The sequence below is a fragment of the Halofilum ochraceum genome, from assembly GCF_001614315.2.
GTDB classification, from domain to species: Bacteria; Pseudomonadota; Gammaproteobacteria; order XJ16; family Halofilaceae; genus Halofilum; species Halofilum ochraceum.
In genome coordinates this window covers 1-51513 of record NZ_LVEG02000005.1, presented here as the reverse complement: position 1 = coordinate 51513, position 51513 = coordinate 1, and the positions used below count along the sequence as shown (strand labels likewise).

General features: G+C 65.7%; 77 protein-coding genes and 1 tRNA gene (1 of these 78 only partly in view). 40 read left to right on the top strand and 38 right to left on the bottom strand.

Annotation, left to right across the window (positions count from 1 at the left end):
• The 22 genes from A0W70_RS06825 to A0W70_RS06725 form a co-directional block, all read right to left on the bottom strand.
• Window positions 1–173 carry the 5' portion of a hypothetical protein gene (locus tag A0W70_RS06825; protein WP_070988485.1) on the bottom strand. It extends 121 nt beyond the left edge of the window, so the window shows 173 of its 294 coding nt (coding positions 1–173); the start codon lies at window positions 171–173; its stop codon lies beyond the left edge, outside the window.
• Window positions 173–709, bottom strand: coding sequence for a hypothetical protein (locus A0W70_RS06820; RefSeq protein ID WP_070988484.1), 537 nt, complete (start codon window positions 707–709; stop codon window positions 173–175). Before A0W70_RS06820 ends, A0W70_RS06825 begins: the two co-directional genes overlap by 1 nt.
• A gap of 61 nt (window positions 710–770) precedes the next feature.
• Window positions 771–2051 carry a phage tail tip fiber protein gene (locus A0W70_RS06815; RefSeq protein ID WP_070988483.1) on the bottom strand — a complete coding sequence of 427 codons (1281 nt, stop codon included), beginning with the start codon at window positions 2049–2051 and terminating at the stop codon, window positions 771–773.
• Window positions 2048–3664 carry a hypothetical protein gene (locus tag A0W70_RS06810; RefSeq protein WP_070988482.1) on the bottom strand — a complete coding sequence of 539 codons (1617 nt, stop codon included), beginning with the start codon at window positions 3662–3664 and terminating at the stop codon, window positions 2048–2050. Before A0W70_RS06810 ends, A0W70_RS06815 begins: the two co-directional genes overlap by 4 nt.
• Complete coding sequence (locus tag A0W70_RS06805) at window positions 3664–4338, bottom strand: hypothetical protein (RefSeq protein ID WP_070988481.1); 675 nt, start codon at window positions 4336–4338, stop codon at window positions 3664–3666. Before A0W70_RS06805 ends, A0W70_RS06810 begins: the two co-directional genes overlap by 1 nt.
• Window positions 4335–4862, bottom strand: coding sequence for a glycoside hydrolase family 108 protein (locus tag A0W70_RS06800; protein WP_070988480.1), 528 nt, complete (start codon window positions 4860–4862; stop codon window positions 4335–4337). Before A0W70_RS06800 ends, A0W70_RS06805 begins: the two co-directional genes overlap by 4 nt.
• Window positions 4859–5251, bottom strand: a complete 393-nt coding sequence (locus A0W70_RS06795; protein WP_070988479.1) for a hypothetical protein — start codon at window positions 5249–5251, stop codon at window positions 4859–4861. The genes A0W70_RS06800 and A0W70_RS06795 overlap by 4 nt, the downstream gene beginning before the upstream one ends.
• 79 nt (window positions 5252–5330) lie before the next feature.
• Window positions 5331–5690, bottom strand: a complete 360-nt coding sequence (locus A0W70_RS06790; RefSeq protein WP_175443075.1) for a hypothetical protein — start codon at window positions 5688–5690, stop codon at window positions 5331–5333.
• Complete coding sequence (locus tag A0W70_RS06785; RefSeq protein ID WP_070988477.1) at window positions 5687–6094, bottom strand: hypothetical protein; 408 nt, start codon at window positions 6092–6094, stop codon at window positions 5687–5689. Before A0W70_RS06785 ends, A0W70_RS06790 begins: the two co-directional genes overlap by 4 nt.
• A complete protein-coding gene (locus A0W70_RS16730; RefSeq protein ID WP_139150776.1) occupies window positions 6091–6609 on the bottom strand; it encodes a hypothetical protein in 519 nt (172 codons plus the stop codon). The genes A0W70_RS06785 and A0W70_RS16730 overlap by 4 nt, the downstream gene beginning before the upstream one ends.
• On the bottom strand, window positions 6600–6848 hold the full coding sequence (locus A0W70_RS17315) for an HNH endonuclease (protein ID WP_425402596.1): 249 nt from the start codon (window positions 6846–6848) through the stop codon (window positions 6600–6602). The genes A0W70_RS16730 and A0W70_RS17315 overlap by 10 nt, the downstream gene beginning before the upstream one ends.
• Window positions 6849–7198: 350 nt before the next feature.
• Window positions 7199–9508, bottom strand: a complete 2310-nt coding sequence (locus A0W70_RS06775; RefSeq protein ID WP_070988475.1) for a phage head spike fiber domain-containing protein — start codon at window positions 9506–9508, stop codon at window positions 7199–7201.
• Between the two features lie 6 nt (window positions 9509–9514).
• Window positions 9515–10144 carry a phage adaptor protein gene (locus A0W70_RS06770; RefSeq protein WP_070988474.1) on the bottom strand — a complete coding sequence of 210 codons (630 nt, stop codon included), beginning with the start codon at window positions 10142–10144 and terminating at the stop codon, window positions 9515–9517.
• Window positions 10141–10809: a phage adaptor protein gene (locus A0W70_RS06765; RefSeq protein ID WP_070988473.1), complete on the bottom strand. Its 669-nt coding sequence runs from the start codon at window positions 10807–10809 to the stop codon at window positions 10141–10143. Before A0W70_RS06765 ends, A0W70_RS06770 begins: the two co-directional genes overlap by 4 nt.
• A 12-nt stretch (window positions 10810–10821) precedes the next feature.
• Window positions 10822–11424 (bottom strand): hypothetical protein, encoded by a 603-nt coding sequence (locus A0W70_RS06760; RefSeq protein ID WP_070988472.1) that lies wholly within the window; start codon window positions 11422–11424, stop codon window positions 10822–10824.
• A gap of 74 nt (window positions 11425–11498) precedes the next feature.
• The gene (locus A0W70_RS06755; protein WP_070988471.1) at window positions 11499–11948 is read right to left on the bottom strand and encodes a hypothetical protein; all 450 of its coding nucleotides are present in this window, start codon (window positions 11946–11948) and stop codon (window positions 11499–11501) included.
• A gap of 99 nt (window positions 11949–12047) precedes the next feature.
• Window positions 12048–13262: a N4-gp56 family major capsid protein gene (locus tag A0W70_RS06750; protein ID WP_070988470.1), complete on the bottom strand. Its 1215-nt coding sequence runs from the start codon at window positions 13260–13262 to the stop codon at window positions 12048–12050.
• Between the two features lie 24 nt (window positions 13263–13286).
• A complete protein-coding gene (locus tag A0W70_RS06745) occupies window positions 13287–14378 on the bottom strand; it encodes a hypothetical protein (protein ID WP_070988469.1) in 1092 nt (363 codons plus the stop codon).
• Between the two features lie 185 nt (window positions 14379–14563).
• Window positions 14564–16720, bottom strand: coding sequence for a portal protein (locus tag A0W70_RS06740; protein ID WP_070988468.1), 2157 nt, complete (start codon window positions 16718–16720; stop codon window positions 14564–14566).
• Window positions 16721–16724: 4 nt separating this feature from the next.
• Window positions 16725–18203 carry a hypothetical protein gene (locus A0W70_RS06735; RefSeq protein WP_070988467.1) on the bottom strand — a complete coding sequence of 493 codons (1479 nt, stop codon included), beginning with the start codon at window positions 18201–18203 and terminating at the stop codon, window positions 16725–16727.
• Window positions 18193–18801 carry a hypothetical protein gene (locus A0W70_RS06730; RefSeq protein ID WP_139150775.1) on the bottom strand — a complete coding sequence of 203 codons (609 nt, stop codon included), beginning with the start codon at window positions 18799–18801 and terminating at the stop codon, window positions 18193–18195. Before A0W70_RS06730 ends, A0W70_RS06735 begins: the two co-directional genes overlap by 11 nt.
• A 212-nt stretch (window positions 18802–19013) precedes the next feature.
• Window positions 19014–19090 (bottom strand) — tRNA-Met (locus A0W70_RS06725).
• Window positions 19091–19295: 205 nt separating this feature from the next.
• Here A0W70_RS06725 and A0W70_RS06720 point away from each other — a divergent pair.
• From A0W70_RS06720 to A0W70_RS16725, 11 genes are all read left to right on the top strand, one after another.
• Window positions 19296–19559 carry a hypothetical protein gene (locus A0W70_RS06720; protein WP_070988465.1) on the top strand — a complete coding sequence of 88 codons (264 nt, stop codon included), beginning with the start codon at window positions 19296–19298 and terminating at the stop codon, window positions 19557–19559.
• Window positions 19560–19569: 10 nt separating this feature from the next.
• Complete coding sequence (locus A0W70_RS06715; RefSeq protein ID WP_070988464.1) at window positions 19570–19941, top strand: DUF6874 family protein; 372 nt, start codon at window positions 19570–19572, stop codon at window positions 19939–19941.
• A 70-nt stretch (window positions 19942–20011) separates the two neighbouring features.
• Window positions 20012–20278: a hypothetical protein gene (locus A0W70_RS06710; RefSeq protein WP_070988463.1), complete on the top strand. Its 267-nt coding sequence runs from the start codon at window positions 20012–20014 to the stop codon at window positions 20276–20278.
• A gap of 23 nt (window positions 20279–20301) precedes the next feature.
• On the top strand, window positions 20302–20517 hold the full coding sequence (locus A0W70_RS06705; RefSeq protein WP_070988462.1) for a hypothetical protein: 216 nt from the start codon (window positions 20302–20304) through the stop codon (window positions 20515–20517).
• A 29-nt stretch (window positions 20518–20546) separates the two neighbouring features.
• Complete coding sequence (locus tag A0W70_RS06700; protein WP_139150774.1) at window positions 20547–20954, top strand: hypothetical protein; 408 nt, start codon at window positions 20547–20549, stop codon at window positions 20952–20954.
• 68 nt (window positions 20955–21022) lie between these two features.
• On the top strand, window positions 21023–21457 hold the full coding sequence (locus A0W70_RS06695; RefSeq protein WP_139150773.1) for a hypothetical protein: 435 nt from the start codon (window positions 21023–21025) through the stop codon (window positions 21455–21457).
• Between the two features lie 24 nt (window positions 21458–21481).
• A complete protein-coding gene (locus tag A0W70_RS06690; protein ID WP_070988459.1) occupies window positions 21482–21664 on the top strand; it encodes a hypothetical protein in 183 nt (60 codons plus the stop codon).
• A complete protein-coding gene (locus tag A0W70_RS06685; RefSeq protein WP_070988458.1) occupies window positions 21661–21933 on the top strand; it encodes a zinc finger domain-containing protein in 273 nt (90 codons plus the stop codon). Before A0W70_RS06690 ends, A0W70_RS06685 begins: the two co-directional genes overlap by 4 nt.
• Window positions 21930–22157 carry a hypothetical protein gene (locus tag A0W70_RS06680; RefSeq protein ID WP_070988457.1) on the top strand — a complete coding sequence of 76 codons (228 nt, stop codon included), beginning with the start codon at window positions 21930–21932 and terminating at the stop codon, window positions 22155–22157. Before A0W70_RS06685 ends, A0W70_RS06680 begins: the two co-directional genes overlap by 4 nt.
• Window positions 22158–22270: 113 nt before the next feature.
• Window positions 22271–22618 (top strand): hypothetical protein, encoded by a 348-nt coding sequence (locus tag A0W70_RS06675; protein ID WP_070988456.1) that lies wholly within the window; start codon window positions 22271–22273, stop codon window positions 22616–22618.
• Window positions 22615–22797 carry a helix-turn-helix domain-containing protein gene (locus A0W70_RS16725; protein WP_139150770.1) on the top strand — a complete coding sequence of 61 codons (183 nt, stop codon included), beginning with the start codon at window positions 22615–22617 and terminating at the stop codon, window positions 22795–22797. Before A0W70_RS06675 ends, A0W70_RS16725 begins: the two co-directional genes overlap by 4 nt.
• A 21-nt stretch (window positions 22798–22818) precedes the next feature.
• Here the strand turns inward: A0W70_RS16725 and A0W70_RS06670 are convergent, their stop codons facing one another.
• The 13 genes from A0W70_RS06670 to A0W70_RS06610 all read right to left on the bottom strand — a co-directional run bounded on the left by A0W70_RS06670 (window position 22819) and on the right by A0W70_RS06610 (window position 28648).
• Entirely contained in the window at window positions 22819–23439 is a 621-nt protein-coding gene (locus A0W70_RS06670) for a hypothetical protein (protein ID WP_070988455.1), read from the bottom strand.
• A complete protein-coding gene (locus tag A0W70_RS06665; RefSeq protein ID WP_070988454.1) occupies window positions 23426–23782 on the bottom strand; it encodes a hypothetical protein in 357 nt (118 codons plus the stop codon). The genes A0W70_RS06670 and A0W70_RS06665 overlap by 14 nt, the downstream gene beginning before the upstream one ends.
• Window positions 23779–24120, bottom strand: a complete 342-nt coding sequence (locus tag A0W70_RS06660) for a putative PDDEXK endonuclease (RefSeq protein ID WP_070988453.1) — start codon at window positions 24118–24120, stop codon at window positions 23779–23781. The genes A0W70_RS06665 and A0W70_RS06660 overlap by 4 nt, the downstream gene beginning before the upstream one ends.
• Window positions 24121–24133: 13 nt before the next feature.
• Complete coding sequence (locus A0W70_RS06655) at window positions 24134–24391, bottom strand: hypothetical protein (protein WP_070988452.1); 258 nt, start codon at window positions 24389–24391, stop codon at window positions 24134–24136.
• Window positions 24388–24717, bottom strand: a complete 330-nt coding sequence (locus A0W70_RS06650; RefSeq protein ID WP_083330829.1) for a nuclease domain-containing protein — start codon at window positions 24715–24717, stop codon at window positions 24388–24390. The genes A0W70_RS06655 and A0W70_RS06650 overlap by 4 nt, the downstream gene beginning before the upstream one ends.
• On the bottom strand, window positions 24714–25148 hold the full coding sequence (locus A0W70_RS06645) for a DUF1367 family protein (RefSeq protein ID WP_070988451.1): 435 nt from the start codon (window positions 25146–25148) through the stop codon (window positions 24714–24716). Before A0W70_RS06645 ends, A0W70_RS06650 begins: the two co-directional genes overlap by 4 nt.
• Entirely contained in the window at window positions 25149–25481 is a 333-nt protein-coding gene (locus tag A0W70_RS06640; RefSeq protein WP_070988450.1) for a hypothetical protein, read from the bottom strand.
• Window positions 25478–26056 (bottom strand): dUTP diphosphatase, encoded by a 579-nt coding sequence (gene dut, locus A0W70_RS06635; RefSeq protein ID WP_083330828.1) that lies wholly within the window; start codon window positions 26054–26056, stop codon window positions 25478–25480. The genes A0W70_RS06640 and dut overlap by 4 nt, the downstream gene beginning before the upstream one ends.
• Window positions 26053–26385, bottom strand: a complete 333-nt coding sequence (locus A0W70_RS06630; protein ID WP_070988449.1) for a hypothetical protein — start codon at window positions 26383–26385, stop codon at window positions 26053–26055. Before A0W70_RS06630 ends, dut begins: the two co-directional genes overlap by 4 nt.
• Window positions 26382–26960, bottom strand: a complete 579-nt coding sequence (locus A0W70_RS06625; protein ID WP_070988448.1) for a hypothetical protein — start codon at window positions 26958–26960, stop codon at window positions 26382–26384. The genes A0W70_RS06630 and A0W70_RS06625 overlap by 4 nt, the downstream gene beginning before the upstream one ends.
• The gene (locus A0W70_RS06620) at window positions 26935–27774 is read right to left on the bottom strand and encodes a hypothetical protein (protein WP_070988447.1); all 840 of its coding nucleotides are present in this window, start codon (window positions 27772–27774) and stop codon (window positions 26935–26937) included. The genes A0W70_RS06625 and A0W70_RS06620 overlap by 26 nt, the downstream gene beginning before the upstream one ends.
• Before the next feature lie 86 nt (window positions 27775–27860).
• Entirely contained in the window at window positions 27861–28343 is a 483-nt protein-coding gene (locus A0W70_RS06615; RefSeq protein ID WP_070988446.1) for a hypothetical protein, read from the bottom strand.
• A gap of 74 nt (window positions 28344–28417) precedes the next feature.
• The gene (locus A0W70_RS06610; RefSeq protein ID WP_139150768.1) at window positions 28418–28648 is read right to left on the bottom strand and encodes a YdaS family helix-turn-helix protein; all 231 of its coding nucleotides are present in this window, start codon (window positions 28646–28648) and stop codon (window positions 28418–28420) included.
• Window positions 28649–28793: 145 nt separating this feature from the next.
• On the opposite strand from A0W70_RS06610, the gene A0W70_RS06605 reads away from it, so the two are divergent.
• The 24 genes from A0W70_RS06605 (at window position 28794) to A0W70_RS06495 (ending at window position 43398) form a co-directional block, all read left to right on the top strand.
• Window positions 28794–29474 carry a LexA family transcriptional regulator gene (locus A0W70_RS06605; RefSeq protein WP_070988444.1) on the top strand — a complete coding sequence of 227 codons (681 nt, stop codon included), beginning with the start codon at window positions 28794–28796 and terminating at the stop codon, window positions 29472–29474.
• A gap of 133 nt (window positions 29475–29607) precedes the next feature.
• Window positions 29608–30045 (top strand): hypothetical protein, encoded by a 438-nt coding sequence (locus tag A0W70_RS16970; RefSeq protein WP_070988443.1) that lies wholly within the window; start codon window positions 29608–29610, stop codon window positions 30043–30045.
• The gene (locus A0W70_RS06595; RefSeq protein WP_175443074.1) at window positions 30045–30968 is read left to right on the top strand and encodes a RecB family exonuclease; all 924 of its coding nucleotides are present in this window, start codon (window positions 30045–30047) and stop codon (window positions 30966–30968) included. Before A0W70_RS16970 ends, A0W70_RS06595 begins: the two co-directional genes overlap by 1 nt.
• A gap of 4 nt (window positions 30969–30972) precedes the next feature.
• The gene (gene recT / locus A0W70_RS06590) at window positions 30973–32040 is read left to right on the top strand and encodes a recombination protein RecT (RefSeq protein WP_070988442.1); all 1068 of its coding nucleotides are present in this window, start codon (window positions 30973–30975) and stop codon (window positions 32038–32040) included.
• Window positions 32041–32066: 26 nt separating this feature from the next.
• Window positions 32067–33674: a hypothetical protein gene (locus A0W70_RS06585; protein WP_070988441.1), complete on the top strand. Its 1608-nt coding sequence runs from the start codon at window positions 32067–32069 to the stop codon at window positions 33672–33674.
• Window positions 33671–34258: a 3'-5' exonuclease gene (locus tag A0W70_RS06580; RefSeq protein ID WP_070988440.1), complete on the top strand. Its 588-nt coding sequence runs from the start codon at window positions 33671–33673 to the stop codon at window positions 34256–34258. The genes A0W70_RS06585 and A0W70_RS06580 overlap by 4 nt, the downstream gene beginning before the upstream one ends.
• Complete coding sequence (locus A0W70_RS06575; protein ID WP_139150766.1) at window positions 34255–34674, top strand: tudor domain-containing protein; 420 nt, start codon at window positions 34255–34257, stop codon at window positions 34672–34674. The genes A0W70_RS06580 and A0W70_RS06575 overlap by 4 nt, the downstream gene beginning before the upstream one ends.
• 121 nt (window positions 34675–34795) lie before the next feature.
• The gene (locus A0W70_RS06570; protein WP_070988438.1) at window positions 34796–35155 is read left to right on the top strand and encodes a hypothetical protein; all 360 of its coding nucleotides are present in this window, start codon (window positions 34796–34798) and stop codon (window positions 35153–35155) included.
• Between the two features lie 51 nt (window positions 35156–35206).
• Window positions 35207–36088, top strand: a complete 882-nt coding sequence (locus tag A0W70_RS06565; RefSeq protein WP_070988437.1) for a DUF2303 family protein — start codon at window positions 35207–35209, stop codon at window positions 36086–36088.
• Window positions 36089–36158: 70 nt separating this feature from the next.
• Complete coding sequence (ssb, locus tag A0W70_RS06560; RefSeq protein ID WP_070988436.1) at window positions 36159–36608, top strand: single-stranded DNA-binding protein; 450 nt, start codon at window positions 36159–36161, stop codon at window positions 36606–36608.
• A gap of 13 nt (window positions 36609–36621) precedes the next feature.
• Window positions 36622–36759 (top strand): ribosome modulation factor, encoded by a 138-nt coding sequence (locus tag A0W70_RS16965; protein ID WP_175443073.1) that lies wholly within the window; start codon window positions 36622–36624, stop codon window positions 36757–36759.
• The gene (locus A0W70_RS06555) at window positions 36756–37019 is read left to right on the top strand and encodes a hypothetical protein (RefSeq protein WP_070988435.1); all 264 of its coding nucleotides are present in this window, start codon (window positions 36756–36758) and stop codon (window positions 37017–37019) included. Before A0W70_RS16965 ends, A0W70_RS06555 begins: the two co-directional genes overlap by 4 nt.
• A 79-nt stretch (window positions 37020–37098) precedes the next feature.
• Complete coding sequence (locus A0W70_RS06550) at window positions 37099–37644, top strand: hypothetical protein (protein ID WP_070988434.1); 546 nt, start codon at window positions 37099–37101, stop codon at window positions 37642–37644.
• A 53-nt stretch (window positions 37645–37697) separates the two neighbouring features.
• Complete coding sequence (locus tag A0W70_RS06545) at window positions 37698–38099, top strand: hypothetical protein (RefSeq protein WP_070988433.1); 402 nt, start codon at window positions 37698–37700, stop codon at window positions 38097–38099.
• Window positions 38096–38374, top strand: a complete 279-nt coding sequence (locus A0W70_RS06540) for a hypothetical protein (protein WP_070988432.1) — start codon at window positions 38096–38098, stop codon at window positions 38372–38374. The genes A0W70_RS06545 and A0W70_RS06540 overlap by 4 nt, the downstream gene beginning before the upstream one ends.
• A gap of 2 nt (window positions 38375–38376) precedes the next feature.
• Window positions 38377–38637, top strand: a complete 261-nt coding sequence (locus A0W70_RS06535; RefSeq protein ID WP_070988431.1) for a hypothetical protein — start codon at window positions 38377–38379, stop codon at window positions 38635–38637.
• Window positions 38630–39568, top strand: a complete 939-nt coding sequence (locus tag A0W70_RS06530; RefSeq protein ID WP_070988430.1) for a hypothetical protein — start codon at window positions 38630–38632, stop codon at window positions 39566–39568. Before A0W70_RS06535 ends, A0W70_RS06530 begins: the two co-directional genes overlap by 8 nt.
• The gene (locus A0W70_RS06525; RefSeq protein WP_070988429.1) at window positions 39568–39885 is read left to right on the top strand and encodes a hypothetical protein; all 318 of its coding nucleotides are present in this window, start codon (window positions 39568–39570) and stop codon (window positions 39883–39885) included. Before A0W70_RS06530 ends, A0W70_RS06525 begins: the two co-directional genes overlap by 1 nt.
• Window positions 39886–39977: 92 nt before the next feature.
• Window positions 39978–40355, top strand: coding sequence for a hypothetical protein (locus A0W70_RS06520; protein ID WP_245675827.1), 378 nt, complete (start codon window positions 39978–39980; stop codon window positions 40353–40355).
• Window positions 40355–40948 carry a hypothetical protein gene (locus tag A0W70_RS06515; protein WP_070988427.1) on the top strand — a complete coding sequence of 198 codons (594 nt, stop codon included), beginning with the start codon at window positions 40355–40357 and terminating at the stop codon, window positions 40946–40948. Before A0W70_RS06520 ends, A0W70_RS06515 begins: the two co-directional genes overlap by 1 nt.
• A gap of 515 nt (window positions 40949–41463) precedes the next feature.
• Complete coding sequence (locus A0W70_RS06510; RefSeq protein ID WP_070988426.1) at window positions 41464–41709, top strand: hypothetical protein; 246 nt, start codon at window positions 41464–41466, stop codon at window positions 41707–41709.
• A gap of 7 nt (window positions 41710–41716) precedes the next feature.
• A complete protein-coding gene (locus tag A0W70_RS06505; RefSeq protein ID WP_070988425.1) occupies window positions 41717–41941 on the top strand; it encodes a DUF4224 domain-containing protein in 225 nt (74 codons plus the stop codon).
• Entirely contained in the window at window positions 41934–43016 is a 1083-nt protein-coding gene (locus A0W70_RS06500; RefSeq protein WP_083330826.1) for a site-specific integrase, read from the top strand. Before A0W70_RS06505 ends, A0W70_RS06500 begins: the two co-directional genes overlap by 8 nt.
• 40 nt (window positions 43017–43056) lie before the next feature.
• Window positions 43057–43398 carry a hypothetical protein gene (locus tag A0W70_RS06495; RefSeq protein ID WP_070988424.1) on the top strand — a complete coding sequence of 114 codons (342 nt, stop codon included), beginning with the start codon at window positions 43057–43059 and terminating at the stop codon, window positions 43396–43398.
• A gap of 623 nt (window positions 43399–44021) precedes the next feature.
• On the opposite strand, the gene pncA is transcribed toward A0W70_RS06495, so the two are convergent.
• Window positions 44022–44684 (bottom strand): bifunctional nicotinamidase/pyrazinamidase, encoded by a 663-nt coding sequence (gene pncA, locus A0W70_RS06490; protein ID WP_070988423.1) that lies wholly within the window; start codon window positions 44682–44684, stop codon window positions 44022–44024.
• A 217-nt stretch (window positions 44685–44901) separates the two neighbouring features.
• Between pncA and A0W70_RS06485 the strand changes: the two genes are divergently transcribed.
• The gene (locus A0W70_RS06485; RefSeq protein WP_070988422.1) at window positions 44902–45669 is read left to right on the top strand and encodes an FAD-binding oxidoreductase; all 768 of its coding nucleotides are present in this window, start codon (window positions 44902–44904) and stop codon (window positions 45667–45669) included.
• A 42-nt stretch (window positions 45670–45711) separates the two neighbouring features.
• Window positions 45712–46563, top strand: coding sequence for a LysR family transcriptional regulator (locus tag A0W70_RS06480; protein WP_070988421.1), 852 nt, complete (start codon window positions 45712–45714; stop codon window positions 46561–46563).
• Window positions 46564–46577: 14 nt separating this feature from the next.
• On the opposite strand, the gene A0W70_RS06475 is transcribed toward A0W70_RS06480, so the two are convergent.
• Complete coding sequence (locus tag A0W70_RS06475) at window positions 46578–47564, bottom strand: YeiH family protein (RefSeq protein WP_217495406.1); 987 nt, start codon at window positions 47562–47564, stop codon at window positions 46578–46580.
• Between the two features lie 281 nt (window positions 47565–47845).
• On the opposite strand from A0W70_RS06475, the gene A0W70_RS06470 reads away from it, so the two are divergent.
• Entirely contained in the window at window positions 47846–48970 is a 1125-nt protein-coding gene (locus A0W70_RS06470) for an FAD-binding oxidoreductase (RefSeq protein ID WP_070988419.1), read from the top strand.
• Between the two features lie 25 nt (window positions 48971–48995).
• Here the strand turns inward: A0W70_RS06470 and A0W70_RS06465 are convergent, their stop codons facing one another.
• Window positions 48996–49883 carry a LysR substrate-binding domain-containing protein gene (locus A0W70_RS06465; RefSeq protein ID WP_070988418.1) on the bottom strand — a complete coding sequence of 296 codons (888 nt, stop codon included), beginning with the start codon at window positions 49881–49883 and terminating at the stop codon, window positions 48996–48998.
• A gap of 127 nt (window positions 49884–50010) precedes the next feature.
• Between A0W70_RS06465 and A0W70_RS06460 the strand changes: the two genes are divergently transcribed.
• Window positions 50011–51222 carry a TauD/TfdA family dioxygenase gene (locus A0W70_RS06460; RefSeq protein WP_070988417.1) on the top strand — a complete coding sequence of 404 codons (1212 nt, stop codon included), beginning with the start codon at window positions 50011–50013 and terminating at the stop codon, window positions 51220–51222.
• Window positions 51223–51281: 59 nt separating this feature from the next.
• The coding region (locus A0W70_RS06455; RefSeq protein ID WP_217495405.1) for a glycine betaine ABC transporter substrate-binding protein at window positions 51282–51513 on the top strand (232 nt) is incomplete at its 3' end.

Sequence of the window (51513 nt, the reverse complement as noted above, 5' to 3'; positions counted from 1 at the left end):
CCCTCGACGGGGGCAAAGGTCAACAGCCCCTGTGATTCCGAGAACCCCGGCACAGACCGACGGCCCGAACTGCCGGCCGACAGGATCTCCCAATGGACCGTTCGCAGGGTCAGCGTATCCCCGGTGAGCCGCGACTGCCCCGACGGGTTGTTGACCTTGAACCCCCAGGCCATCAGTCAGCGATAACCGCACCGACGCGCGCCAGCTCGGCATCATCGAGGCGCACGAACGACGCCGATACCATCGACCCCATCTGGCTTTCATGGCCATCCGCGGCGGTATAGCTCCTCTGCCGCCAGCGTGGCTGATGTTCGCGCGTCAAGGCACTGTTGCAGGGGGTGTAGTACCGGTCATCCGCCGCCTCGGCCTCCGCGTCACACACGAACACGGTGGCAATGTCGAGCGGGCGGTGCGGCTCGGCCAGCGGCTTGATCCATTCAAAGTACGGTTGGATGCCCGCTTCGGAGACGTACACCAGCTCCGTGTCCGCGTGGTCCTTGCGCGCGCTTTCGTACTCGCCGACTATCGACCACTCGCCGTCCGATTGCCGCATTTCGTAGAAACGCCCACCCGGCGGCACTTCATCCGGCATGTAGTACGGATTCTCATAGACGTACCCATCGCGCACGATCGCGCCGTCCCGGTGCTCCGGTCCGGTCGCGCACCCTGCCGCGAGAACGGCCAGCACTGCCACGATCATCGTTCGCATCGCTTCCTCCAGTCGCGGATTCGTCAGGATTGCATCGCTCCGCTCGCCCCCTCGCCTACCCTCACGCATTGAGATTGCCGAGCTGGACGCGCAGCGTTCCGTTGCCGTCGAAAACCTTGACAACGTCGTTCTTGATTTCCATCCGGGCGCCGCTGGTCCCGCTACGGATATCGGCGTTGCCGCTGCTGTCGACGGTGAACTTGTTGTTGATATCCAGACTGCCACCCGTGATCTCCGCGGCCGTGAGATTCACGGCGACGTCGATGGTACCCGCGTTGATCTTTTCCGCGGCCAGCTCCGCGATCTGCGCCGAGCCGATCGACGCCTCGCGGATCATGGCCTCGTCGATGTAGGTCACGCCGCCATCGACCAAAAAAGGGAAGCGCTTGCTTTCCTGCGAGTAGTCGACACCGGGCTGGCCGATCCAGAAGCGGTCGACGTTGAATCCGGCCTCGACACTCGAGCCGTCGGAGGCGAGGCCGAAGCCGCCCATGACGAGCTGCCCGTCCACGGTCGTCTGCAGGCGAAGGTCGTACTGCGCGGAGACTTCGCCGCCGTCTACCTTGACCTCGGAGCGCTGCTGGATCGCGGCGGTGTTGTCGTCGACGTTCGCCTGTACGGTGCTGACGTCCGAAGCGAGCGCATCGTCGGCGTTCTGCCGCTCGGTTTTCTCGGTCGCCACGCGGGCATTGACCGACCCCGTCAGGCTCTCCGGGCCGTCGACCAGGTCGATGCGATCGTTGAGATCCTGATACAGCTCGGACTCGGTGATCTGCCCGGACAGCTCGTCCAGAAGAAACTGCGAGCGCTGCTTGGTGGTTGCCTTGGTGCCGGCCGTGGCGTTGAACGATCCGGGCTGTCCGCTGTCGGAAACCGCCCGAATCCAGTAGTAGTACGTCTCCCCCGGCGTCGCATTGTCGGCGAACACGGCCGCGATCGCGGTGCCGCGAAAAACCGCCGTGCCGAGATTGTCCTCGGTGCTGCGCCAGATTTCGGTGAGCGCGTAGTTCTCCTGGTTCGTCCCGTCCCACGTCAGAATGACTTCCTCGAAAACGGGCGACGTCTGCAGGCTGTCCAGCGCACCGACCGAGGTTTCGCCGCCTTCATCGGCCGTCGGCTCGATCGCCGACTCCGTCGGGCTGCGGTCACTCCACCCATCGCGCAGCTTCACAACCTCGCTGTCGACAAGATCGCCCACCGTGACGACGCGATCCCGCAGCGAGCCGGTATCGCCACGCCAGCGCATGAGCTGTTCACGGGCGCCGTCCAGAAGATGCTTGAGGCCCTGATCGGCCGTGCGGGCGGCCGGCAGCGGCGGCTTGCGGGTCTTGGTCTTGCTCATCGTGCCCGGATCTCCTCCATCGTCTCGGCGACCTCGAAGCGATGGACGCGGGTGTCGGTTTCAATCTCGAACGACCAGTGGTCTGCCCGGTACCCACCGGGCAGACGGAACGGCCGGTTGTCGCTGACGCTTATGTCGCCCTTGAGCTGGCCGTCGCCGTAGACGCGGAACGTGACCGGGTAGGCCTCCGCATCGACGTGGGCCGCGGCGAAGTTGACCGGCTTCGGCGTGATGAAGGTCTTGGATCGCCATTCGGCGGTGAGGCGCGCGACGCCGTCGGCATCGAAGTCGTGGACCTCGTTGTCGTTGAGCACGAGCTTGAGGATGCCGGTTTTCGGATCGAGCCACGCGGCCGAGGCGTACAGGTCCAGGAACATGACCCAGCGGCCGTTGGGGTGGACGATCATGCCGCCCTGTTCGCTGCCCGTGTCGTAGAACACGAGGTAGTAGTCGTCGAAGCGGTACGCGTGCATCGACTCCGGTGCGTAGCCACGCCACTGTTCCGGCGTGAACAGGGCCTGCGTGAGCAGCTCCGGGCCCTGCTGGCTGAACTTCACCAGCCCGTCGGTCGACGCATAGACGGCCGCGAAGCCGAGATCCGCCATGCTGCGCTTCGACAGGCACGGATACGCCGTGTCGGCCTTCTCGAGCGCGAGCGCCGACGGGTCCGTGCCCGTCAGCATTTCGGGGAAATCCTCTGTCGCCACGATCAGCGTATTGCCGATCGCGGCCTTGGCAACGATGGGCGACGCGGTCTGCAGGCGATAGTCCACCGGCCACGCGTGCGGCAGGTACGACTCCGAAGGCACGAGCTGGTTGCCGGTGTGGCCGATCAGGATGCCGTTCGGCATGGCGACGAGATCGACCATGTCCTCGGGCGGCACGTTCCAGTCGGCCGACGGCAGCAGCTCGCCAAGATCATCGGTCGGGACCGTGTCCGTGTAGGACGTTGCGGCCACGTCGATATCATCGACGTACTGCAGGTTCGTACCCCTGGAACCGCTGGCCGTGCGGTAAATGCGTTTCAGCGTGATATTGCGGTTGCCGCCCGGGCCCGCCTCCATGCCGCTTACTTCGATGGACTGCCCCGGCTTCCACAGCTTGATGGCGGAAGCGTCGGACGGCGGCCCCTCCTCACCCTTGGCGGTGACGTAGGTGTAGACGTAGGCCCGGTCCTCGCCAATGTCGTTCTCGTCGTCGGGATCGCCCACGACGGTGATTGTCGGCGGGTTGCCCGGCGACGGGACGCCGAGATCGTAGCTGTTGGACGGATACACGCCGTCGCCCGAGCTGGTGGCAAGGCCCGCATAGGTCATCTTCGGGACGCCGTCGCCCGTGAAGTAGACACGGTCCTCGGTATCCGACGGAAGCGGGCTCTCGACCACGTCGACGTCGTGCGGCCAGTGGAACCACGCCTGTTCGGCCCATCGGTAGAGCGTTTCGATGGTCCCGGCCTTGGCCAGCGTGTCGACCTGACTGGTACCCCGGTAGGGCAGCAGATCGCCGTCGCGCACGTCCGCGTTGCTCGCGCGTTGCGCCTGGCTGCGTTCCAGCAGGCGCGCGGCCATGCCGTGCACCGCGCCCTCGAAGCGTTCGATCTTGAGGCCCGCCATTACGGCAGACTCCGCGGCGGCCGGGGGATGCGCGATCCGCTCTCCTCGTCCGGCTCCGGCTTTTCGCCCCGGGCCTCCTTGTCGCGGTTGCGCCGCTCGCGCTCGGCCCTGCGGTTTTCGCGCGCCGCTTCGGCCTCGGCCTCCTTCTCGCGAACGCGCTCGGCGCCGCGCTGTTTGATATGGTCCATGATCGCGCCGCCGGCCTGGGCGCCGACGTTGGTAATCTCGCCGCCGGCCCACAGGAAAGCGAACATGCCCTGTATGGCATCGACCCACCACGACGGCGTGCCGTCCACGACTTCCGACCAGAACAGCGACAGGGCCGTGAAGTCCGGCTCCGGCGCCACGCCGTTCCACCAGGCCGACAGGTACGTACCGGCGATAATGAGCGCGCCCGTGAAGAACGGCAGCAGGAGCACGACCATCACCACACGCCGCATAAGGCGCATGTTCTTGGCGATCAATGCCCGCTTCGTGCCGGATTCCGCCTCGATCGCCTTGCGGGTCGATTTGCCCTCCTCGCGTACGGCGTTGATCTTCTCGTCGGCCTTGGCGGTCGCAATCTCGACCGCCTTCTTCGCCTTGGCCTGGACCTTCGCCTTCTTGCCTTCGAAGTAGCTCTGGACCGTATTGCTGACGCCCTCGATGGCGTCGCCGATGATCGGGATATTCATTCGCCCATCTCCACGAGCGCGTGCCAGAAGGTGCGGATCAGCCGGCGGTACCAGCCGAAGCCGTAGCGTTCGACCAGTTCATCCGCCAGCTCCGCGTAGTTGAGTGAGCGCAGGGCCGCGAAGTCGATCAGCAGGACGCGCGGGTCCATCCGCGTGATCGCGGCCGCTGTATTTGGGCCCCACCAGCCATCGATGGTCGCGCCGGCCGCTTCCTGCAGCGCTCGGATTGCGTCACCGACGCCCTGATTGACGGCCATATCGAAGGCGAACACGCCCACGCCACGCGGCAGCTCGTCGGCATGAACAGCGTCCCAATACAGGCGGCGGTAGATCGCTTTCGCCTGGGCGGTGGTGAGCCGCCCGACACTTTCCGGCAGATCCAGATCGGTCGCCTCGCGCGCCCGGTCGAGCGTGCCCTGCGTCACGCCGAGATTGGTGTGGCCGCCCGGGTCGTTCGGGTCATTGACCTCGCCGCCCTCGTGGTCGAGGACGACGGCCACCGCCCGGTTGAATCGTTCGCTCATGACAGCACCTGTTCGGCGTAGTAAATGATCGTCGCGAGCACCCCGAGCGCAGGGATGCCGAGGCCGACAATCCAGCGCGCCAGCGACAGACCGCCGCGCCTTGCGCTCAATGCCTCGTCGACCTTGCGCCGCCAGCTATCCGAATCCGTGTCGGCCTTGCTGGCGAGGCGCTCGCCAAGGTTGCCGATCGCGCTCGTAACCTCCTTGGCGTCCTCGCGCGATTCGGTGCGGAAGGCGTGCAGCTCGCTCCACAGACGCTCCATGCCCTGCTCGTTGGCGGCGACGCGGTCGCGCATGGCGTGTATGTGGTCCCATACGTCGCGCTGCTCGCGCTCCACCCGTTCTTGTCGGTTGGCCAGCTCGGCCACGCTCGGCTCACGGTCCGCCATCCCGGCTCCTGTCGGTTTTGGGTTGCCCACAAAAAACCCCGCTCGAGGCGGGCCGGTTGATCGCTTCGTGCTGTTGCGGCTACAGGTCGTTCTCGACCTGTCGGCGTGATACACCGAGGTCATACGCGGTGAGGAGCATCTGGATCGCGGCCGATCGGGCGGCCGGGTTGATCCGCAACTGCTCGCGCACCGCCTCCAGCTCCGCTTGATACCGGAAGTCCCTCGACAGCCAGTACCGCAGCGCATTGAGGCCGAACGAGCGATAGAACTGGCGGCAATGCACCAGCTCGTGCGCGATAAGCGCCTCGTCGTCACGGCTCCCGGGGCGGACCAGCACCGCCACGCCGAGCGCCAGTGCGTCGAAGCGATCCGGCATAACAGCACAAACCAGCACCGGCACGGGGATGAAGCGGTAGATCCAGCGAACACCCACCATCACTGGAAGCTCCAGGGGATGCTTCCGGCGTAGGTGCCGAGCGCCGCCTTGGTGGGCCGCTCGTACCCGGTGACTTCGCCGCTGTCGTCCGTCACGGGCTTATCGAGCATGAAGGGCATCACGTCGTCTGCGGCGGGCTTGCGGATCATGGCGTCATCCTTCGCCCCCAGCACCTGCCACTCATAGCCGAACGCGGCGATGGCCTGCTCCAGTTCGTCCAGACTCGCCTGCACCTTCGCGACGATCAGCTTGCGCCCGTTGTAGGTGCGGGTGCCCGGTTGGGGATCGCCTGTCCATATAGCCCGAAGGCGCTGCATCGTGTCGGCAAGCTGCTGTTCTTCCTGCGTCTGCGGCTCGTCCTTGACGACGAAATCAGACGGGACGTTGACGATTATCTCGATGCTCATGATGTCGCAGCCTGTAGATCAGCGTCGGTCCATGCGGACGGGTCGGGGTCGAGGTAGTCTAGGGCGATGGTGGAGTTCCATACGAAATTCCCATCCCAATTAGCGCCTATCGATTTAGTGGTCATTCCAGACGGGAAGGATGGTGTACTATCGGTTGTTACCGCCCCACCATTTACACTTATCGCGTATTTACCGCCTTGCGCCCGCATCGCAATTTTCAGGTCTTGGCCCGTGGTAAAAGCCGACGTAACAATTCCAAATATGTTGACGCTCCCGCTTCGCCCTTCAAATCTAAGGGTTCCGTTTGCTTGGGTGCGAATCTGGATAGTTTCGGCTGCGCTACCATCGTGCGCAATTCCGAGATACTGGTTCGCCGTACTATCATCGGTCATCCGCGCATGCACCACCCACACAAACCCGTCCTGACAACTCGCGGGCAGCGGCTCCGTCGCATCGTCAGCGGCGGTGCTGACCGGCGTGCCCTCGGTTTCGATGGGGGGTGGAATCATCGACATTGTTCATCCTCCAGAAAATCAGACAGTATGCCCTTCGCTTCGTCCATGTACCTTTGGACAAGTATTCTGGCCACTCGCTGGTGATATGTGGTGTGGCAGCTTGTGCAGAGGACGATCAGGTTATCCATATCGTTATTCGCCCTGCCGTCCTTTAAGCCTTCACCCGAGTGGTCGATATGATGAACGGCCAGCCTGTCCTGCCCTCCGCACCTGCGGCACTGGAATCCGTCCCGCTTCATCACTTTCGAGTAGTTGCCGCCGTAGAACGAATCCTGCTGCGTAAGCTGCAGACATTCCTTGGAGCAATAGTATTGCGTGTGCGCGACTCGCTCCGCGACCTCACCGCACACCCTGCACTCGATGTACTGCTGGCAGTAATCGCACCGCGATCTGTCAGGATTCTTGGCAAGAAACTCCGTGCCGCACTCCTTGCACTCAATCTCCCACCGCTTTTCGCGATTCTTGCGCAGCCAATAATCGTACTGGCACGTTTTACAGCGCACCTGATTGACGTGGTAATACGGGAACGCATCACCGCATACTTCGCAGTTGCGCTCGCCCTTCGGTTTTCTGGGTTGAGTATTTGCCATCACGGATAATTGAGGTAGACGCCGCCGAAGTCGTAGACGATGGAGCCGGTGGCGGTTCCACCACCGCTCACAAAATCATCGGAATTGGCGGGATCAATTCGATACCGCAAACTGGTGTTGCCCGTACTGTTATTAGGCACAGTGAGCACAACACCCCACCAATCCCCCAAATCATCTACCCGGAATGTGCCATCAGTTTCGACATCCTTAACTTCTCCCGTGGACGTGTTAAGAAACACCTTCTGACTTGTCACCGTTCCCCCGATACACTGAAGGTAAAGCGCGGGGAACCTACTGGTGTCGCTGTCTTTCCTTATCTGAAATAGAGCGGCGTGGGTAGCGCTGTCATTCGATATAGTAATGTCTTGAAGGTAAGAAACTGATGACCCACTAGCGGAATCTGGTAGTGTCCAGGCGGTATTTACAGACCCATCAAGACCGACCTGATCCTGAGACGGGGTTCCTTGTTTAGTCCACACCCCATTCGACAAATCCCTCGACCACAGCAGCGAGTTCGTAAACCCCTGCAATGCCCGATAGCCCAATGCCTTCCCCGTCGCCGGGTCGATGACGAAGGCGGGCTGGTCGATGGCGAACTCCGTCAGCACTGGATCGCCGTTGGCGTCCAGCGTCCAGCCGTTGACGGTGGAGTCCCGGGCGAAGGTCCAGATGCGATCGAGGTCCAGTTCCAGCCCGGTCGCGTCCGTCGGGTTGATCGTGTGGTGCGCGTCGTTGGCGAATTCGTGCAGCCGCACGGGCTCCTTGCCGCGGCGTACGTCCTTTGCGAGTAGCTTTGCGGCCACGCTTGGCTGAACTTCCCACTGTCCGGTCGTTTGGTCGTACACCAGCGAATCGTTTTGGGAGGCCCCGGCCGGGGCGAGGTTCGACGGGTCGAGGTTTGCGTGCTCGTGGCCGTCGGCGCCGTCGGTCTGCACCACCTGCCCCGCGGTCTTGCCCGTGGGGTCCGGCAGCGTGGCCGCGGCGGCCTCGGCGTCGCCCGCCCATTCCTCGGCCGATTTCGTTCCGACGCCGCCGGGCTCTGTCCCGGTCGCCCAGGCTTCGGACAGATTCGCGGATGCCGCGGCGTTGGTCTCGGACGTTGAGGCCGCGGAAGCGGATGCGGCAGCGTTCGTCTCCGCCGTCTCGGCGTTGGTCTCCGCGGTCTGCGCATTGGACTCTGCGGTTTCCGCCCCGGTCCGTGCATCTTCGGCCTTGGCCCGGTGATGCAGCGACGAGTACGTGCCGGTGTCGAGCCCCGTGTCGGCATCGACAACCGTCGTGTCCTCGGCCTCGCTCGCGTAGCGCTGCGCCGTCGTTTTGTGCTCTTCGGCGTCTGCCTCCGATGCGGCGGCATTGGATTCGGAAGTCGACGCCGCTGAGGCGGACGCGGCGGCATTGGTTTCCGATGTGGCCGCGTTGCCCGCGCTGGTCGATGCCTCGCCGGCCAGCGTCTTGGCGGACTTCTCGCCGCTGGCGTCGGGCGAGCTGGGGTCGATCGCCCATGCCCGGGCCGAGCCGCCGTGCTCCTCGACGTCGCCCTGGGCGTATTCCTTGGCGCCGTACTCGCCGCTGTCGGTGCCGGACTCGGCATCCACGACGGTTGTGCCGGTTTCACTCGCCCAGCGTTCGGCCGTAGTCGCGTGGTTGTCGGCCGTATCGCGCCAGCTCTCCACGCCGTCGCGGGCCGCCTCCGCGTCGGCCTTGGCCTGCTCCGACTTGTTCCGGTGATGCAGCGAGGAGTAGAGCCCGGTGTCCGCGCCACTCTTGGCGTCGACGACGGTCGTATCTTCGGCCTCGTTCGCGAACCGTTCGCTGGTGGTTGCGGACTGGCCGGATTTCGCGGCGTGGTGGAGGGATGAATACTTGCCGGTGTCATTGCCCGTGGCGGGGTTGGAAACCGTGGTGTCCTCGACCTCGCTGGCCCACTTCTCGGCGAAGTCGACGTAGGCATGGGCCTGACCGACGGACCGCCACGACTCGATGGGCTCCAGCTTGCCGCTGCTCGCGATCAGCGCGTGAAGGTCGCCGCCGCCCCCGGGCACGATCACATAGGTGTCGACGAGGTAGTCGCCGCTTTCGGGGTCGCGGATCAGGACGTGGTAGCGGCTGTCCTCCGAGCCGGCCGTGTTCGGCCACACGTCGACGCTGAAGTCACCCTGGATGTCGGCCCGCGCCTCATAGCTGTAGGGAACGAGAATCCCGTTCTCGGTTTCCGGTTCCGTCAGCCGCAGCAGGACGATGGCATTGGCAATCGCATTGCCCTTCGGATCGGTGACGGTGCCCGTCACGGTGGCGTTCGATAGAGCCATGTGTCGTTACCTCGGGTACGCGGTCGTTCGGATGGGCCGGTCGGAGAAACCGCGGGATACGTCGTAGCGCGCGCGTGCAACCTCGCGGTCGAATCGGCGCTGGTGGAGCTGCATCATCTTCGGATCGCTCCACGGCTTGCCGGGGATCTCTTTCAGCTCGGCGAGCGCGCCTTCCTTGAGGCATGTGGCGTACTGGTGGAACCAGCCGGGAAGGTCGGCCTCGCCGTCGGCGGGCTCCAGGCTGGCGGTCGCCACGAGCGCGTCGATCTTGTCGCCCTCGGGCTTCGGGACGATCACGACCTCGTCGGGGCTGTTCATCGTCCAGAAGTGCGGTTCCGGGGCGAGGCGGTCGCGCCAGTCCCGGTGCCACTGGTCCAGCTCGCCCTTGTGGCGGTGTTCCAGCAGTCGGCCCTCCACATGCACCGTCAGCGGGGATACGACGCGCGTATGCATCGGCGCGGGGAGCTGGTAGTCGCCGATCTTGCTGTAGATCGACACGGCCGGGAGCTTCTCCTGCCACAGGTGCGACTGGCGGCATAGTTGCTCGGCCGCCACGCGCAGGGCGTCGATGGCGACGTCCTCGGGGCAGCCCGGTACCTGCGGCCGGACGCGGTGCAGCAGATCCTCGAGTTTCACGTCGGGTCCTCCTTCGCGGCCGGTACCGTGCGCCGCTTGGCCTTCCGGTCGATGCCGAGCGCCTGGTAGAACGACTGCGCGTAGCGGTCGGCGAGCTGCAGATCGGCGTACCCCGTGTCCTCGCCGTAGGCGTAAGCGAGCACCCCATTCAGCACGACGTTGAAGTAGTCGTCGGTGACGGGAAGCTCGGCTGTCTCGTCGGCGGCGATCGCCTCGCCGTCGGGCGGCTGCTTGGCCGCCTTGTACTGCAGATGGACGTCGCTGTTCGCCGTGGAGATCGGCGGCGCGACGTAGAACTTGCGCGGGGCCGAGAGCGTGAAGAACACGTCACGGACCTCTTTCTTGGGCCGGCGGGTGATCCAGTCCGGGTCGAACGCTTCCTGCGTCGCCAGATCGCCGTTGTGAACCGCACGGCCGGGTGTGCTGCCGTCGCTGCCCATGTTGCGGACGCCGCCCATCCAGCGGATCACGTCCGCCGGCATATCCTGTTCGGCGCCGCTGGTGAGCTTCATGGTGTCCAGCTCGGCCACGGAATCCGGGTAGAGGCCCGCCATTTCGGCGAGCGTCCACGACAGGTAATCCGCGAGGGCGTCCCTGCCCCAGCGGGTGTTGCCCGTGTCGGACAACTGCCGGGCAGCCGTGTCGATGATCGGCTTCGCCTGCATCGTGGCTGCCCCTTACTTGACGCCGTGCTCGGCCATGAGCTCACGGACGCGGTTGCGGACCGCCTCGACGTCCATGCTGGTGACGTCGATGGTTTCGCCGAACTCGCGATCCGCGTACTCGGCCAGCTTCGACTTGCCGAGCTGACTGACCGGCTTCTCCGGCTTCTGCGGGCCGCGCTCGGGCTCCTCCTCGGACTCGCCCTCACCGGTATCGGCATCCGCCAGGCCGCCGGCATCGTCGTCGCCGCTGTCGGCCTCGCCCTCGCCGGCATCGCTACCATCGTCGGCCGGATCTTCGCCCGATCCGCCGTCGGTGCCGTCGCCACCGGTTTCCAGGGCCGAGCCGTCGGTCGTGACCGCGCCACCAGCCGCCACGCGCTGACGCGCACGCTCGAATGCGCTGGTGTCGATCGACTGTTCGGCCTGGTCGCGCACGGCCTCGTAGGTTTCCCGGTCGACCTCGACGAACGCGTCGGTGTGACTCAACAGACGCGGCGCCACGTCGGCGGCCACCGGCTGAATGTCGCCGTAGCCGGCCCACACGACGCCCGTTTGATACAGGGTGTCGCGCTTGCGCGGCTTCCGGCCGATGTACTGGATGAATCGAAATTCCATCGAACTTCGCTCCTCTGGAAACAAAACGGGGCGCCCGGAGGCGCCCCGCCTGCTGCCACGTTGTCAGGCCCCGATTACTCGGTGCCCTCGTAGGCGTACACGATTCCGACGCTGACGACGGTATCGGCATCCAGCGCCTGTGACTTCACCGTGCCGCGCACGTAGTGGTCGGCCTTCAGACGCGGGTAGCCGGTCGTGGAGTCGCGGCGCTTCACGCCCTCGACGTCCAGATCGAAGTCCCCGTTGAAGAAGTCGTCGTCGCTGGCGTCGTCCTCCGCATCGACGTTGGCATCGACCGCTTTGAGGCCGAGGCGCATGTCCGCGGTTGCGGTGGTGTTGCCGTCGGTCATGACGTACGAGTCGACCGGCCGTGCACCGGCCGGCAGCTTGATGAAGTCGATGGTGTCGTCCACGGCCGTACCGCTCGGGACCGTGACTTCCGCCTGGGCGAAAGACAGCGTGCCCCACGTACCGGACGGCACCTTCGACGGATCGTTCAGCCCTTTGGCGTTTACGTCGCCCATTTGGCTGTACCTCCCTTGTCAGGTGGTGAATTGAAGGCCCCCAACGAAAAAAGCCGCTCAATGGCGGCCTTCAACGCTGGGGGTGTTGTGGCGTCCGGCTTAACTGACGGCCGTATCGACCGCGTACACGCCGTGGTCGGTCCACTCGCCGTTCGAGCCCTTGAAGCGCGTCTTGCGCTTGCCGCCCATGAACGACACGGAGTGCTCGACCGTGTTGCCGTGGTCGGACGTCTCCTCGTGCCAGTTGGCGTAGTAGCCCGAGCCGTTGTCCTTGCCGTAGACCTCGGCGAGCGCCTGCGCGCCAAGCAGCACACCACGGTCGAACTTGGTGTTCGCGTTCGTGGAGCTGACGTTGCCCGCGGCGTCCGACTCACGGACGGGATCACCGGCATTGAACCGGATGGGGCGGTACATCTTCTTCACGAGGATGCCGTTCCACATGCCGGGGTTGCCGCTGAACAGCGGGTGGCTCCAGCCATTGGCGCGCTGATACGCGTTGGCCAGGAAGGTCCGCCAGGCGTTGTCGCCGGTCTGCGTCTGCAGGTCATGCCACTGACGGGGCGACAGGATCAGGCAGTAGAGCGGCTGCTCGTCCACCGCCGGGTCCTCCGGCAGCCGGATCGGCTGCATGGGGAACGCCATCTCGTCGAGCTGCAGGCGCAGCTCGTCGATCATCTCCAGCGTCATCTTGTCCGCGGAGTCGATGTCGCTGGCGCCCGTGGCATCACCGCCAAGCAGGCGGCGGTTGGGCGTGGGCGGCTGCACCGGATTGACCACGATCTCGTCGAACTCCTCGTCCGTTTCGAGCGGTACAACCCAGTCCTCGGCCTCGTCGAAGCCCCGCGCACCCGCGATATGGGTCATGCAGAGCTGATCCTCGAGGCGTGCGGCCCAGCCTGCGAGGTTGCCCTTGGCAATGCCCCGGAGCTGGTGGACGGTGCGCTGCTGCGTCATGCGCCCGCCCTGGTCGACGCCACCCCGGTACTGGTCGATCCGCACGTCGAGGCTCGACGTCTTGAGCGCCATCATCCGGCCCGCGATCTTGCGGTCGCCCATCGTGGGCTTGCCCTTGATGATGTTGAACAGATCGACACTGACCGTGTCACCTGCGGTGTTCTGCAGGTCCGTAACCCGAACGATCGGGTAATCCTCCGAGGTCTGACCCCGGAGCTTTTTCTCGGCGGCCGACTGCTTGGGCGCAGGGCCGACGAGGTTGCGGCGAAGGGACGGCTTCCGCTGCGTCTCGGAGAACACAGCGACGCTGTAGACCTTCTTCGCCGTCGGGCTCCCGATTGGGACGTTGGTTTGAGCCATTGCTCATTCCTCCGGCTGAAGTGATTACAGGCCGGCGAGGAACTCCTCCTTCTGCGCGTCCGTCATGCGATCGAAGCGGGACTCGAGATCAGTCGGGTCCGCGTCCTCGATCCGTTCACGCTCGGAGCGCGCATCGGGAGAAGATCCACCCGGCGCGTCGGAATGCGACGTGGGCGGCGGAGGTGTGTCGTCGTCCTCCTGCTTGCCGCTGTTGCCGCGGTTGTTGGCATTGGATTGGCCGGAGACTTCCGGCGCATCGGGGCGCAGACGGCGCACGACTTCGGTGAAACGGTCGGCATACGAAGCACCCTGCCATTGCGGGTCCTGCATGAGCTGGTTATCGACCGCCTTGGCGGCCTCGAACATGGCGGGGTCCTGCGATTGCCACGTCGCCAGCGTCGGCAGGTTGTCGATCGCACCCTGTACCGTTTCCTGCGTCTGCCGTTCGGCATCCTTCTCGCGGGCTCGCTCGCGCTCCTCCTGCTGCTGCAGGCGGCGTTCAAGCTCCTGCTCGCGCTCCACACGCTCACGCATCATCTGCGCGTACTCGTCGCCATACTCCTCGGCGATCTGATTCCAGTCGTAGGCGTTCGGGTCGGTGCGGGTGCCGGCGTTGTCGCCCTGCCCGTCCTGCCCCTGCCCGCCTTCCGACGTGGCGGTCGTCTCACCGGGGTTGTTCTGGCGGAGCTGTTCAAGCTCCTGCTCGCGCCGTTCCAGCTCGGCCTTCAGCCGTGCCTTCTCCTCGCGCTCACCCTTGAGTACGCCGTGCGGGATCGTGTGCTTGCCGTCGGCCGTCTCCACGGGCTTGCCTTCGTCCGAGTCCGGCGAATCCTCGGAACCGGCCTCGCTGCCGGTGGACGTGTCGCCATCGCCCTTGTCGCCCGTGTCGCCATCGCGCTTTCCACTGGTGGCCCGCTCGGCCTCGTAGTCCGGTCGCGTGCTGCCACGTTCCCGGTCCTCCTCGGCGTTGCTCGGATCACCGCGCGGGTCGCGCTTCTGGCGCTGCGCCGGAGCCCCATCGCTCTCGCTGTCCCCTTCCATCGCTACCGCGATTTCGGTCGGGTCCATGTTCTCGAGTGCTTCGGGGTCCAGGTCCTCGATGCTTTTTCCACTCATGCCTTTCCTGCTCCCGTATCGCTGGGTTGCGTCGCTGTAACGAGAAAGGCCCGCGCACCGGCAGGCCTTCTCCGAAACGGGCGCCCGTCCATATCCGGGTACCGAAACGGAAAAGGCCCGCTCAATGGCGGGCCTTCCTCATGTGGCTGCTTCGCCGCAGCCTCGGCGGGGCTGTATCCGCGCCCCTACGGAGTCGGTGCGGGCTGCCGCTGCTGCTGGCCGCCCATCGGGGCGCCCTGCTGCTGCGGTTGGCCCTGCTGCGGGCCGGACGGCTGCTGTGAACCGCCCGACGGCCGCTGTTGTTCCTGCGGCTGCATACTCGCGGGCAGCTCGCCGCGCGCCAGTGCCGCGATCTCGTCGGCGAGCTGCATGTCGTAATCCGCGTCCTCGCGCTCGGTTTCCGCCATCGTCTGCTCGGTTTCGGCGAGCGTCTTGGCGGTTTCGGCGCGGGTATCGGCGATCTCGGCCTCGGCCTTCTTGGCGTTGGCCTGCGCCTCCCGGGCCTTGCCTTCCTGCTCGGCCATTTCGAGCTGCTGCTGGCGCTGCTTCAGCTCGGCCTGCTGCGCCTGCTGCTGCTCGGCGCCCTTGCCCTGGCCGGTCATGCGGCGGATGCGGTCGGCCACGTCCTGCCGGTTCGGCAGATCGCTCGCCTCGACGATCATGTCGGCGACGCTCATCTGGATCTCCGGCGGCAGCGTCTTGACCATCTCCATGAGCTGCTGCGCGTACTGCTGGCGGTAGCTCGCCGTGGAGGGCACTTCATCGAGCGCCACGCGATTCACGAGCCGCTGCGGCCGGTTGGTGATGAACTCGTTGCCCTGCTCGTCGTGGTCAAGGCCGTTGAGCACGACCGTCTTTTCCTCGCGGTCGCGGGTGCGCTCGGCCGGTACGTTGACCTCCTCGGGCTCGTCGCCAATGTCCTCGACGATCAGGTACAGCATCAGCTCGCCGACCAGCCGCCGGCCCTCGGAGTAGTTGTCGTTGATCTTCCCGAGCGTGGTGGCCGACTGGTTCACCAGCTCGCGGATCGCCACGCCGGACTGCTCGGCGCTGCCGCGATTGCCCATCGCCTCGCCGAAGATCCCCGACGCCTCTTGAATGTTGGCCTTGGACTCCTGCAGCGCCTGGTACTGCTGGTTGGAGAGCTGCGCGCCGTCCTGTATCTGGAAGCCGTTGGCGTTCGTGCGCCCCGGGTTGAGCACCACCATCGCGTCCGGCCGCGCGACCTCCTGCGCCACCTTCTCGGGCGAGTCCTCCGTGGCGTCCGAGTCCATGATGGTGCGGCTGCTCGACAGCAACCACAGCATCTTCGACCGACGCGCGTTGACCTCGTCCTGCGGGCTCATCATCGAGCGCACGAGGCCGTAGGGCGTGTTGGTCAGGTCCTCGCGGTAGCCGATGAACGGCACATACGGGAACCGGTTGTGCGGGTACGGGCTCGGGCCGTCGTACATGCGGTGCGGGCCGGCCCACCATGCGAGCCTCACCTTGGAGAAGCGCGCCTTCTCGACGCGGGCATGGCCACCGCGCACGAGCGCCTGATGGCGCATATCCTTCGGGTCGTACTCGAGCACGCGCTCCGGGCGGCCGCGGCCGGCGCGGACCTTGAGCACCTTCCCGCTGGTGTACTCGCGGTACCACACCTCATACAGCTTGATCCGCTGGCGATCGCGCAGGAGCCAGTGCTCCTCGTTGATCGTGAAGTCCCGCTCCACGGCCAGATCGTGGGCGAGATTCGTGTCGAGCTCCTCGCGCCAGTCCCACCACGGCTCATTGCTGACGGCTGCGCGAAGCACTTCCTTCTTGTTCGGGAACAGGGCGATCGCCTCATCGAGGTCGTACCACCGCTCGCGCACCATGTAGCGCGCGTCCGACAGGTCCGGCTTGCGCGCCCGCCAGTCCCAATGCAGCTCGGAGCGGTGCACCGTCTCGACGACGTAGGGCTCCTCGAACGGATCGCTCTGGCGGCCGACGTGCACGAAGCCGATGCCGACCTTCACCTGATCCTCGTAGGCGTCGCCGCACACGCGGTTGGCGCGCGTGGTGCGCTCGGCCTCCGCCATCTTCACGGTGAGCGCGTCGGCCAGATCCGTGTCCTCGTCGCGCTCGCCGCGCACCACCCAATCACGGCGCGTCTGCGCCTCCATGCCGAGCACGGTGTCGACCGTGGGCTTGGTGATGTTCACGACGATGGGCGGAATGCCCCGGTCCTCCATGTCCTGCAGCGTCTGCGAGGTGAGCTGGTTCCCGTCGTAGTAATCCGCCGCCCGGTTGGCCTCATACCGCCAGTTGGGCTGGTCGTGGATCTCGCCCAGGAACTCCTCCAGCTTCTCGACCTTCATGGAGTCATACCATCCTTCCGGGCCGGCCCCGATTCGGGTTCAGACCGCTTCCCTTGCGGCCGTCACCCATTGGGTACGCAAACGTGAGAACGAACGAATCGCCCGAGTCCGGGCTGCCTTCGCCGCGCTCCTTGATGTCCTCTTTCTTCTCCAACTGCTGGCGCTGCTTGTTGTCGAAGAAGTATTGCGGCGTCGTCAGATCGGACGCGAGCTCCTCGTCGTCCGGTATGTCGCCCTCCTCCTTGAGCCACTTACGGGCCTCGTGCCAAAGCTCGACGCGCCGGTTGTAGAAGTGGTCCGGGTCACGGGCCGCCTCGCCCGTCTGCACCGCGACCACCGTGAACTTCAGCTCGCGCAGCTTGTCGACCACGCCCCAGCCCATGCCGGAGGCGTCCACGATCACCGTGTCCGTGTCCCACTCGTTGAGGCGATTCGCGCACCAGTAAGCGACCTGCATGAGGTCGTTGATGCGCGCCCGCTCCTGCGGGAACACCTTCGGCCCGCGCCGGAACGTCAGCACCGATTGGTCGTCGCCGTGGCGGGCAACGTCGAGCGCGACCACCAGCGGCTTGCGCCGGTAGACCTCGGCCGGCACCGAGCGCTGGCGCGCCGTCGCGGTCGCCTCGGAGCTGATGAACTGATTGAGCCCCGCGCGGGGGAACGCACCGCGTACCCTTACGCGTACGTAGTCCGAATCCTCGCCGTAGTCGGCGACCCACTGATCGAGCTTGTTGCGGTTCGCCTTCTTCGCCGTGCGGCTGTCGATGTGGCGCGTATGCCACCTGTGCTTGAACCGGTTGAAGCAGTCGTAGAACCTGCCCTGCGGCCACACGGGGTTGCCGAACGCGATCCAGATGGCCCCCGGCGTCGTCATGGCGCCGTCGGTCGTTTCCCAGATCACGTCGTCGATTGTTGATGCCTCGTCGTAGATCACGAGGACGTGGCGCTCGTGCGTACCCGCGAACGCGTCGGGGTTGGCCTTCGACCACGGGATCGCCCATGCGGCCCACGACTCCGGGGCGAGCACGTGGTAGAAGCTCGTCGCCGTCCAGCGGAACCAGTGGGCGTTGATGCTCACCCGGTGCCACTTCGACAGCTCGCGCCATGTTTTCGTCGTGAGCTGCGGCTTCGTCCCGGCCGTGACCACGATCTGCGGATACGGCCGCGTGGATATGAACCAGTGGATCAACCACGCGATCTCGGCCGTCTTGCCGATGCCGTGCCCGGAAGCGATGGCGTACTGGATCGCCTCGGCTTCCTCGCCGGCCGTCTCCGCCTCGGCGACGAGCCGGCCAAGGTCCGTGAGGAACTCGCGCTGCCACTCGTCCGGGCCGGATTCCTTCTCCAGCCACCCGCCGGGCTCGCCCCACGGGTACGCATACAGCACGAAGCCGTAAGGGTCCGCGTAGAACCCGGCGACGTCCTCCTGTAGCTGGCGCTCCGCTGCCGTCTGCGGTAGCGCCCTGCTGCCGTTAGCCGCCACGGCGGGCGACCCGCTCCCGGCCCCGTTCGAGCCGCGCGAGAATGTCCTCCGCGTCGCCGCCCTCGTCGTCCTCGTCCAGGTTGAACGCCTTGCGCTCCAGGCGAACGACGCGGTCGAGGCTCGACGACAGCGATTGCATGAGCGAGCTGATGCCGTCGCCCTTGCCGGGGAACAGCACGACCTCGATGCGGTCGCGCACCCTTATGCCGTTCTCGTCGGTTTCATCCCCGGCCGTGAACCACATATGCACGAGCGTCTGCATCTCGCGCAGCGTGGCGATGGTGTTGCCGATCAGCTCCCGGTGCTGGCGCACCACTTCCACGCCCCGGGCCGCCGCCTGATCCACGGCCGCGCGCTCGTTGTCCGGGCCGGTAACGCCCTCGTTCAGCTCCTCGCGCTGGGTGCGGGCGCGCGTCTCGCGCCGGACCTCGTCCGACAGATCGCGTGTCCAGCCGTAGTGCTTGGCCTTCTTGCGGATCGCGCCCTCGGATACCTCGTACTGGCGCGCGATTTCACGGATGGAGAGCTGGCCGGCACGGTATTCCCGCCCGATTGCCTCCCAGTCCGCCTTGCCGCTCGCCATTTTCCTTGCACCCATAAAAAAGCCCCACGACCACTGGCCGTGGGGCAGACCACGAAGAACCCCTCTTGCACGACCGGAGGGGCGGCCCTAAGCGGGCGCGCAGATTGCGGGGGCTCCGCGCCCGGTGCTCGGCATGAACCCAAAAAGCCCCGACGGCGATCCGGTGCCGCCGCCGGGGCCTGCTGGCATACCCCCGCAGGGGTCAGTCGGGCTCATAAGGTATCTGCTGGTAGCGGGGGCAGGATTCGAACCTGCGTCCTCCGGGTTATGAGCCCAGCGCGCTGCCTGACTGCGCCACCCCGCTACAGATCACGAAACGTGCGATTCCCGTCCTCCGGGGCGCACGCCTCGTACTGTGACCGAAAGGGTACATACCCATAATCACCTGTGCAACACGCGGCGTGCTGCGCTCCGTGGCGGATTGGACCGCACCATCACATTCTGTGTTGACACCCGCAGTTTTTGCGGGTTAGCTTTCGCTTGTCGACAACGACACCACGGAGAACCCAATGAAAAACACGCAGCAAGAAATCGACCGCGCCGTTCGGGCCGCCGCCCGCGCCATCGACTACGTCCGGCACAACGGGCTGGCCGGACAATCCGAGCGGTTCCACGCCCGCGATGCGCTCGTCATGTACGGCGTCGAGCCCACCCGCGAATTAATCAACCGGGCGCAGCGCCAGGCCGCAGCCATGCCGCAGCGGAGCAAGCGCACCCCGAGCAAGCGCCCCATGTCCAGCATCTACGCGCCCCGGCGCCCCGCTGCCCGATAAGGAGGCAACCATGCGTTTCAACAGCCAGAACACGCCGCAAGCGAAAGAAGCCGCAGAACGCTTTATCGGCATCTGCACCCGGGCCGGCAGCGTGCCGCCCACCAAGGCCGACGTGACTATCGGACTGCTCGCGGCCGACGGCGCCAACGGCAACTATCCCATCGAGTGGGAGGAGCTTCTCGCCGCATCCGACGCCGACTTCATCCATGACGTGGGCGGAATCCTTGAGCACATGGACCGGGACTCCGGCGAGCTGATCGCCGGCTTCGTCCCGCGCTATGCGACCCACTACGAAGGCTTTGCCGCCTTCCACGAGTTCGAGGACAGCCGCGTTGCCCAAATGGCGGGCGAAGCGGTCGGCCCGGACGCAGAACCGTCATAAACCCTGCCAGCCGATGCGCCTTCAAGGACGAAGGCCCATCGACGGGCAACCCCGACCACGGAGAACGACGATGAACCTGGAAGCCACACAGATCCCCAGGGTCGATCCCAAGAAGGCCCGCAGCTACGTCGGCGTAGCCCGCGCGGCCGAAGGCGACACTTACGAAACGAGCGAAAGCGGCAAGGCCGCTTACTTCGACAAGCCGAAGCACCTGGGCACTTTTGGTTGCCCGGTATCGCTTCTGCGCCGCCTCCCACCATCCGAGGGCAACGAGCATTTTGGCGACTCGGTTGGCGTCCCGATGTGGTTCCTCAAGCAGAACCGCATCGACTGGTAACAAGCACGACCACGGAGAAAACCATGACCGAACAAGAGCCCCTGCTGCGCGACAACCTCCTTTATCTCGGCGACAACGGCCGCGTTTTCTGCGGCGCCTGCGCCCCCGAAAGCACCCGTTACACGTGCATCGACCGGGGCGGAGAGGAAGTGGTCGAGATCATTCCCGAGGAGGCGCGGCACGTCGAGCACGAGGAAGGCATCACCACGGCCTGCGAAATCTGCGGCCGCAAAGCATAAGCAACGCCAGCAACCACGGAGATAACCCCATGAGCACCGCAACCAAGCAAATGAAAGTCGACGCCATGCTCGCCGGCCTGCGCTGCCTGCAGCGCGACATTGAGGCCGGCGCCGTGTTCCACGAGGAAGGCGACATTGGCGCCATCCTTACCTGCGACGGCGCCCACGAGGGCCTGACGGTCGAGCAGATCGACGAGCTGTGCGAGGAGATCAACACCAGCCGCACCACGACCTACACCGTGATCCTGCTGTACCCGGATTACATGACCGACAACTACGGGCAGGACACATGGATGGGAGCCGTCGAAGCCACCGGCCCCGATAACGCCGTTGAAAACGCCCGCCTACAGGTCACGCGGGATACCGGCTGCGTCGAGGACATGGAGGACCTCGCCGTTGTCGCCTGCATCCAAGGCCAGCACGACGACCTCGCGTAGCCGGCCAGCCGTTGCCCCGGCGCGGCCGGGGCAGCGTCGGGCCCACTACCCGACCACGGAGAAAGACGATGAACGAACCAACCGTAAACATGGAGCGCGCACTCGCAACGCAGGCCCGCGAGGCCGTGGACGAGCTGATCGAGGAGCTGCAGGACGCACGGGACAACGTGATCCTCGACGACGACCGCGCCTCGCTGGACGACCGGATCGAAGAAGCGCAGAAGCTCTCCGGCCGCCTGTCGGCCGTGCTCGGCGAGCCAGCGGCAACGCGCCCCGGGCCGCGCGAGGACGATGCCGCCAATCGCCAGATCGCGCTGGACGAGCTGATCCGCCGCCAGCAGGCCGAATACAACGGCCATGAGCTGTCGATTCACGTCCGGCTCGATCCGTCCGCCCCCGAGGGCGCCGGGCACCTGTACGAGTTTCGCCGCGACGGCCTGCCCACCGACGCCTACGACACGATCCAGCAGGCGGCCGAGAACGCGATCCGCTCCACCGAATAAGACAACCAGCCACGGAGAACGACAATGAGCATTCACGACGCAACACACACGATCCCGAGCGGCATGGGCGGAATCTTCCGCGTGTCGATCCTTGAATACGCCCGAGAGGGCCACGTGAAGGTCCGGGTCCACTACCCGGGCGAGTGGGACGGCCACACCTACGTCGTCCACCACGAACGCCTCACGCCGATCGCGGAGGCGCAATGATCGACTTCACCGCCCACCAGCACCCCGTCATGGCCGTTACCTGCCCGGACTGCGGCGCCCGGGCCGGTACGTGGTGCGTCCGGCCGAGCGAGCACAAGGCCGCCAACTTCCACGCCAGCCGCCGGGAGTGGGCCGACCGCGTATTCATCCGCGAGCACGGCGAACGCGCCTCCATCGAGCGCACGGCCGACGGTTGGGCCATCGACCCGGAGGGACGCGCGAAGGCGTACCCCGAGCAATTCAACGAACAGAAGGAGCTTGCCCTATGAGCCCCCACACGCTGACCACGCTCACCTGCCCGAAATGCGAAAGCGACCGCATCGTGCATACCGAATACGTGCTCGTGGACCGCGACGTGCGCGGCTACGACGAGCACGGCCGCCTCTGGATCGACGGGAACATAAGCCCCGGCGACGACGGCGAGCACGAGCGGCTGCATTGCAAGCATTGCGGCCATGACTGGCCTCTCCCCGACGACGTCGACTTCATGTGAACGACTGATAAGGAGGCTTCGTGGCGGCCGACAGCTACCCCGACGTAGTTATGCCGGTGCGGTGGGTAAGCCGCACCGAACTTGAACGACTGTATCCACCAAAGGAGAAACCAATGGGAGAAGTTGCAGACATGGTCCTGGAGGGCCTGCTCGATGAACACACCGGCGAGTACATCGGCGACGCCAACCTGCAGCACTACGGGACAAAGGCGCCGGGATTCCCCGTAACCTACGAGCCCACGCATATACCACTGATCGCCGGGGAGGCTGCCCCTGGCGGCAAAATCGCTTGCCCCCATTGCGGCAAGCACGTCAAACCACGCGGGCTCGGCGACCACCTGATCGACATTCACGGCTATCATCACGCCGAAAAGGTCCAGTGCCCCTTGTGCCCGAAGCACACGAAGGTCGAGGGCCTCTGGCAGCACATGAGGGACAAACACGAGGAGGCGGGGGATTGACGTCCGAACAGCTCCGCCAGTGGCGCCGCGACATGGGATGGACGCAGGAGGAGGCCGCGCGCCAGCTCGGGCGCGGCGTCCGCTCCTACGAATACCTCGAGTCCGGCGCCAGCACGATCAAACGAGAAACGGCCCTCGCCTGCGAGGCGCTGCGCCGTAAAGAGAATCGCCTACCGTAAAGGAGGCGCCAGGGAAGGCGCCTACTCCTGATCCCCGTACACGATCCCCGCGAGCTGCAACCGCAGCCGCAGGGAATTGAAGCCCCGATCCCGAATCACGCGCACCGCGTTTTCCAGATCACCGACCACCTGTTGCCACCGGGCCCGCTGCGAGATCGACTGCGCCGGCACGTCGACCACGTCGGCATAGGCACGCTTCGGCGGCCGGCGGCTGCTTTCGGGCTCGTCCGGGCGCTCCAGCTCGTCGGCCATCCGCAGGATCGCCACCATCGCCATTCCCCGACGCTCCTGCTCGGTCATATCGACCGGCCAGCTTGTAACGGTCTGCGACAGGTAGTAACACAGCCCGATCATGTTCCGGCTGCGCGTGTCCGGGTCGGCCGCCATCGCCCGGACCATGCCGCCGGCCTCGGCCATGCCCGATATGGTCGGCTCGGAGATTGCCGCCAGGTGCGCGAGTACGGAGTAGGCGAGATCCTGGAAGTCCTCCGGCGGCGAACCGCCCCGCCCGCGCTTGGTCGGCACGAGGGCCGGCTGCTGGTGCGTGGATTTGGAGGCCGTTTCGTAGGCCCATGACACCGCCGCCAGCACGGAGCCGAACCGGCGCGGGACCTCGTCGCGCGGTACCTCATGCGCTTCCATCGAATACCTCCGGCACGGGATCGAGAAAGTCGAGAAGGCCCGCGTAGTAGGCGTGCTCGCGGACGGTGTCGGGGTCCAGCTCACAGAGATCACAGTGGTGCTCGAAGTCCTCGTTGTCCGGCCGCCAGTATTCCTGCAGGCCGTATTTCACCCACGCGGGCGCATTGCTGTCCGTTTCCCGGCCGAGATCCCGAACCGCCCGCGCGATCATCTGGAATCCGAAGTTGTTACGAAGCTTCGCGCGCGGCATCGGCGTTATCCGCTTGAATCCCTCGACCAGGGCCTCCTGTCGCAGCTCCAGCTCGGCCCGGGACGTCGGCCGTGGCAGCTTGTGGCGCGTCATGCCTCCGACTCCCGCTTTCGGATCACGTCGGCGGCCTCGGCCGGCGTGAGAACAAGAAGAACCCGCCACGGCTGATGATCGAGGCGGTACGCCAACATCGGCGGCTTGTCCTCCTCGACGGCCTGTGACTCCGTCTGCGTAATCCATCGGTGCTGGAACGCCTTGGCGCGCTTGATCTCCAGACTCACCGGCAGATCGCCCGGGGCCGAATCGCCGCCCGACTCCTGCGGGTCCGGCTGTGCGTGATTGCGGCGGATGCGGCGGCCGAGCCAGCTCGACAGTTCCCGAAGAAACTCGCGTTCACCGACCTTGCCCTTGTCGCGGCTGCGTTTCCCCATCGTCAGCTCCCCTCTACGCGCTAATCCCGAACAGATCGCCCTGGCCGACCTTCAGCTCGTCCACCAGCTCGTCGGTTGCGAACGTGTGCTGTTCGCCCTTGTACGGAAGCCCCGGGACCGTGATGCGGCCGTGCGCGATCAGGTATCCCGGCCTGCCCGGAGCACCGAACCCTTCATGCGATACCGCATTGAGGCTGCGCCGCGTCGCGCCGTTGATGACCTTGCTCCGCACGTAGGCCAATGCCGTCTGTCGCGCTTCCGCCCGGTTCATTGCTCCGCACCCCGAATCTCGATCAGCCCGTCATTGATCCAGCGCCGCCACGTCACGGCGATGGCGTGCAGGAACGCCTCGCTGGCCTCCTCGCTCTTGCGCCGCTCCGGCCGGTCCATGTCCCGGTGACACTCGGCGCACAGCTCCGCGGCCATGTGATCGTCCGGCTTCTGCCCGCGCCCCTTGCCGTACTGGTGCTGGCGCAGGCCGGTGTAGTGGGCAAGGACCGTCGTGCCGTCGTTGCGCCCGCACAGCGCGCAGGGTTGGCCGTTGGCGTGCTCGCGCAACTTGCGTGACCGCACGGGCTCGCGCTTCGGGAACATCATGCGGCGAACCTCACCACTTCCTGCGCCACCGCCTCGCGCAGATCCTCGTCGTCCATTTCCACCAGGAACTGCTGCAGGAGAATGTCGATCGCCTGCGAATACAGCCGCTCGAACTCGTCCTGATCCATGCTGTGAAAGGCGATGGAGCGCGGGTAGAAGGACACGGAGCCGTCGACGTGCGTGTGCGCGTAGAAGAACCCGCACCGCACCGTCAGCTCGTACCGGAACGCCTCGAATGCCTCGTATCGGTCCTGCTGCTCGAACCCGATACGAAGCAGCGCGAAGAACTTGGCGTGGAAATCGGGATTGCGCGAGCGCGTCATGGACAGCCGCACGATCCGCCCTTGACGCAACTTGGCCAGCTCGTCCCGGTCGGTCTGCGTTGCCGGCTTCAACAGGCCGTCGGAGGTCTTGACCGCGTAGACTTCCACTTAGCTGCCCTCCTTCCGCTGATTGAACCGCGCCCGAACCCGCTGCTCGACGTCCCGCTGGTACCCGGCCGGGGCCTGCGCGAGCCGCGTGTTCCGGCCGGCCCGGTCCCGGGCCCGCATCACGTACTCCACCCATTGGAGAACGTCGCGCTTGAGCGTTTCATGGAACGCCGTCTGCAGATGGCTCTCGATGCCGGGGCGCATGGCCTCCGGCGCCAGCGCCAGCCGCCGGTTGCGCTCCGCCTCGTCGCCGCCGGCCTCCACCCAGGCGTTCCACTCGCCCTGCGTGCCGTACCACGTCGCGGGCTCGGCCGGCCGGTCGTCGAAGATCATCGACTCCCCGTAGAACCGAATCCCCCGGAATCACGTACCGTGTTATCAAGGTCCGAAGTAAACTCGAACGTCGCCTGCGGCGACCACACCAGCCGCGCCTGGGCGATCCGCTGGCCGTGGTCGATCAGGTGGTGCATCCCCGTGCGGTTCAAGAGGCAGACCAGCACTTCGCCCCGGTAGTCGCTGTCGATCAGTCCGGTACCGTTGGCGAGCACGAGTCCGGCCTTCGCGCCGAGGCCGGATCGCGGGATGATCGACAGGCCCCAATCGGTCGGCAGGGCGAACCGCAGGCCGGTACCGATCCAGCACTTCATCCCCGGCGCCACCTTGCGCTGCTCGATGCCGCCCGACTCCGCGCCGTTTTCCTCCAGGAACTCGAGCGCGCGCAGATCGAACGCCAGCGCCCCGGCGCTCGCATACGCCGGATAGGGCTCGTCGCGGATCGCCTCCGGCAGCTCGCGGAAGCGATCCACCTTGACGTTGATCCGCTGCCGAGACTCCCACCGGCTGCTCGGCTCAACCACCGTCATGCCCAGGCCCTCGGCCACGCTCGGCATATCGTTGTCCTCGCTCATTGCTTGTCGCCCTCCACCGGCCAGACGGTGCCGGCCGTGTTGCCCATGACCGCGCAAGACGTGCGCGGTCCGTAGTAGCACCAGCCCTTGCGGACGAGATCCGTGACGCGCCGCCGCACGAGCATAAGAATGTCCATCGAGTGCTGGCGCAGGCGGCCCTCGTTCAGCTTCGCCAGCTCGGCGCAGGTACAGCCGGGGTCGCGCTCGACCATGTCCAGCACAAGCCGCTGATGCGCGGACAGCTTCCCCGACTCCTCCATGTGCCCGGCCGCCAGATGGCTCGTGCCGGGATCGTTGTTGTGGGCGATGGGCTCCATCGGCGCGGTCATGATTGCTGCCCTCCGGTCAGGTTGTGGGGAATGGCGTCGCAGACCGACCGGGACTCGTTCGGCAGCCCCTCGCGCTTGGGCGGATCGACGGCCGGCGCGGGCGCCTCCAGACGTGCGGCCGGGTCCACCGCCCTGCCCCTCGCCACGTCGCGGACCATGTCCTCGACCAGCTCGGCGTAGACGCGCTCGACGATGCGGGCCTGCTCGCGGGCATCCACCAGCGTCACGTTGCGCCGGCCGCCGGCCGCGCGGCACACCGCCCGCACGAGATCGTCGGTGTCGCCCCGGGCGATCCGGGCGATCACCTGGCCGGCCTCCGGCAGGCCGAGCGCGTAGCGGACAAACTGCGCGTGACTCGGCGGCCAGTCGCAGCGGTACTTGGTCGCGCGGATTCCCTGCTCGACCTGTTCATCGGTCAGGCCGGCGAGCGTTTCCGCCCATTCGGCCTTCGCGCTTCGCACCTTCGACCGCGTCTGCTCGCGGTCCTCGCCGCGCAGCTCGGCCGTGAAGCGGGCGCCGAATATGTACGTAAACCGATTGAAAAGCTCGCTAACCTGTTCTTGCGTATTCGCCATCTATGGCCTCCTCGGGCGCGTCCCGTTCAATCTCCGCCGTAACGTCGGCATGGGAGCTGCCGCCGCCAATGGCGGCCGGGGGCGTCCAGTCGTTGAGGAAATGCGGGGGGTCGGCCGGACCCATGAAGGTCTTGCCCATGAGCACCTTGTCCGTGCCGATCCGCCCCGTCGCGTGCAGGTAGGTCCGGTAGCGGTCGAGTCCGTCACCGATCTGCTCAACCGTGAACCCTTCCGCCAGCCGCCCGTTGCATTGCTCAAAGGCGGCCTTCTTGTCCTGGCTTCCCGCGCGCTTGGGCACTTTGGCCCACAGGTCCTCGAACCATTGCGGGTAGCTTCGGCGCGGTGAACGCGAGGGTGAACGCCGTTCACCGGGGGAAGTCTCTGTCTCTGTATCTGACTCTGTCTCTGTCGCGCGCGCCCGCGAGGGAGCGTCACTGTGACCGTCACAGTCATTCACCTCGTTTTCACCCTGCCCTTCCCCGCGAAGCCGCTCTCTGTAGCGACGTGTGCGGTCCGCGCTGTTGTCGTGGCGGAACTGCCGCTTGTCCCAATTCACCGGCTCAAGGTGAATATTCACCAATCCCACCGCCTGCAGCCGGCGGTGAATCTCGTCCAATTCACGTGCCTGCACACCCAGCTTCACCGCCAGCTTGCGGTGAACCATGTCCGGGTCGTCGTCGGTGTCGAACAGGCCCTGGGCCTTGCAGCACATGAGGGCGACGAAGTGCCAGCGGTCCTCGAACGCGAGGAGCCGCAGCTTCTCGTCGTCGATTGCCTCCGCATACATGCGGAACCAGCGCAAAGAATTACCCATTGCGGTAGTCCTCGTATTCTTCCCGCCCTTGTCGCCGAACGTGCGCGCACACGCTGGCGGTCACGGCGGTATCCATGCCTTCCCCTTTATCCACGGCTGAACCGCACACGGCGCACTGAATCGGGGGCGCCGAGCCCTTCGCTGTCGGGCTCCGGGGGCGTGGATGCCGCGTGTTCGATCCGGTGCTGTGTTTTGATCCGCTGGATAGTCCTCTCGCGCTCAGCGTCCAGACGGTCCAGGTAGTCAAGATCCTCCTGCATCGGGGAACGCGGCGCGTTGTTCCAGGTCGGACGGCCGAGGCCGGGGACGCAGTCGCAGACGTGGTCCGCGAGCACGCGCCGGCCGGTGTACGCGGCGAAGCCGGTCAGCTCGCAGAAATGCCAGTATTGGTCCTTGTCGGTGTTGTTGTTGGCCCGAACCCGGGCGCCGGCCGTGCTCGGTTTGCGCTCCGGCCAGTATTCGTTCTCCATCATCCAGATGCCGATGAAGTCGGAGCTGTAGCCTTCGAACAGCAGCCGGATCGCTTCATCACCCGAAACCGGGGGGCCGCCTGTATCGTCGTCGGTCATTTTTTTACCCTCCGAGGGTTGTTGAGGGGTTTCTTCGTGTCCCAAAAAAAGCCCGAGGCATAACGCGCACGGGCTTATACGGGATGATCGCTATCGACAGGCTCAAGCAGGGATTCGGCGGAAACGCGGTAATCGACGGCCCGGCGCACCTTGCGGACCTCTTTACCGGGCACGGCGCCGCCCCGTTTCCTCCAGTTGCGGATGCGGCTGTCGTAGTCATACCCGCACAGCCGCGCGAGCTGCGGGATGCCGCCGGCGATTTCGATTGCCTGTTCGAGCCCGTTCATGGCGGGCAATGCAATCACGATTTGTGTTATCCGGTCAAACGGTTGAGCACAAGTCGTTGTATGACAGCCAACACGTAACGCACTAGACTTACCCGCCAGCGGGTAGGGGAAGGAAAAACAAAAAACGCATTGATGTGAATCAAACCCACGAGGAACAGACTTTATGAGCAACGAGGAAACGGTGGGCGATCGGCTGCGCCAGGCGCGGCAGAGCCTCGGCCTGTCTCAGACGGCCGCGGCCTATCGCTGCGGATGGGAATCGCAGAGCCGCGTGTCGATGTACGAGCGCGGCCAGCGCAGCCCGGACTACGACGACCTCGCCCGCATCGCCGCGGCCTACGGCGTGCGCCAGGAGTGGGTTCTGACCGGGGAGAAGCCGATTCGACCCGGTGGCCCTATAGACCGTGGAGACCCTGGAACGTACCATGTGCGCCGCCTCACATTAGCCGGCGCCGCCCGTGTCGGGGCGGACGGTAGCTGGCGCACACTCGAGCCAACGGAACCCAGGGAGCTGGCCATTAACGCACCAACGGGGGACCCCACGGCGTACGCGGTCCAGGTGTGCAATCACCACCTTTCGCCCGCTTTCCGCGACGGGGAAATAGTCGTCATCGAGCCCAACGAGAGCCTCGTACCGGGGGAGTACGTGCTCGTGAAAACCACTGACGGGGTCGAGCGGTTCATGGAACTCGCCATCCAGCACCCCGATCGCTACGTCCTGCTCGGCGTGCGCGACGCCAACGAGCGCGTCACGCTCTCGCGTGAGGAGATCGAGCATATCTACCACGTCGGCCCCCGCCTGCCGGCGTCGATGGCAACCGTGGACACCGCCAACAGCGCGTGAGCCGGCCGCCCGGCCGGCTCACGCACAGCGAACGTCACGCCAGTATCACAAAATGTTTTGACCCGTAGTATCACGAACCGTATTATCGTGGGCGTCGCGGTAACACACCGCGCCGACCACGGAGAACATCGTGATGCTGGACGAAATCGCAGAAACCGGCCGCACGGCCGGCACCAGCCAGCCGCAGAAAACCGAATCCCGCGTATCCCGTCGCGCTGAAGCGGGGCGCGAGATCGAGGGCGAACGGCGCAGGATTGAGCGCCAGATATGGGACAGCGAAGTCCCGTCGCTGATCCCCGAGGCCCTGTCGGAAACGACGAATCCCCCGCCGCGGCACGTACACGCCTACGAGTACGAGCGCCGGCGCATGGAGTCCAAGCGCGCCACGATCGCCCGCATCCTGCGCGACTACCCCATCGACGAGCTGCTGGAAGGCGTCGCCCCGGACAGCCCCGCGCGGACGCTGCTGAACGCGCTGTATCCCGACCTGCACCAATACTGCGACGCGTATGTCGATGGAGCCCGCATGGAGCGGGAAGCCCGCGAGCGGCTGAAACACCGGGACCTGTAATGACCGGCGTTACCCCCATCCCGAAAGGGGTTGCCTGGCTCGTGGACGAGTTGGGCTTCCCCGAGCGCCCGGACGGCAACGTGGCCGTGCGTGTCCGCGCGTCCTCGCTGGCGGAGCTGTTCGACTGCCCCGCCCGGTGGGCCGCGAAGCATCTGCAGGGCGAGAGCCTGCCGGACTCCGGCCGCGCTCATTTGGGCACGGCTGTCCACCACGCGACCGGCCTGTTCGATCAGGCCCGCGTGGAGGGCCGGACGATGGACCCCACGGACGCGGCCGACGCGTTCGTGGAGGCGTTCCGCGCCGACGAGCACGTTCACTGGTTCGACGTGAAGAAGGCCGAGGCGGAGCGCACGGGCGTCGGCCTCGTCGCCCTGTACTGCCAGGACATAGCCGGCGGGTTCGACTTCGACTCGGTCGAGCTGACCTGTGAAGAAGTCGAAATCGACATGGGCGACGGCCTCGTGCTGCGCCTCACCGGGACGCTGGACCGGATCTACCGCGACGTATTCACCACCGACGAAGGTATCGAAGTCGAGCGGCGCGGCATCGCCGACCTCAAGACGGGCCGTGCGGCCGTGGATTCGGTCGGCAACGTCAAGATGGACTGGCACGGCGCACAGCTCGCGGTCTACGAGCTGCTCGGCCTGCTCGGCCAGCGCACGACGGGCGAGGAGCTGATCGCCCCGGGCAAGATCATCGGCCTCAAGACCGAGGGCACCCCGGCCGCCGGGATCGGCACGATCCCCGACGGGCGCGGCCTGCTGCTCGGCAACAACACGCAGACCGGCCTGCTGGAATACGCGGCCGGGATCATCAAGAGCGGCCTTTGGTGGGGCAACCCGCGGTCGATGATGTGCCATCACCGCTTCTGCCCGATTCACAACCAGTGCCGCTTCCGTTCCTTTGAAGAAACCACGGAGTAACCCAATGGCAGCCCAAACCGAAACACTCGACAACCTGCGCGGACAGGCCGGCGGCCAGAGCCAGCCGCCGGCACAGAAGGGGATCAACTACTTCCTCAAGAACAACCAGGCGGAGATCAAGCGCGCCCTGCCGCGCCACATGGACGCCGATCGCATGGCGCGTATCGCCATGACGGAAATGCGCCGCACCCCGGACCTGTTGAACGCCGATCCCAAAACGCTGTTCGGCGCCGTGATCCAGGCCAGCCAGCTCGGACTCGAGCCCGGTGGCGCGCTCGGCCATTGCTACCTGCTGCCGTTCGTCGAGAACCGGGGCAAGCGCAACGAACAGACCACGGTGCAGCTCATCATCGGCTATCGCGGGATGATCGACCTGGCCCGCCGCTCGGGGCAGATCGTGAGCCTGCGGGCCCGCGCGGTCTACGAACAGGACGAGTTCCACTACGAGTTCGGCCTGCGCGAGGATCTCACGCACAAGCCGTATGAAGGCGAGAACGCGGGCGAGCTGACGCACGTGTACGCGGTCGCCGAGCTGAAAGACGGCGGCGTGCAGTTCGAAGTGCTCCCGATCGCCAAGATCGAAGCGATCCGCAAGTCCCGCAAGGGTGCGAAGGCCAAGGCCGCCGACGAGCGCGGCCCGTGGAGCACCCACTACGCCGAAATGGCGAAGAAGTCCGCGATCCGGGCCCTGTTCAAGTACCTGCCCGTGTCCGTGGAGCTGCAGCGCGCCGTTGCGATCGACGAACAGGGCGACGCCGGGATGCAGCACAACGACGACGTCCTCGACCTCGACCCGTCCGACTGGAGCACGGCCGACGCGCCGGCCGCCGAACCGGAGGCGCCAGCGGCCGAGGCCAGCGCCAACGACAGTGGCGACAACAGCGGCCCGTCGGGCGACGAGATCGTGCAGGCGATCCGCCAGGCGCCGAACCGCGAGGAGCTGGACGTGCGGATGGACGCCTCGCGCGACCTGACCGGCGACGCACTCGCCGAAGCGCAGAAGGCGTACCGGGATCGCAGCAAGGAGCTGGAAGGCGACTCCGGCGCGCAGAACGACATGGGCCTCGACTGAGGCCCCCGACCACGGAGGACAACACCATGCGTATTGATCGCATCGAAGCAACCGCCTACCTCGGCCTCGCGGCGCTGGATCTGGCGCCGGCCACGGCCGTCACGCTGATTGCCGGTCCCAACGGGGCCGGCAAGTCGAGCCTCGCGGAAGTGATCCGCCACGCCCTGCTTGGCCGCGCCACGCGCGTCACCAAAAAGGGCGACTACAAGCTCCTGCTCACCCACGGCCACAAGAACGGCCAGGGCAAGGTGACGTGGGCCCACGGCGATACCGGCGGCGTCGCCGGCTTCAAGCTCCCGAAGGGCGACGAGATCAAGGGCGCCAACCTGCCGCAGCTCGAAGGGCTCGACATTGCCCTGGGCGCCACCCCGTTCATGCAGATGGCCGACAAGGACCGCCGTGGCGTGCTCATGCGCGCCACCGGCATCCAGGCCAAGCCCAAGGACGTCGGCGAGCGGCTCAAGCAGCGCGGCGTGGAGGCGACCGTCGCCGAGGAAGTCGCGCCCATGCTGCGCTCCGGCTTCGACGCCGGCCGCCAGTACGCCGAACAGAACGCCAAGAACAAGGAACAGGAGTGGCGCCAGATCACGGGCGAACAGTACGGCACCAACAAGGCCGAGGATTGGGAGGCGAGCGCGCCGGAGCGGCCGGCCGTTGAAGCTCTGGAGGAAGCTGCCAACGAGCGCAACGAGGTACAGATCGCGCTCCGGCAGGCGATCGACGATCAGATACAGGTGCGCGACGAACGCCTGTCCGAAGCCTATGAGCGCCAGAAGGCGGCGAAGGCGAAGCTCGCCGGGGAAACCCCGGACGTCCACCCCTGCCCCTCGTGCGGCCAGGCGCTCACGATCAGCAACGAGGGGCTCCACGTTCATGACGGCGGCGACGAGCCCGTGCACGACCAGGAGGCCGCCCGGGAGGAAGCGGAAGCCGCCGGTCAGGCGATCAGCGGCGCACAGAACGAGCGCTCCCGCCTGCAGCAGGAGGTCGGAAACGTGGACAACGGGCGCCCCGTCCAGGCCACGCTCTACTCGCTCGGCGTCGACTCGTATCTGCTCGAACGCTACGACAAGGCGCTGGCCGCGCTGGAGGAGCTGAATCAGCAGGCCGAAGCGCACGATTCGGCCAGTGGTATCACGGAACGTGCTGCGAAGGCCCACAAGGCGGCCAAACAGTACCGCGTCGCCGAGGCCGCGCTGAAACCCGACGGCATCCCCACGGACCTCGTCACCGAGGCGATCCGCCCGATCAACGACCGCCTCTCGTGGTCGAGCCACCACACCGGCTGGCCGCTGGTGCAGATCGACACCGACTGCGCGCTCACCATCGGCGGGCATCCCTACCCGCTCGCCAGCGAGTCGGAGCGGTGGCGCGCCGACATTCTCATGGCGGAGGCGCTGGCCTACGCCACGGGCCTGCGCTGCTTCATGTACGACCGCGTCGACGTGCTCTCGCCGCAGAACCGGACGCCGCTGATCCGCTGGCTGGACGCGATCGCGGCCGACTACGACTCGATCATCGTGCTCGGCACGTTCCGCCAGGCGCCGGACAACAACGCCCTGCCCGCCTCCGTCACCGCGTACTGGATCGACGGCGGCGACATTCACCACGAAAACACGGAGGCCGCGGCATGAACCCCCTGGGCCTTATCTACGACACAGAGACAACAGGTATCCCCGACTGGCACAGCCCGTCGGACAGCGAGCACCAGCCGCATATCGTCCAGATCGCCGCGCGCCTGGTCGACCTTGAAACCCGGAACACGGTGCAGATGATCGACCTGATCGTCCGGCCGGCCGGGTGGGAGATCCCGCAGGACGTGGTCGACATTCACGGAATCACGACCGAGCGGGCATATGAGATCGGCGTGCCTGAGCGGGTCGCGCTGGATGCCCTGCTCCCCCTCTGGCAGGCCGCGGAGGTCCGTATCGGCCACAGCGAGAACTTCGACGCGCGGATTCTGCGAATCGCGCTCAAGCGCTACTACGGCGACCAGCTCGCCGACGCGTGGAAGGCCGGCAACGCGGCCTGTACCGGGCGGCTCGGCCAGAAGGCCATGCAGACCGGCCGGCGGATGCCGAAGCTCACCGAAGCCTACGAGCACTACCTCGGCGAGGAGTACGAGGGCGCGCACAGCGCGCTCGCCGACGTCGACGCCTGTATGGCCGTCTACTTCGCCATGACCGACGAGCAGGAGAAGGAGCCAGCGACAGCATGAATCCGAAATCGGCAGTAATCGGCCCCAACAGCAAGGCCGCAGCCATGATGAACGCCGTGGCCGGCGCCCTGCGGGGCGGCGCCCCGACCATGCCCGAACCCGGCGAAGTGGTCGATGAACCGCGCCCGAAACGGCGCCGGGAGCCGCTCAAAACACGCAGCGCCCGCTACCACAAGCCGGGGCAGGGTCCGCGGGAGTGCCGGCGGCGCGTCGGCCAGCGCAAAGGCACATGGCCGCTCAAGCTCCGCCCCGGCGACGGCATCCACGTCGAGGTACCGGGCGCCGACCGGCCGCTGTCGTGCTACGTCGACCGCGTCCACCGCGGCGGCGGGCGCATCACCGTGATGCTCACCGACGGCCGCAAGCGCACATGCCCGAAGGCGTGGGTGCTCGGCTTCGTCGGCGGGCCCTTCTGAAATACACCAGCACGAACGAGGCAACCGCAATGGACGACCTTCAATTCAGCTACACGCAGGAGGAACCCCGGCCCCGCGCGCAGCAGGGCTGACCACCAACCGAAGCAACGGAGGACGGACCATGTCCGAGCAACAGCAGAAACGGCCGCTCACGCAGATCCTCAACGAGCTGGAGCGCGGCCACTTCGTGGACGACCTGACCGAGGAGCACGAGGACGTACTGGCGAAGGTAAAGCACACCGGCAAGCAGGGGGCGCTCACGATCACCCTCAAGTACAAGTGGGTGAACGAGGAACAGATCACGATCCAGCCGGAGATTACCGCGAAACCGCCGAAGCTCCCGCGCGGCGAGTCCCTGTTCTACGTCACGGGCGACAACGACCTGATGCGGAACGACCCGCGCCAGCGGGAAATGGAGCTGCGCGGCGTGCCGTCGGCCGGCGACCAGCCCGTGCGGGGCATCCCGGGCAGCAACAGCTAACCGCGGGCGCCGCCCGCACCACCCATCCGCCAACCACAGGAGGCATGATCTATGGCGGAACGACAGAAGAACCAGCCGGACGCGTCGGCTCCCAACCAAAACCTGCAGGAAATGTTCGAGTTCGGCTCGGCCCTGGTCGGCATCCAGCAGACCGAGGGCGGCAAGCCGTTCATCGTCCTGCCGGGCTCCGAGCATGAAGGCTTCAAGCCCGTAAGCGTCGAGAAGTTCATGGAGCGCCCCGCGCGCATCGAGAACACGATCACGCTCGGCACACCGGACAGCTTCATCGACTACGTGAGCCGCTTCGTGCGCCACGGCCAATCGGTCCTGTTCGCCAGCCGGCCCGAGGACCGCACCGTGACGTGCGTGATCGACTACCACACGAGCGGCGAGTACGGCGACCGGCCTTCCTGGTGCAGCCACACGGCGCACTTCACGTGCCCGCCGTCGAAGGAATGGCGGATCTGGACCGGCAAGAACGGCGCCAAGATGGGCCAGCGCGATTTCGCGGAGTTCCTGGAGGACAACGCGGACGACATTGTCGTGCCGGACGAGGACAAGGGCGCCCCCACGGCCGCGGACATGATGGAGATCGCCCGCTCGTTCGAGGCCAAGACCAGCGCCGAGTTCCGCTCGGGCACGCGCCTCGACAACGGCGACGTGGAGCTGACGTACAACGAGCAGACCGAGGCCAGCGCCAACGGGCGCACCGGCAAGGTCACGGTGCCGGAGCACTTCTACGTGCTGCTGCGCCCGTTCGACGGCTCCCCGGCCTACCCGATCAAGGCGAAGCTCCGGTACCGCGCCAAGGAGGGGATGCTGGTCCTTTGGTACGACCTGCACCGCCCGGATCTGGCCGAGGAGGAGTGCTTCCTCGAGACGGTCCAGACCATCGAGGAGGGAACGAAGCTGTCCGCCCTGCGGTATCGCTAGGCCGGTCATATCACGTTTCGTGTAATCCGGGCCCCGGCCGCGCCGGCCGGGGTCCTTTGAGGAGGCCAACGTGGCAAGAGGCGTCAACAAGTGCATTTTCATCGGCAACCTCGGTGCCGATCCCGAAACGCGGTACACGCCGAGCGGTACCGCGATCACGAATATCCGCATCGCCGTGTCGGAAACGTGGAAAGACCGCAACAGCGGCGAACAGCAGGAGCGTACCGAGTGGGTGCGCGTCGCGGCCTTCAACCGGCTCGCCGAGATCATGGGCGAGTACCTGCAGAAGGGCTCGCAGGTCTACATCGAGGGCCGGATGCAGACCAAGAAGTACCAGGACCAGCAGGGCAACGACCGCTACTCCACCGAGATTGTCTGCAACGACATGCAGATGCTCGGCAGCCGCGGTGGCGGCGGCCAGCAGGGCGGCCAGTCGTCCGGCCGCAATGCCGGCGGCGGCAGCTCCCAGGGCGGCGGCCAGCCGCCGACCGACGACTTCGACGACGACATTCCGTTCTAGCGAGGAGGAATCCATGCCGGAGAAAGATCCAGCAGACGAAGGCCGCGAGGCTTACATGAACGGCGAGCCATTGAGCGCCTGCCCCTACGAAGGCGACGAAGCGGCCGAGTGGGAAGGCGGCTGGATGGAGGCCGAGGAGGAAGGAGCATGAAAGCAGCAGACAGCGAATTGCCCAGGTACCGCTCACACAAAGAGGTTCGCGCGGTCCAGATCGAGAAGGTAATCCCAACTGCCGGCGGCGGCGCGGAGATCGTCCCGGTGGATGCGGGCATATCGCCCTTCACGGTCGAAGCGGCCTACATGAAAAAGCATAAACCGGAGGCCGGCGGCTACTACGTCGTCTACTCCGACGGCTACGAGTCCTGGTCACCCAAAGAGGCTTTCGAGCAGGGGTACACGCGGATCAAGTGAGGCTGTTTCGCGCAGGGCCCCGCCGGGGTCCTGCCCGAAGCATCCACGAACCAACCCTGCAGGACATGGAGCGGGAGCAATGAAAGGCGAAACGAAGATGTACCCGATCGAGAAGCTGGCCCTGACCGAGTCCAGCGAGGACACAAGGCTCAACACGCGCACGCGCGTCGCGCTGTACCTCTACGACCGCACGAAGGCCGGACAGGACGCGCCGGTTACGGCCGATTCCGTCACCGAGGATCTTCCCGGCGCCGACCGGGGTGCGGTCAGCCAGGCCCTGCACAGCATTTATCGCGAGCGCGGATTGGCCAAGGGGACCAAGGACAACGGGCAGCCCGTCTACACGGTGCGTCCCAGCTATCTGCGCGACGTGGAGGCATCCCTGCGCCACCGCCCGCGCCGGCCGGCCGGAACGGCGCGCGATCAGGAACAGGCGGAGCTGATCCACGAAAACGATACCTCCGATACGGCCACCGAGGCCGAGGAGCCAGCCGCCGCGCCCGTCGACCTCGACGCGATGGACGAGCTGGTAGAGGACGCGATCACATTCCTCGATTTCGGCCGCATCGACCGCGTGAAGGCGAAGCTGGACCGACTGCGCGGGGAGCTGGCGACAAGGCACTAACGGCGAGGGCCGGCTTTCGCCGAATCACCCACGCAAACGACCGGAGCAGAGCAATGAGCGAAGAAGCCGAAGCAATCGAAACGACCGAAGAAACCACGGGCCAGCAGCAGGCATCCGAGCCGGTACCGATTACCGGCGTTATCGCTGACGCGCGGTTCGGATACACCACCAGCGAGCGCAACCGGTTCGGCCTGCTTGTCACTTTCCGGCGCGGGCCGACGATCGTGGGGAGCTACGTCGTGGTGGACTACCCGATCGAGATACGCCCGGGCGCCGAAGCGAACTGGTCGGAGAACAGCCGCGACCGCCAGTACGCCGACGCCGTCCGCCAGCTCAACCGGATACTGCGGACGGCCGGCAAGGAGCACGTCGCCGAGCTGCCCGGGACACCGGTACAGCTCCACATCGACGACAACCGCATCACCTACTGGCGCGTGCTTTGGGAGGCGCTGTGACTCCCCCGCGCACCCTGCGCTCGTGCGCCTGCGGTTGCGGCCAGCGCTTCGAGCCGCAGCGGTCGAACCATATCTATTTCAGCGACGCGTGCCGCGCCCGCGCCAGCCGCAACCGGCGAGGCGACGAGCTGCCGGGAACGCCCTGCCGGATCGCCGGCATCCGCAAGCTCAAAAACGGGCGCGTGTCCGTGACTGTCCACGTCGAGGCCGGCGAAGCCAACGAGGCCCTGCGCTTCAACAACGGCGATCCGGCCCGACTGACCGAAGGAGACTGACCATGCCGGCGAACGAGCCCGCGGTCGATATGCTGCCGCCCAAGCACTACCCATACGACGGCGATATCGCCTTCCTCCACGCGGCCCGGAATTACATCGAGGCCGGCTGGTGGGAGCGATTCAAGGTGCGGACCTTCGGCCATATCCAGCAGGCCTGGGACGGCGAGCACTACGTAACCGTCGCCAATTACCGGAACGTGATCTACATGCTCGGCTTCGAGCTGGCGCTGCCGGCCGAGCGGGAAGGAGCCGCCAATGATTGAAGATGCGGAACTTGTCGAACGCGCCGTGCGGGCCGCGCGGCCACACAGCAACGTCGCGCATCCCCGGTGGGTCGCCGTCCGCGACGCCTTCGCCTGCGGATCGACGGTCGCGCACGAGCTGTGCCTGCGCTTCGGATTCGATCCCGAAGAAACGGTGCGCGGCCTGCACACAGAGAACCCCGGCGTGGACTACGACGACGCCTGCGAAGCCAAGGCCCTCCTGCATCAGCGGTGCGAAGTGGGCGACGAGTATATCGGCCTGGCCGCGCCGACTCGGAGACTCGCCGAGCGGTACGAGCGGGCCGAGGCGGAATGTCAGCGGATGCGCTCTATCATCGCAGGCGACCACACGCTGTACGGCGATCCTGCCGCACCCCACACCCCGGAGCAGGCACACGGGGATGCGCTGGCGGCGATAGACGAGTTGCTTAATGACATAAAGGTGGCTCGTCGGGATGCAGACATGAGCGAAGCTGACGTGCGCTGGTACGAGAAGTTCAGCAACACGCTGCGTCTTGCTCGATCCCACCTCACCGCCAGCGGCGTGCCGTATGTGCCGGAGTCGATAAAAAAACTGCCCGGTCATCTTCGGTCATTGGCAAAGGAGGAAGAATACGAGGCCAACAAACTGCATGGAATGGATGAAGAAGCCTCGGTCAGAATGGCCCGAGCGGAAGCCTACCGGGATGCAGCAGGGAGAATCGGCGTGTACCTATCAGACGCCCTCGCCTCCGCGCCTGCGGTGCATCCAGATTATCCGCGAGCCACAATGGATGAATTGCGGAAGGTGTACAGCATCGTACTCAAGTACATCGACAGGCTTAACGATCCAATCTCGAAGTCTGAGTTCAACCTGGACGCCGCGCAAATGTGCGACGAATTGGAAGATGCTATCGCAGCCGCGCCCAGCCAGCACGAACAGGGGGAGTGATGACTGAAACAAACGAAACGATGCGCCGTCATGCGTTCGACTGCGGGATTGCGCCGGATGCGGAACTGGCATTCATCCACGACGCCGACCGCCTCGCCCGGTACGAGCGTGACCTGCACGACGACATCGGCAAAGACCGCTCGCAGGACACCGACTGGCTACGTGCCGGATTCTTGCAGCGGGGCGCGGAGATTGAGCGGCTGGAGGACGGGATTCGGGCGCTGGCTGACGAGATGCACGAACACGCCGATCCGACCGACGAAATTCTACTGAACTACTCGGACCGACTGCGCGACCTGCTGGGCGAGGGGGAGTGATGGCGAGGTACGCGGAAAACACACAGGTCCCGAGCGACAAAAGCCGCGCGGAGATAGAGCGGACTCTCGGCCGCTACGGCGCCTCGGGCTTCATGTACGGCTGGCAGAGCGGCTACGCCGTCGTCGCGTTTGAAATGCACCAGCGCCGGATTCGCTTCGATCTGCCGATGCCCGATCGGCAGGCACCGGAGTTCACGAAAACCGAAACCGGCCGGGAGCGATCGACCGCGCAGGCCGAGAAAGCCTACGAGCAGTCGGTACGCCAGCGCTGGCGCGCCCTGCACCTGGTAATCAAGGCCAAGCTCGAGGCCGTGGAGAGCGGCATCACAGAGTTCCAGGAGGAGTTTCTCGCGCACATCGTCCTGCCGAACGGCTACACCGTCGGCCGCTGGATGCTGCCGCAGGTTGACGAGGCGTACGAAACCGGCGATATGCCGGCCCTTCTGCCAGCACCGGGAGCCGAGAAGTAATGGCGATCTACGAGTACAACAGCCACAACCCGCACGGCGGCGGATTCGAGGGCCTGCGCGTCGTCGTTTCGTGCTGCCGTTCGGGCATCCACCAGCGCTATTTCAACTTCCGCCACCGCGGCAAGCGTGTCACGCCGTCCCGTGAGAAGGCGATGCGCCGGGAAGCCAAGGCGATCGACAAGGAATGGCGCCAACAGCAGGCCCGCGAACAAAAGGGCCGGCGGGACGAGGCGCGGCCGAATCGCAACGCCGACAGCCCCACATCGACCGGCGTGGGCGGCATCCGCATGACGTTCACGGTGACTCGCAAGCACCGGGCCGGCCGGAACGTCCACTACTACGCCCCGGCGTTCGTCGTCCACGGGAGCAACGACAATCGTGTGTTCACCCGCACGATCCGCGTCCGCCGTGGCGAGGTCATGGCGGGATGGGCGCAAGCCGTCCGCTTCTACTGCGAGCAAAAGGGCATCGAGGGCGCGGGCTTCCGGCGCCTGTTGCGGCGACGGCCGCCTGTCGCCCGGTTCGAAGTCGTCCGCCAGGACATGAACAAACGCCTCGGCCACAAGATACCGAAGGAGAAAGTACCGCAATGAACGAACCGCGATTCACCTGTATGTCCTGCGGCCGGGACAAGCCGAAGTCGGTCAAGATCGCACGGCCGAAGGGGAAACCGTCCATGTGCCAGGCCTGCGCGGATCTGGCCGCCCAGCGGAAGGCGCGGACGAAATGAAAGCCGCCGGATATTACATAGGCTGGCGGGCTCCCGATCCACGCGCCCGCCGCACCGCACAGACGGTGATGATGGACGTCGCCGCCGGACTGCTTGATTGCCCGCGTGCAGACCTCATGTGCGTGAGCTGGTGGGCCATGATGGCGATACACCGATAGGGGCTTAATCCATGTTCGATGAAAGAACCAATCGCCGTTCGCCCAAGCCGGGAGCAACCAGTCGATGGCCGAAGGCATCTTGTCACGCAGTCGATGGCGGCCGGACATACCTCGTCTTTAGCAACGAGGACCCACCCCAGCCGCGGATCATAGGCGGCGGGCGGTCCGCATGGGACGCGTGGATGGAGGCCGAAGTATGCCCCAGAGAGGCGAAATACTGATGGATCGGATAACCCTGCACAACATGGACCGGCCGGACGACCGCGACCTTTGGGCCTGCGCCTACGCCGCGGCCATGAATTTCCTGCACGGCGGCGAGGACGGGCTCGGTGAAGGCCGGGGCATGTACGGCCCCGGGCAGGCGATCACCTACGAGTACGGACGGGGCGACGGCCCCGCCCTGGAGCTGGCCGTATGGCGCAACAGCGAGGGGGTCAACGTCGCGCCAGTGGACGAGGGGAGCTGAGGGGGCTATGAATCCGTATCTTACGCAGGAGGAGATCGAGAGCCTGACCGGCAAAGAACGGCCGGGCGCGCAATGCCAGGCCCTCGCCTACATGGGATTCGTGTTTGTGGTTCGGCCGGACGGGAAACCGCGCGTGCTGCGCGCGCACCATGACCGCCTGCTCGGGATCGACGACACCGGGGCCGGACGCAACAAGGAGCCGGAACCGGACTGGAGCGCACTCGATGGCTAAACGCGCCAGCCGTAAACGGGAGAATCGCCCACTGCCCGCCCGCTGGCGGATCAAGCACGGCGCCTACTACTACCGGGTGCCGACGGCCGCCCGCCACCTTTGGGACGGCAAGAGCGAATTTCGCCTCGGGGCGACGCTGCGCGAGGCGTACAAGACGTGGTCCGATCGCATGGAGGACGGACAGGCGGAGCGCATCCGCACGATCGGGAACCTGCTCGACTGGTACGCGAATACCATCATCCCCGAGAAAGCCGCCGCGACACAGACCGACAACCACAACTCGCTCAAGAAGCTGCGGCCGGTTTTCGCCAACATGCCGATCGACGGGATCAAGCCGCACCACGTCTGGAAATACGCCGAGAAGCGCGGGGCGCCGACCGCGGCCAAGCATGAGATCCAGGTGCTGCGCCACGCATACACCGAATCGGTCCAGCGCCTCGGCATCCCCACCAGCGGGAACCCCCTGCTCGGCAATATCCGTATGCCGTCGGGCAGCTCCAAGGGGCGCGGGCGCTACGTCGAGGATTGGGAAGTCGTGGCGGCCTTGAGCCTGTCGTCGCGGCGCAAGAGCGGCTCCGTACTCATGTGCCAGGCCTACATTCGGATCAAGCTGCTCACCGGCCTGCGTATGACGGACATGCTCCTGCTCCGGGTCGCGGACGGCCGGCAGGACGGCATCCACGTCAAGCCGCGCAAGACCGCCAAGACCACCGGCAAGGCCGGCATCTACGAATGGACCGACCAGCTCCGCGATGCCTGGAACATGGCCCTGGCCGCACGGCCGGTCGACCTCGGCCCGTGGCTGTTCTGCAATCGCAAGGGCGAGTGCTACGTACCCGACAACGGGAAACGGCCGGCAGGGTTCGAGAGCGTGTGGAAACGCTTTATCAAGCGCTGCGTTGACGATACCGACAACCCGCTGCAGGCATCATTCGCCGAGCGGGATCTGCGCGCCAAGGCCGCCACCGACGTCGGCGATCTGGAGCGCGCGCGCGAGCTGCTGCAACAGGCCGACGCCCGGACCACGCAGAAGTGGTACCGGCGGCTGCCCGAGCGGATCAAACCGGCCCGGTAATAGCACGCGCCACCTATCACTACCAGCAAGGAGAAAAACCATGAGAAGCATCGCACTGGCAGCCATCTTCGCGGCTGCAATTATCGCCCCGGCACAGGCCGAGGACGCCATGATCGCCTACACGTCCGTCCAGCAGGACCTCGACGACGGCGCCGCGGAGTGCGCGGTCGAGACACAGACGACCATAGGAGGCGGGTCACAGTACGAGTACCGTTCACAGACGCTCGGGGCCATCGGACTGCGGGGCACCATCGTTGAGCTGACGGATTCCGTCCGGCTCGGATATGTCGGCGAGTACCGGAGCTGCCTGGGCGGAAGCGGTGGCGACTCCGACGGCTCCACGATGATCGGCCTTGAAGTGAAATGGACGCTGATCGAGTAGCCAGTGATGAGCCGGCGGGGATGCCCCGCCGGCTGTCCCACAGTGAAATCGCACTCCCCGGAAATCAGTAACTTAACTCAACACGAAACGTGATACCGTGGGACAGTCAAAGATCGCAACATATTGTATATGCTGGAAAAATCGGGGTTCCGACCGCTCGGCTACGAACCATGAGGTCGGGGGTTCGAATCCTCCCGGGCGCGCCAGACATAAAAAAAGCCGGCTCAATGCCGGCTTTTTTTATGTCCGGGGAGTCCGGGGGCCTTGATGAGAACCCCCCGGTTCGACTGATCGGCAGGAAGCCGATCAGCGCGAGCGAAGCGAGTCCCGAAGGGACGCGGCCCATGGAAGGGCCGCGCAATCCTCCCGGGTGCGCCACATGAAAAAGGCCGGCTCAATGTCGGCCTTTTTCATCACCCACGGATCCAAAAACAACGATCCCAGTCGGTTCCACCGGCCAACGTAGGTTGGGTTGACGAAGGAAACCCAACACGCCGAGCGATCCACCGCCGCCCGCGGCAGTGCTCGACACCGTTCTCGATCTCTTCCACCGATACGCTTGGCCGGACCTTTTTCGCCCCGATCAGCGTTTACGCAAGGGCAAACTGGACAAGCATCAACTGTCAGGAGGACTCCTCCGGCAGATCGGCAAGCCCGACGATATGCACACCGGCATGCTCAAGATCGACCCGCGTCTGCTCGTCACTGTCATACGTCACGGGCCGAGTGAGATCCCATATGAGATGCACGTTGAACCCAGCTCCGGCGCCGTCTTCCGCCGTCCACTTCACACAGACATCACGGGCCAGCCCGCAGACGAACAGGTCCGTGACGCCCAGTTCCCGCAGATAACCGGCCAGCCCGGTCGGCGGCCGATCGCCAGTAGGCCCCCAGTTATCGCGGAACCCGCTGTACGAATCCACGTTCGGGTCGCTGCCTTTGCGGACGATCACATCGGCGCGATTCCAATCGATCGCCGGATGCAGACGCGCCCCGTCGCTGCCCTGGACACAGTGGTCGGGCCAGAGCGTCTGTTCGTGACCGTGAAGATCGATGGTCTCGAACGGCTGCCTGCCCTCGTGCTCGCTGGCGAAGGACACGTGTCCGGGCGGATGCCAGTCCTGGGTTGCGGCGTTCACACGGAACAGCCCCGCATCGAGAAGCCGCTGCACCGGGTCCAGAATCCGGTCTCCGTCCGCCGTGGCCAACGGACCGCCCGGGACGAAATCGGGCTGTATATCCACCAGCACAAGGGCTGACCGGCTTTTATCGAAGTGCACCGCCATTGCACACACCTCCAGAAACCTTGCTCTGTCACTCTAATCTGCGGGTTTCCGGCGGCCACTACAAGCGGAAGGCCGGGGGATCGCGCCGCCGCTATCCAGCCCGGGCGAAGGCCGATCCCTTCGACCCTGGTCGCCAGCTTCGACCGACTACTACACTGGAAACCGGACGCTCTCCTCTCACAGGGCTCTATGCCCGATACGACGGAATGGGTGCAGGATGACCGGTCATTCGCAGCGGAAACCGCCGGAAGCCGCCTGGTTCACGGCCACCGTAGTGGGCGCACGCCGTATCGCACCCGCGGTCATGTCGGTGGAAATCCGCGTGGAGACGGAATCGCCCTTCGCCTATTGCGAAGGGCAGTACATCCGCATTCAACTCGCGGATGGCCGACGCCGCGATCTGTCCATCGCCAATGCCCACGACCGTGAAAATCTCCTCGAGATGTGGGTCCGTGATGTCGGCGGAGACTTCAGTCGTCATGTGTTCGATCGTCTCGTCACGGGTGAGCAGTGGGACTTCGAGGGGCCACTCGGCGATGCCTGGGTGCGCGACGACGACCGCCCCCTGCTGCTTGTCACCGGCGGTACCGGGCTCGGGCCCGCGCGGGCGATCGTACGGGCCGAACTGGCCCGGGATCCGTCGCGGACGATTGACCTCGTCCACGGTGACGAGCGGCGCGAAGACCTGTTCGCCCACGAAGAACTGGAACACTGGAGCCGGGAGCATCCCTCATTCGGTTACCGGCCGACCCTGCGGGTACCGGATGCCGAATGGGAAGGTGCGACCGGGACGCCGGATCAGCTTATCGACCAGCAGCAGTGGGATGTGCATGACCGTGTTGCGCATCTCTTCGGCCCGCCCCCGATGGTCGAGGCCGCAATTCAGGTACTCCGGAAACAGGGAATCGATGCCAGCGACATCCACGCCGACGCGTTCACGCCCGGCGCAACCGATCTCGATTATCGATATCCTCCCGGGCGGTGAGACCGAACTCGGCCCGATCCACCCTGCTCCGGGAATGCATGCATGAATATCGAAATGCTCGACACCTTCCTTGATCTCCTCGAGACGCGGAACTTCAACCGCACGGCGGACAACCTGCAGATCACGCAGTCGACAGTCAGTGCCCGTGTACGTGGACTCGAGGAGCAACTCGGCGTGCGCCTGTTCGTGCGGGGTCGTGGCGGTGCCGAACTGACGCCAGACGGCCAGAAATTCGAGAGTTACGCAGTGAATATCCGCCTCGGCTGGAACCTTGCGCGTCAGGAACTCGCGATGCCGGCCGGTTATCACGGTCAGCTCCGCGTCGCGATGCAGGTGAGCCTCTGGGACAAACTGATCATCGACTGGGTGGGCGAACTCCGCCGGATCCTCACCGACACGGCCGTGCACGTGGAATCGGATTACTCCAGGGCGATGATCGACGAAATCGTCTTCGGCAATCTCGACGTCGCCGTGATCTACACCCCGGAGTACCGCCCTGAACTCGCGGTCGATCATCTGTTCGACGAGCGCTTCAGTATGGTCGCGACGACTGCCTGCGCACTGGAAGACGTTCAGCCCGAGTCGTATCTGTTCGTGGCTTCGAGCCCGTACTTCAAGGCCCGCCACGGCGAGCTGCTGCCGCAACTCCAGCATGCCCCCCTGTCGATGGGGCTCAGCAACATGACCATTGCCTACCTGCGGCGGTACTCCGGAATCGCGTATCTGCCGGAGCGCATGAGTCGACCGTTGATCGAGTCGGGCGACCTGTTCCCGGTCGCGGGCGCCCCCGTCATCGACCAGCCGGTATACGCGACCTACGTCTCCCGGCATCGCTACCGCCCCAACGTGAAACACGCCCTCGCGCTGCTGTCGACGCTCGACCTGAACGCCTGACCTGGCGGCCACCGTCACTGCCACGTGACGAGGAAGCCGAGCACGATCGCCGCCATGAACAGCGTTTCCGCGACCATGAGGGCGACCGCGAGCCAGCCGACGCGGGCCAGCTCGCGCAGATCCGTTTTCATGCCGATCGCGGCGATCGCGCAGATCAGGCACCACCGCGATACCTCGGTCGCCCCTCCGGCGACGGCGCTCGACAACAGACCGAGGCTGTTCAGGCCGGCAATCACGATGAATGCCAGCAGAAACAGCGGGACAGGCAGCCGCCGCCACCAGCGCACGTCCACGGCGCGCTGTCCCGTTTCCCGGCGGAAGAACAGCGCGATGGCGAGGACCATCGGCGCCAGCATCGCCACGCGCAGGAGCTTGGTCACCGTAGCCGTGTCACCCGCCGTCCCCGACACCATGTAACCGGCACCGACGACCTGGGCGACGTCGTGGATGGTCGCCCCCAGAAATATCCCCGCGGACACCCCATCCAGGCCGATCGCCGCGACGATCACCGGGTAGAGAATCATGGTCAGCGTACCGAGCGTAGTCACACCGACGATCGCGAACAGCGTGTCGCGTTCGGCATGCTCGTCGCGCGGCAACACCGCCGCGATCGCGAGCGCGGCCGATGCGCCACAGATGCCCACGGCGCCGCCGGTCAGAACGCCCTGTCGGCGGCTCAGCCCGAACGCGGCCGCGAGGATACGGCCGAAGATGACCGTTGCGATCACGGTCGCGACCACGACTCCGATCACGTCCGCACCGAGGGTGCCGATCTGTTCAAGGCCAATCCGGGCACCGAGCAGCGCCACCCCGACGCGGAGCACCTGACGGGCAGAGAATTCAACGCCAGGCGCCGTGCGGGGTTCCTGCGCCAGGAAATTGAAGGCGATACCCAGCAGCAGGGCATACAGCAGGGTCGGCCCACCGTAATGATCCGAGACGAACACGGCCGCCATGGCGATCGTGATCGCCGTCAGCAATCCCGGCCATAACCTCTGCACGCGAGCTATTCCGCGTTCCGCGGACTCAACGGTAGACGACAAAGTCGATCTCCTGAGGGGGACGATGCAGGGGATCCATGCGGGATCCCCGGCGAGCGGGCCAATCGGTGGGCTTGGCCGGGTCCGTCAGCCGGATCAATCGATCCAGCAGGCGGCAACGATCGTATCCGCGCATCGACGATTCACGGTACCGATTGATAACGCAGACAAATCGATTTTCCCGGTCAATACACTGCCCCTCTGAGAACGCGCGAAGCAATATCCAACGCCGGGAGTCCCGAATGTCCGAATCACTGCAGCCCGACACGATCCACACACTGCCCGGCTGGAACGGCGGCCGCATGACGATGCAGTGTCTGCGGGTCGAAGCCGAGACGCACGATGTCGCCACCTTCGTGTTCCGGTCGGAGCAGCCGACGCTGTTCGATTTCCGGCCCGGTCAGTTCGTCACCCTCGAACCCGTGATCGATGGACGGACGGTGCCGCGCTGCTACTCGATATCGAGCACACCCTCGCGCCCGTGCACGTTCAGCATCACCGTCAAGCGCGTGCCCGGCGGTCTCGTGTCCAACTGGCTTCATGACCATCTGCGCGCTGGCGACAGACTGACCGTTTCGGCACCGCAGGGGGACTTCAACATCGTCGATCGCCCGGCCGAGCGGATCCTCATGCTGTCGGGCGGCAGCGGCATAACCCCCGTGATGTCGATGCTGCGCTGGTTGCACGACACGGCCGCGGATGTGGATATCCACTTCGTCCACGCGGCACGTTCCCCCGAGGACATCATTTTCCGCCGCGAACTCGAGGCAATGGACCGGGCCAACGATCGCCTGCGGCTGTCGGTGACCTGCGAATCGACCGGTAACGGCTCCTGGTCCGGTCACCGCGGGCGGCTGAGCGCATCGATGCTCCAGCAGATGGTCCCGGACCTGAGCGAGCGTACGGTGTTTACCTGCGGTCCGGAACCGTACATGGAGGCCGTGCGCGATATCCTTGGCGGGCTCGGCTTTCCCGCCAGCCAGTATCATGAAGAGAGCTTCGGCGGTGCGCCGCCGGCCGAACCCGACAGGGAAATGCCGGAGCCGGTGGTCGATGCGGACGACGACGATACCGGCGACGTCGTCGAAGCCACGGCAGTCGAAACCGGGTGCACGGTGCGGCTCGCCCGCACGGGCATCGAGTTCACCTGTGCACCCTCCGAGACACTGCTCGAAGCGGTCCAGAATAACGGCGCATGGATACCCTGTGCCTGTCAGATGGGCGTGTGCGGTTCGTGCAAGGTCCTCAAGACCGCAGGCGACACCCGCATGCAGCACATGGGTGGCATCTCCGACGACGAAGAAGCCGCGGGTTACGTTCTCGCCTGTTGCACGTACCCGGCGGGCGCGGTGGAACTCGACTGCTGACGCGGTTATGCGCGGGTCTGAGATGTTACGTACCCGCTTCCCGCTGACCCACCAGCCAGGTCCAGAAGATTTCCGCGTCCGGACGGGGCTGGCGGCCGGCGACCCGGGTCAGAAAGAACGACTCGTCGGTCTCCAGCCAGAGATCGAACGGTGCCACGAGCGTCCCCTCCGCGAGCGCGGTTTCGACGAATCCGCTCCGCGCGAGCGCGATCCCCGCATCGCGCATCGTCAGCGCCAGGACCACCGCCATCGTGTCGCCGATCAACGGTGTGGTCCGATCGAGCAGATGCCCGGCGCCGACCCAGGCCAGCCACTGCGGCCAGCCCGTGGCGAATCCCGCCGCGTGCAGCAGCTGGCGACCCGCGAGATCCTCCGGATCGCGCAGCTCACGCGCGGTCGCGGGCGTGCACACCGGCGCCAGCCGTTCATGCGTGAGTCGCTGACACTCGACACCGTCCCACTCGCCATGGCCGTACCGGACTTCCAGATCCGCCCCGTCGAGATCGAAATCGTTCGGCCAGACCGCGGTCGTGATTCGCAACGAAATCCCCGGGTGTGCGCGCTGAAAGTCGTGGAAACGGGGCGCCAGCCAATGAGCGGCGAATCCCGGGGTCGTACGGACCGTCAACGGCGCATCCCGAGGCGTACCAAAGGCCTCGGCGATCCCGGTCGACAAGCGCTCAAAGGCCTCGGTAACCGCCGGCATGAAGGCCTGCCCCGCCTCCGTCAGTTCCAGTCCGCGCGCATGGCGCAGAAACAGCGTCTGGCCCAATTGGTGTTCCAGCAGTCGGATCCGCTGGCTGACCGCCGCCTGGGTGACCCCGAGCTCGCGTGCGGCCTCGGTGAAACTCATGTGACGGGCGGCCGCGTCGAAGGCATGGAGGGTCTGCGCGGGCGGCAGGCGTCGAGACATCGGGCCTCCAATAAACAGGGTATAAAAAAATTATACCCGCTTCCCCGGGATTATTCGTTTGCCGCCTCCGTGGAGCACACCCCAGACTGCCCAGCGCATCAGCAGCCAACCAAAGGAGAGATCGCGCATGACCGCCGAAGCGCTCGCAGCCGAGTACACCACCACCGCGGATATGGGCGAACTTGCCCCGTACGCCGGGGGACCCGATCTCACGGACGCGGCGAGCCATAACGGTTCGGTACAGCTGACCTGGGAGGACGGTACACAGGCTGATTTCCCACTGATGTGGCTGCGCGACCACTGTGCCTGCACCCAGTGTCGGCATCCACAGACCCGCGAACGCCTCGTTCGGATCATCGATCTCCCCGAGACCCTGCCCGAACCGGCGGTAACGCTCACCGAATCCGGCGCCCTGCACCTCGAATGGCCGGCCATGGAGGGATTCGGTGTACACGAGAGCCTGTTCGATGCCGGCTGGCTCCATCAGCGCGCGGACGCGTCCCGGGCGGACCCGCTCGATGTCGACCGCAAGACGCCCTGGACGTCCGCGATCGCGGATGCCCTTCCGGTGGTCGACCATCACGCCTTCATGAACACGGAAGCGGGCCTCTCCGATTGGCTGCAGGCACTCGACCGCTACGGTTTCGCGGTGCTGCGCAACGGACCGACCGAGCCCGGCGAGGTCATTCGGGTAGCCGAACGTGTCGGCTGGCCGCGCGAGACCAACTTCGGCCGGCATTTCGATGTCGTCTCGATGCCCGACCCCAACAACGCCGCCTACACCGCCGTGGCGCTGGAACCGCACGTCGATCTGCCGAACTGGCAGCGCCCGCCCGATTTCCAGATGCTCTACTGCCTCGCGAATGAATCGGAAGGTGGCGAATCGACGTTGACCGACGGCATGGCCGTCGCCCGCGCGCTGCGCGACCGCGATCCCGAGGCCTACCGCGTCCTGACCGAGACGGAGATCGACTTCCGCTTCCAGGACGAAAGCTCGGACATCCATTATCGCGCCCCCGTGATCGGCTGTGACGACTACGGCAACCCGACCGTATTGCGTTTCAACAACTGGATCCGGGACACGCTGCGCCTCCCCGCAGCCGAGGTCGACGCCTTCTATCGCGCCTACCGGCGCTTCTGGCAGATGCTGCGCGACCCCGCCTGGACATTGCGCTTCATGCTGCGCCCGGGCGAGATGATCGCCTTCGACAATCTCCGTGTCCTGCACGGGCGCGACGCGTTCGACCCGAATACCGGACACCGCCACCTGCAGGGGACCTATCTCGACCGTGACCTCATTCGGTCACGCCAGCGGGTACTGGAGCGGTCCAGGGCCTGACCGTGGTGCCGACGTTCCACCGTGCCCGCACATCACGACGCAACCCATGGGGGATAACCATGAAACGACAACGAGTAATCCAGCGCGCCGCCACTGTAGGCGCAGCCGTAGTGATGACCGCCATGCTCCTGCTGCCGCTGCGCGCCGCCGCCGCCGAACCGGTGCGTTTCGCCATCCAGGCCTGGCCCGGCGTGACCGTGAAGACCGAGGTCGCCCGCCAGTTGCTTGAGACGATGGGTTATCCGACCGAGCTGCAGGAACTCGACCCACAGTTCGTCTACCAGGGCATTC

Coding starts and splice junctions, on each gene's coding strand:
- A0W70_RS06820 (WP_070988484.1), bottom strand. CDS start 709: ATGCGAACGATGATCGTGGCAGTGCTGGCCGTTCTCGCGGCAGGGTGC.
- A0W70_RS06815 (WP_070988483.1), bottom strand. CDS start 2,051: ATGAGCAAGACCAAGACCCGCAAGCCGCCGCTGCCGGCCGCCCGCACG.
- A0W70_RS06810 (WP_070988482.1), bottom strand. CDS start 3,664: ATGGCGGGCCTCAAGATCGAACGCTTCGAGGGCGCGGTGCACGGCATG.
- A0W70_RS06805 (WP_070988481.1), bottom strand. CDS start 4,338: ATGAATATCCCGATCATCGGCGACGCCATCGAGGGCGTCAGCAATACG.
- A0W70_RS06800 (WP_070988480.1), bottom strand. CDS start 4,862: ATGAGCGAACGATTCAACCGGGCGGTGGCCGTCGTCCTCGACCACGAG.
- A0W70_RS06795 (WP_070988479.1), bottom strand. CDS start 5,251: ATGGCGGACCGTGAGCCGAGCGTGGCCGAGCTGGCCAACCGACAAGAA.
- A0W70_RS06785 (WP_070988477.1), bottom strand. CDS start 6,094: ATGAGCATCGAGATAATCGTCAACGTCCCGTCTGATTTCGTCGTCAAG.
- A0W70_RS16730 (WP_139150776.1), bottom strand. CDS start 6,609: ATGTCGATGATTCCACCCCCCATCGAAACCGAGGGCACGCCGGTCAGC.
- A0W70_RS17315 (WP_425402596.1), bottom strand. CDS start 6,848: ATGAAGCGGGACGGATTCCAGTGCCGCAGGTGCGGAGGGCAGGACAGG.
- A0W70_RS06775 (WP_070988475.1), bottom strand. CDS start 9,508: ATGGCTCTATCGAACGCCACCGTGACGGGCACCGTCACCGATCCGAAG.
- A0W70_RS06765 (WP_070988473.1), bottom strand. CDS start 10,809: ATGCAGGCGAAGCCGATCATCGACACGGCTGCCCGGCAGTTGTCCGAC.
- A0W70_RS06760 (WP_070988472.1), bottom strand. CDS start 11,424: ATGGAATTTCGATTCATCCAGTACATCGGCCGGAAGCCGCGCAAGCGC.
- A0W70_RS06755 (WP_070988471.1), bottom strand. CDS start 11,948: ATGGGCGACGTAAACGCCAAAGGGCTGAACGATCCGTCGAAGGTGCCG.
- A0W70_RS06750 (WP_070988470.1), bottom strand. CDS start 13,262: ATGGCTCAAACCAACGTCCCAATCGGGAGCCCGACGGCGAAGAAGGTC.
- A0W70_RS06745 (WP_070988469.1), bottom strand. CDS start 14,378: ATGAGTGGAAAAAGCATCGAGGACCTGGACCCCGAAGCACTCGAGAAC.
- A0W70_RS06740 (WP_070988468.1), bottom strand. CDS start 16,720: ATGAAGGTCGAGAAGCTGGAGGAGTTCCTGGGCGAGATCCACGACCAG.
- A0W70_RS06730 (WP_139150775.1), bottom strand. CDS start 18,801: ATGGGTGCAAGGAAAATGGCGAGCGGCAAGGCGGACTGGGAGGCAATC.
- A0W70_RS06720 (WP_070988465.1), top strand. CDS start 19,296: ATGAAAAACACGCAGCAAGAAATCGACCGCGCCGTTCGGGCCGCCGCC.
- A0W70_RS06715 (WP_070988464.1), top strand. CDS start 19,570: ATGCGTTTCAACAGCCAGAACACGCCGCAAGCGAAAGAAGCCGCAGAA.
- A0W70_RS06710 (WP_070988463.1), top strand. CDS start 20,012: ATGAACCTGGAAGCCACACAGATCCCCAGGGTCGATCCCAAGAAGGCC.
- A0W70_RS06705 (WP_070988462.1), top strand. CDS start 20,302: ATGACCGAACAAGAGCCCCTGCTGCGCGACAACCTCCTTTATCTCGGC.
- A0W70_RS06700 (WP_139150774.1), top strand. CDS start 20,547: ATGAGCACCGCAACCAAGCAAATGAAAGTCGACGCCATGCTCGCCGGC.
- A0W70_RS06695 (WP_139150773.1), top strand. CDS start 21,023: ATGAACGAACCAACCGTAAACATGGAGCGCGCACTCGCAACGCAGGCC.
- A0W70_RS06690 (WP_070988459.1), top strand. CDS start 21,482: ATGAGCATTCACGACGCAACACACACGATCCCGAGCGGCATGGGCGGA.
- A0W70_RS06685 (WP_070988458.1), top strand. CDS start 21,661: ATGATCGACTTCACCGCCCACCAGCACCCCGTCATGGCCGTTACCTGC.
- A0W70_RS06680 (WP_070988457.1), top strand. CDS start 21,930: ATGAGCCCCCACACGCTGACCACGCTCACCTGCCCGAAATGCGAAAGC.
- A0W70_RS06675 (WP_070988456.1), top strand. CDS start 22,271: ATGGGAGAAGTTGCAGACATGGTCCTGGAGGGCCTGCTCGATGAACAC.
- A0W70_RS06670 (WP_070988455.1), bottom strand. CDS start 23,439: ATGGAAGCGCATGAGGTACCGCGCGACGAGGTCCCGCGCCGGTTCGGC.
- A0W70_RS06665 (WP_070988454.1), bottom strand. CDS start 23,782: ATGACGCGCCACAAGCTGCCACGGCCGACGTCCCGGGCCGAGCTGGAG.
- A0W70_RS06660 (WP_070988453.1), bottom strand. CDS start 24,120: ATGGGGAAACGCAGCCGCGACAAGGGCAAGGTCGGTGAACGCGAGTTT.
- A0W70_RS06655 (WP_070988452.1), bottom strand. CDS start 24,391: ATGAACCGGGCGGAAGCGCGACAGACGGCATTGGCCTACGTGCGGAGC.
- A0W70_RS06650 (WP_083330829.1), bottom strand. CDS start 24,717: ATGATGTTCCCGAAGCGCGAGCCCGTGCGGTCACGCAAGTTGCGCGAG.
- A0W70_RS06640 (WP_070988450.1), bottom strand. CDS start 25,481: ATGATCTTCGACGACCGGCCGGCCGAGCCCGCGACGTGGTACGGCACG.
- dut (WP_083330828.1), bottom strand. CDS start 26,056: ATGAGCGAGGACAACGATATGCCGAGCGTGGCCGAGGGCCTGGGCATG.
- A0W70_RS06630 (WP_070988449.1), bottom strand. CDS start 26,385: ATGACCGCGCCGATGGAGCCCATCGCCCACAACAACGATCCCGGCACG.
- A0W70_RS06625 (WP_070988448.1), bottom strand. CDS start 26,960: ATGGCGAATACGCAAGAACAGGTTAGCGAGCTTTTCAATCGGTTTACG.
- A0W70_RS06620 (WP_070988447.1), bottom strand. CDS start 27,774: ATGGGTAATTCTTTGCGCTGGTTCCGCATGTATGCGGAGGCAATCGAC.
- A0W70_RS06615 (WP_070988446.1), bottom strand. CDS start 28,343: ATGACCGACGACGATACAGGCGGCCCCCCGGTTTCGGGTGATGAAGCG.
- A0W70_RS06605 (WP_070988444.1), top strand. CDS start 28,794: ATGAGCAACGAGGAAACGGTGGGCGATCGGCTGCGCCAGGCGCGGCAG.
- A0W70_RS16970 (WP_070988443.1), top strand. CDS start 29,608: ATGCTGGACGAAATCGCAGAAACCGGCCGCACGGCCGGCACCAGCCAG.
- A0W70_RS06595 (WP_175443074.1), top strand. CDS start 30,045: ATGACCGGCGTTACCCCCATCCCGAAAGGGGTTGCCTGGCTCGTGGAC.
- recT (WP_070988442.1), top strand. CDS start 30,973: ATGGCAGCCCAAACCGAAACACTCGACAACCTGCGCGGACAGGCCGGC.
- A0W70_RS06585 (WP_070988441.1), top strand. CDS start 32,067: ATGCGTATTGATCGCATCGAAGCAACCGCCTACCTCGGCCTCGCGGCG.
- A0W70_RS06580 (WP_070988440.1), top strand. CDS start 33,671: ATGAACCCCCTGGGCCTTATCTACGACACAGAGACAACAGGTATCCCC.
- A0W70_RS06575 (WP_139150766.1), top strand. CDS start 34,255: ATGAATCCGAAATCGGCAGTAATCGGCCCCAACAGCAAGGCCGCAGCC.
- A0W70_RS06570 (WP_070988438.1), top strand. CDS start 34,796: ATGTCCGAGCAACAGCAGAAACGGCCGCTCACGCAGATCCTCAACGAG.
- A0W70_RS06565 (WP_070988437.1), top strand. CDS start 35,207: ATGGCGGAACGACAGAAGAACCAGCCGGACGCGTCGGCTCCCAACCAA.
- A0W70_RS16965 (WP_175443073.1), top strand. CDS start 36,622: ATGCCGGAGAAAGATCCAGCAGACGAAGGCCGCGAGGCTTACATGAAC.
- A0W70_RS06555 (WP_070988435.1), top strand. CDS start 36,756: ATGAAAGCAGCAGACAGCGAATTGCCCAGGTACCGCTCACACAAAGAG.
- A0W70_RS06550 (WP_070988434.1), top strand. CDS start 37,099: ATGAAAGGCGAAACGAAGATGTACCCGATCGAGAAGCTGGCCCTGACC.
- A0W70_RS06545 (WP_070988433.1), top strand. CDS start 37,698: ATGAGCGAAGAAGCCGAAGCAATCGAAACGACCGAAGAAACCACGGGC.
- A0W70_RS06535 (WP_070988431.1), top strand. CDS start 38,377: ATGCCGGCGAACGAGCCCGCGGTCGATATGCTGCCGCCCAAGCACTAC.
- A0W70_RS06530 (WP_070988430.1), top strand. CDS start 38,630: ATGATTGAAGATGCGGAACTTGTCGAACGCGCCGTGCGGGCCGCGCGG.
- A0W70_RS06525 (WP_070988429.1), top strand. CDS start 39,568: ATGACTGAAACAAACGAAACGATGCGCCGTCATGCGTTCGACTGCGGG.
- A0W70_RS06520 (WP_245675827.1), top strand. CDS start 39,978: ATGTACGGCTGGCAGAGCGGCTACGCCGTCGTCGCGTTTGAAATGCAC.
- A0W70_RS06515 (WP_070988427.1), top strand. CDS start 40,355: ATGGCGATCTACGAGTACAACAGCCACAACCCGCACGGCGGCGGATTC.
- A0W70_RS06510 (WP_070988426.1), top strand. CDS start 41,464: ATGGATCGGATAACCCTGCACAACATGGACCGGCCGGACGACCGCGAC.
- A0W70_RS06505 (WP_070988425.1), top strand. CDS start 41,717: ATGAATCCGTATCTTACGCAGGAGGAGATCGAGAGCCTGACCGGCAAA.
- A0W70_RS06500 (WP_083330826.1), top strand. CDS start 41,934: ATGGCTAAACGCGCCAGCCGTAAACGGGAGAATCGCCCACTGCCCGCC.
- A0W70_RS06495 (WP_070988424.1), top strand. CDS start 43,057: ATGAGAAGCATCGCACTGGCAGCCATCTTCGCGGCTGCAATTATCGCC.
- pncA (WP_070988423.1), bottom strand. CDS start 44,684: ATGGCGGTGCACTTCGATAAAAGCCGGTCAGCCCTTGTGCTGGTGGAT.
- A0W70_RS06485 (WP_070988422.1), top strand. CDS start 44,902: ATGACCGGTCATTCGCAGCGGAAACCGCCGGAAGCCGCCTGGTTCACG.
- A0W70_RS06480 (WP_070988421.1), top strand. CDS start 45,712: ATGAATATCGAAATGCTCGACACCTTCCTTGATCTCCTCGAGACGCGG.
- A0W70_RS06470 (WP_070988419.1), top strand. CDS start 47,846: ATGTCCGAATCACTGCAGCCCGACACGATCCACACACTGCCCGGCTGG.
- A0W70_RS06465 (WP_070988418.1), bottom strand. CDS start 49,883: ATGTCTCGACGCCTGCCGCCCGCGCAGACCCTCCATGCCTTCGACGCG.
- A0W70_RS06460 (WP_070988417.1), top strand. CDS start 50,011: ATGACCGCCGAAGCGCTCGCAGCCGAGTACACCACCACCGCGGATATG.